Source organism: Aporhodopirellula sallentina SM41 (assembly GCF_000346505.1).
Taxonomy (GTDB): domain Bacteria; phylum Planctomycetota; class Planctomycetia; order Pirellulales; family Pirellulaceae; genus Rhodopirellula; species Rhodopirellula sallentina.
Window position 1 is genome coordinate 1 of the sequence record NZ_ANOH01000067.1, and the last position, 44,243, is coordinate 44,243.

30 protein-coding genes and 1 pseudogene are annotated in these 44,243 nt (G+C 55.8%); 14 read left to right on the forward strand and 17 right to left on the reverse strand.

The genetic code is table 11. The features are described 5' to 3' along the window. The 3 genes from RSSM_RS03570 to RSSM_RS03580 all read left to right on the forward strand — a co-directional run. The coding region (locus RSSM_RS03570) for a siderophore-interacting protein (protein WP_044300915.1) at positions 1 to 433 on the forward strand (433 nt) is incomplete at its 5' end. 19 nt (positions 434 to 452) lie between these two features. Further along, positions 453 to 1,298 carry an SDR family oxidoreductase gene (locus RSSM_RS03575; protein ID WP_008674584.1) on the forward strand — a complete coding sequence of 282 codons (846 nt, stop codon included), beginning with the start codon at positions 453 to 455 and terminating at the stop codon, positions 1,296 to 1,298. Between the two features lie 43 nt (positions 1,299 to 1,341). Then, on the forward strand, positions 1,342 to 2,754 hold the full coding sequence (locus RSSM_RS03580) for an alkyl/aryl-sulfatase (protein WP_008674585.1): 1,413 nt from the start codon (positions 1,342 to 1,344) through the stop codon (positions 2,752 to 2,754). 76 nt (positions 2,755 to 2,830) lie between these two features. On the opposite strand, the gene RSSM_RS03585 is transcribed toward RSSM_RS03580, so the two are convergent. Beyond that, positions 2,831 to 3,571: a YqjF family protein gene (locus RSSM_RS03585; RefSeq protein ID WP_008674587.1), complete on the reverse strand. Its 741-nt coding sequence runs from the start codon at positions 3,569 to 3,571 to the stop codon at positions 2,831 to 2,833. A 113-nt stretch (positions 3,572 to 3,684) separates the two neighbouring features. Here RSSM_RS03585 and RSSM_RS03590 point away from each other — a divergent pair, with 113 nt between their 5' ends. Together RSSM_RS03590 and RSSM_RS03595 are read left to right on the forward strand one after the other, a co-directional pair. Continuing rightward, on the forward strand, positions 3,685 to 4,056 hold the full coding sequence (locus RSSM_RS03590) for a hypothetical protein (protein WP_008674589.1): 372 nt from the start codon (positions 3,685 to 3,687) through the stop codon (positions 4,054 to 4,056). Between the two features lie 42 nt (positions 4,057 to 4,098). After that, entirely contained in the window at positions 4,099 to 5,109 is a 1,011-nt protein-coding gene (locus tag RSSM_RS03595) for a hypothetical protein (protein ID WP_008674590.1), read from the forward strand. A gap of 99 nt (positions 5,110 to 5,208) precedes the next feature. Here RSSM_RS03595 and RSSM_RS03600 read toward each other — a convergent pair whose 3' ends face one another. From RSSM_RS03600 to RSSM_RS03615, 4 genes are all read right to left on the reverse strand, one after another. After that, positions 5,209 to 6,771: an alpha-L-fucosidase gene (locus RSSM_RS03600; RefSeq protein ID WP_008674591.1), complete on the reverse strand. Its 1,563-nt coding sequence runs from the start codon at positions 6,769 to 6,771 to the stop codon at positions 5,209 to 5,211. 26 nt (positions 6,772 to 6,797) lie between these two features. Beyond that, complete coding sequence (locus tag RSSM_RS03605; RefSeq protein WP_008674593.1) at positions 6,798 to 8,045, reverse strand: enolase C-terminal domain-like protein; 1,248 nt, start codon at positions 8,043 to 8,045, stop codon at positions 6,798 to 6,800. A 381-nt stretch (positions 8,046 to 8,426) separates the two neighbouring features. Next, positions 8,427 to 9,389 (reverse strand): substrate-binding domain-containing protein, encoded by a 963-nt coding sequence (locus RSSM_RS03610; RefSeq protein ID WP_008674596.1) that lies wholly within the window; start codon positions 9,387 to 9,389, stop codon positions 8,427 to 8,429. A gap of 8 nt (positions 9,390 to 9,397) precedes the next feature. Beyond that, complete coding sequence (locus tag RSSM_RS03615; RefSeq protein ID WP_008674598.1) at positions 9,398 to 11,035, reverse strand: sodium:solute symporter; 1,638 nt, start codon at positions 11,033 to 11,035, stop codon at positions 9,398 to 9,400. A 311-nt stretch (positions 11,036 to 11,346) separates the two neighbouring features. Here RSSM_RS03615 and RSSM_RS03620 point away from each other — a divergent pair, with 311 nt between their 5' ends. Further along, positions 11,347 to 12,501 carry a substrate-binding domain-containing protein gene (locus tag RSSM_RS03620; RefSeq protein ID WP_044300937.1) on the forward strand — a complete coding sequence of 385 codons (1,155 nt, stop codon included), beginning with the start codon at positions 11,347 to 11,349 and terminating at the stop codon, positions 12,499 to 12,501. 113 nt (positions 12,502 to 12,614) lie between these two features. On the opposite strand, the gene RSSM_RS03625 is transcribed toward RSSM_RS03620, so the two are convergent. From RSSM_RS03625 to RSSM_RS03660, 8 genes are read right to left on the reverse strand one after another with little or no spacing between them, the layout of a single operon-like run. Then, positions 12,615 to 14,102, reverse strand: coding sequence for a sulfatase family protein (locus RSSM_RS03625; protein WP_008674603.1), 1,488 nt, complete (start codon positions 14,100 to 14,102; stop codon positions 12,615 to 12,617). A gap of 18 nt (positions 14,103 to 14,120) precedes the next feature. Continuing rightward, complete coding sequence (locus tag RSSM_RS03630) at positions 14,121 to 16,907, reverse strand: glycoside hydrolase (protein ID WP_144059541.1); 2,787 nt, start codon at positions 16,905 to 16,907, stop codon at positions 14,121 to 14,123. A gap of 43 nt (positions 16,908 to 16,950) precedes the next feature. Next, a complete protein-coding gene (locus tag RSSM_RS03635; protein ID WP_008674606.1) occupies positions 16,951 to 18,207 on the reverse strand; it encodes a glycoside hydrolase family 117 protein in 1,257 nt (418 codons plus the stop codon). Next, complete coding sequence (locus RSSM_RS03640; RefSeq protein WP_008674607.1) at positions 18,204 to 19,502, reverse strand: family 16 glycosylhydrolase; 1,299 nt, start codon at positions 19,500 to 19,502, stop codon at positions 18,204 to 18,206. The genes RSSM_RS03635 and RSSM_RS03640 overlap by 4 nt, the downstream gene beginning before the upstream one ends. A gap of 55 nt (positions 19,503 to 19,557) precedes the next feature. Beyond that, positions 19,558 to 20,676 (reverse strand): glycoside hydrolase family protein, encoded by a 1,119-nt coding sequence (locus RSSM_RS03645; RefSeq protein WP_008674610.1) that lies wholly within the window; start codon positions 20,674 to 20,676, stop codon positions 19,558 to 19,560. Between the two features lie 52 nt (positions 20,677 to 20,728). After that, positions 20,729 to 23,809, reverse strand: coding sequence for a glycoside hydrolase family 2 TIM barrel-domain containing protein (locus RSSM_RS03650; RefSeq protein ID WP_160168088.1), 3,081 nt, complete (start codon positions 23,807 to 23,809; stop codon positions 20,729 to 20,731). 59 nt (positions 23,810 to 23,868) lie between these two features. Beyond that, positions 23,869 to 26,148, reverse strand: a complete 2,280-nt coding sequence (locus RSSM_RS03655) for an FAD-dependent oxidoreductase (protein WP_008674614.1) — start codon at positions 26,146 to 26,148, stop codon at positions 23,869 to 23,871. Next, positions 26,145 to 27,860 carry a sodium:solute symporter family protein gene (locus RSSM_RS03660; protein WP_008674616.1) on the reverse strand — a complete coding sequence of 572 codons (1,716 nt, stop codon included), beginning with the start codon at positions 27,858 to 27,860 and terminating at the stop codon, positions 26,145 to 26,147. Before RSSM_RS03660 ends, RSSM_RS03655 begins: the two co-directional genes overlap by 4 nt. A 449-nt stretch (positions 27,861 to 28,309) precedes the next feature. Between RSSM_RS03660 and RSSM_RS03665 the strand changes: the two genes are divergently transcribed. Next, complete coding sequence (locus RSSM_RS03665) at positions 28,310 to 29,467, forward strand: AraC family transcriptional regulator (RefSeq protein ID WP_008674618.1); 1,158 nt, start codon at positions 28,310 to 28,312, stop codon at positions 29,465 to 29,467. Between the two features lie 139 nt (positions 29,468 to 29,606). Beyond that, positions 29,607 to 30,893: a glycoside hydrolase family 117 protein gene (locus tag RSSM_RS03670; RefSeq protein WP_236620914.1), complete on the forward strand. Its 1,287-nt coding sequence runs from the start codon at positions 29,607 to 29,609 to the stop codon at positions 30,891 to 30,893. A 284-nt stretch (positions 30,894 to 31,177) separates the two neighbouring features. On the opposite strand, the gene RSSM_RS03675 is transcribed toward RSSM_RS03670, so the two are convergent. Further along, positions 31,178 to 32,203, reverse strand: a complete 1,026-nt coding sequence (locus RSSM_RS03675; RefSeq protein ID WP_008674622.1) for an AraC family transcriptional regulator — start codon at positions 32,201 to 32,203, stop codon at positions 31,178 to 31,180. A 156-nt stretch (positions 32,204 to 32,359) separates the two neighbouring features. On the opposite strand from RSSM_RS03675, the gene RSSM_RS03680 reads away from it, so the two are divergent. The 6 genes from RSSM_RS03680 (at position 32,360) to RSSM_RS03705 (ending at position 39,324) form a co-directional block, all read left to right on the forward strand. Continuing rightward, the gene (locus tag RSSM_RS03680; protein ID WP_160168089.1) at positions 32,360 to 33,211 is read left to right on the forward strand and encodes a ThuA domain-containing protein; all 852 of its coding nucleotides are present in this window, start codon (positions 32,360 to 32,362) and stop codon (positions 33,209 to 33,211) included. Beyond that, on the forward strand, positions 33,208 to 34,080 hold the full coding sequence (locus RSSM_RS03685; RefSeq protein ID WP_008674626.1) for a sugar phosphate isomerase/epimerase family protein: 873 nt from the start codon (positions 33,208 to 33,210) through the stop codon (positions 34,078 to 34,080). The genes RSSM_RS03680 and RSSM_RS03685 overlap by 4 nt, the downstream gene beginning before the upstream one ends. A 92-nt stretch (positions 34,081 to 34,172) precedes the next feature. Further along, complete coding sequence (locus RSSM_RS03690; RefSeq protein ID WP_008674629.1) at positions 34,173 to 35,447, forward strand: Gfo/Idh/MocA family protein; 1,275 nt, start codon at positions 34,173 to 34,175, stop codon at positions 35,445 to 35,447. Between the two features lie 14 nt (positions 35,448 to 35,461). Next, on the forward strand, positions 35,462 to 36,700 hold the full coding sequence (locus RSSM_RS03695) for a leucine-rich repeat domain-containing protein (protein ID WP_008674631.1): 1,239 nt from the start codon (positions 35,462 to 35,464) through the stop codon (positions 36,698 to 36,700). 16 nt (positions 36,701 to 36,716) lie between these two features. Then, on the forward strand, positions 36,717 to 37,706 hold the full coding sequence (locus tag RSSM_RS03700; RefSeq protein WP_008674633.1) for a DUF6807 domain-containing protein: 990 nt from the start codon (positions 36,717 to 36,719) through the stop codon (positions 37,704 to 37,706). Between the two features lie 721 nt (positions 37,707 to 38,427). After that, entirely contained in the window at positions 38,428 to 39,324 is an 897-nt protein-coding gene (locus RSSM_RS03705) for a ParA family protein (protein ID WP_044300927.1), read from the forward strand. Positions 39,325 to 39,439: 115 nt separating this feature from the next. Here RSSM_RS03705 and fdhA read toward each other — a convergent pair whose 3' ends face one another. The 3 genes and pseudogenes from fdhA to RSSM_RS03725 form a co-directional block, all read right to left on the reverse strand. Further along, positions 39,440 to 40,648 carry a formaldehyde dehydrogenase, glutathione-independent gene (gene fdhA / locus RSSM_RS03710; RefSeq protein ID WP_044300929.1) on the reverse strand — a complete coding sequence of 403 codons (1,209 nt, stop codon included), beginning with the start codon at positions 40,646 to 40,648 and terminating at the stop codon, positions 39,440 to 39,442. A gap of 714 nt (positions 40,649 to 41,362) precedes the next feature. Next, complete coding sequence (locus tag RSSM_RS03715; RefSeq protein ID WP_390174042.1) at positions 41,363 to 43,045, reverse strand: sulfatase family protein; 1,683 nt, start codon at positions 43,043 to 43,045, stop codon at positions 41,363 to 41,365. An 805-nt stretch (positions 43,046 to 43,850) separates the two neighbouring features. Then, positions 43,851 to 44,243, reverse strand: a pseudogene (locus tag RSSM_RS03725) (hypothetical protein); the annotation flags it as partial.

Consider the following 44,243-nt stretch of genomic DNA (forward strand, 5'->3'; position numbering starts at 1 on the left):
ACACGCCGATTGGTTTCTGCTGGCCGGCGACCTGTCCGCGTTGCCCGCCATCAGTGTCAACCTAAGCAAGTTGCCACAGAACTCAGTTGGCTACGCGGTTATCGAGGTCCCGAGCGCCGCAGATATTCAATCCCTTGAACATCCAGACAATGTCAATGTGCAGTGGGAGATCAATCCGTCGCCAAACCATGACGGAAACTTCCTTGCCTCGAAGATCAATGCGTTGACGTGGCTCGACGGAAAACCATCTGTTTGGGCGGCCTGCGAATTCAACAGCATGCGGAACCTGCGAAAGCTCTTTCAACAAAAACACGAGATCGAGAAAGACAACCTCTACCTGTCAAGCTACTGGAAGATGGGGCAGAGCGAAGAGGAACACAAAACAGCCAAACGCATCGACAACGAACAGAATCATTCCGTCAAACAATCCTGAAATCCCCAAAGAGAATAGGATGAACAAAATCGCCATCACATCAGCCAGCGGGCAATTGGGAACCGCAATTGTCAAAGCAGCAAAAGATCTAGTAGGGCCATCCAATGTGATCGGATTGGCTCGCACGCCCAGCAAAGCCAGCGACCTCGGTATCGAGATCCGTCCAGGCGACTACAACTCGCCGAGCGATCTCGAAGCATCGCTCGAGAGTGTCTCTGCGGTTCTGCTGGTTTCCGGGATGGATGCACCTGAAAAACGCATCGAGCAACATCGCAACGTCATCAATGCCGCGAAACGCGCCAACGTTCAAAAGATCGTCTACACCAGCATCCAAGGCACACAGGAAGGAACCGCATTCTCTCCCGTCGTCGCGAGCAATCGGCAGACGGAAGACGACGTCCGCAACAGCGGTCTACAGTGGGTGATCGGACGCAACGGCATCTACATCGAACCGGACATCGACTACATCGACACTTACAAGAAACACGGAGAAATCGCGAACTGTGCTGGCGACGGGATGTGTGGCTACACGACGCGCCCCGAATTGGGATATGCCTACGCACGCATGCTGACGGAATCCAAACACGACGGGCAAACATACAACCTGCATGGTGATGCGATCACGCAACAGGAGTTGACCGACTACATCAACGAGGCATTTGGATTGGATCTGAAATTTCGCTCAATGTCGGTCGACGAATATCGAGAAGACCGAACTTCCGAGCTCGGCGACTTTTTGGGCACGATCATCGCCGGGATCTACCAAGGCATCCGCGAAGGAGCCAACGACAACGAAAGCCACTTTGCACTCGCGGCGGGTCGGCCTCACCAAACCTGGCCGGCCTATTTTGCAGGACTGCAATAGCAGCATGCAGCACCGCCTGATCTCTCTTGAATCTCCTGGCACCATGCCTCACCCCATCACTCAAATTACCGCCGAAAAGATGTTTGCTATTCAACGATTGTTCATTGCCACTTCATTGGTCACGACGTTCATTTCCGGGACCGTCCTGGCTGACACACAGGTCGATCCCAAGACCGCCTTGAAGATGCTCAACGCACAGCAACAACAGTTTGAACGTCAGATCGTTAAAGTCACCGATAACGTCTTCACCGCGGTTGGCTATCACGGTGCGAATACGTCGATGATCGTGGGGACCGATGGCGTGATCATCATCGACACCCTTTTCGGGCCGAGCAGTGCGACCGAAGCCTATGAAGACCTTCGAAAACACAGCAGCAAACCCGTCAAAGCCATCGTGTATACGCACAGCCATGGCGACCACATCGGAGGCGCGCAAGCATTCGTCGGCGAAGAGCCCCCGGAGATCTACGCGACCGATAACTTTGGGATCGCCGAGGGAATCAACGAAGTCGCCGATCCCGTCAAAATGAAACGAAATATTCGGCAGTTTGGTCGGAAGCTATCGCCCGTCTATCAAACCAATCGCGGTGTAGCTCCCGCCGTGACGAAAGACGGTGACCGTGGCAAAGGTTTCTTGCCTCCGACAGTCAAAATTTCTAGCGAAGGCCTCCAAACCGTAATCGCAGGAGTACCGATCGAATTCCATGTTGGTCCTGGTGAAACTAACGACGCGATGTATATCTGGCTGCCCAACGAAAAGGTGCTCTTCGCGGGCGATAACTTCTACAGTTCGTTCCCGAACCTGTATGCCATCCGGGGAACCGCTTACCGCGACGTACTGAAGTGGTCCGAGAGCGTTGGAAAGATGGCTGAGTTGAACCCCGAGTATCTCGTTCCCGGACACACGATGCCCATTCGGGATGCCTCCACCGCAGTGGCTGCGCTGAGTAACTACAGCGAAGCGATACGAAGCGTTTACGACCAAACGGTTCGAGGAATCAACGCGGGCAAAGGCCCTGACCAATTGGCCCACGAGGTCAAACTGCCCGAACATTTGAGCAACGAGCCTTATCTGATCGAATTTTACGGGTCCGTCCCTCACGCCGTTCGAGCGATCTACGCCGGGCTGCTGGGATGGTTCGATGGAAATCCTACCACGCTGAGCCCGTTGGCCCCTAAGATCAAAGCTCGCAAAATGGCGGACTTGGCCGGCGGAACACAAAAGCTGACGCAGCAAATGCAAACCGCGCTCGCAACCGAAGACTATCAATGGGCGTTGGAGTTATCGGACCATGTCAAATGGCTGGACGATGCCGACCGAGAGTTAGCTCGCAAGGTAAAAATTGCGGCGTTGCGTGGACTGGCCGCACGAGAATACAACGCTCCCAACCGTAACTACTATCTCAGCTATGCCAACGAACTCGAGTCAGACCAACTGAGCGAGATTTGGTTCTAAAGCGCATTGAAGAATGATGTCGCCCGACTTCGAGGGTCTGGCGATCGCGTTGTCTGGTAGCAACCCAATCTGACACCTATTCGACCTCGCACCTCGATAGAGCCCATGCTCGCGCCTCGACCGGTTTTGCGACGAGCACGTGTGGGTCTCCTTCGAACTCAAACCCGAAAGGGCAGCCCATGGTGTTTCGGGTTTCACGGTAGCTCGCCTCAGCAAGTTGCCAGGGCGGATGATCGATTTCACCACGGTAAATCTTTCCGTGACGGTTAACGCTGTAGAGACAGTACCGTGCCGTTAACCAGTGCTCGAGAGTTCCTGGCGTGGCATAAAAAGTTTCGCCCGATGCTGAATAGCAGGCAGCGTACTGAGCCGTTGGTTCGCCTCGATGAGTTCGACGACTTTCGTACTCAATCTCGCCATGTGTGGATCGCTGCATCGACATCACCGCATCCTTATACGGCAAATTGAATGTCGCCCGCGCCGCTCGCACCGCGAAAGGACTTTCCGCGTCCAGCGATAAGAACCAAACTCCCGGCTTGCCGTCGATACTCACGTAAGTCCGTAAATTGAGTTCGAGAAACCGGCTCATTCTCGGCAGCGGTGGGCATAGGCGCGGAGTGACCTTCGACATCAAAAACGGCACAACGCCCACCCAAGCTTTGCCCTCCCGGGTGTCGAGTTGCAAGCCTTCGGGAAGCCACCGGCGAACCACATCAGGATCCAACGCCCAGTGCGCAAACAGCAACTCCGACCAAGTCATCCGCATCACCCAAGGTGTTTTCGGCAACGGCCAAGTTCGATCTGTTTTTTCTACCATGAGCTCAATCAAATCAGTGCACGACGCGAGGAATCGCTCGCATTATAGACATATTTCGCTGAGGCTCGTCGCGTCGTCCACTACCGTGGGATTACACAAACGCGGTAGAATTCATGGCAACATTCGAAACCGAAGCAGAACGCGGCACGAAGCAGAGGCACGATTTGACGAAGCGAGAGATTGACCAGAAGGCGGCGATCATGATCGTCATTGAACACTTCGGAAACATCGCGCCCGGCACGAAATGCTCCGCGGTCTTTTTTGATTCCGAACGAATCCGAAAAGAGAAGGAATTTCACGCTCAACTCTACAGCGAGAATGGCGTGCAGGATCCAGACGTCCTCGCGGCGATGATCGCGGCAAACGTTCCCGATGATCCCTATTGGTTGGTCTCGTTAAAATCGGGAGATGGCGCCGTTCGGGAAGTGACACACCTGCACCGCGTTGATGCACGAACGGGGAAGGTGCTCGCCGAACCGTCCTAGCCGCGCTGGCCGTTCCCATATTCCTCCATACCTGGCGATACGATGACGTGGTTTACGAAGCTTACCGGTATCAACGAAGGCTCACCGGATCAAATTCGCGAGACATTGTCCGTTGATGGTGATTGTTTGATCTGCCCCAACGGAAGGCAATTGGCGTTCGGTCGATTCGAGACACCGAAACTATCGCAGCTCCGCGTTTCCGCTGCGAACTGCACAATCGAACCAAGCGAATCCACGATCCGCGAGGTGGTCGGCAACGTCACGCACCTTCATGCGGATCGATCCAACGCCGACGCCCTCTTCCAGGTCGCGTCGCAATTCAATCTGCTGGAGATGACCAGTCCTGGTGTTACCCCAGAACAAGGCGTCGGTATTTACGAGAACGATTACACGCAAGGGCCGGCCTGCGCGATCGCATGCGGAGCCGGGACGATCTACCGTAACTATTTCGCCCACGTCGATGGTCAAATCGGACAAACGGCCAAGAAACAAATCGATTGCTCCGCCGATCTCGGGCGTTCCCTGGGCAATCGCAATGGCCGGCTATGGGGCATGCAGAACGGATACCTGCTGCCAACCGATGAAGGGTTAAGAGAAATCTCGTCGACGCTACAATCGATGTCCGAGGACGAACTCGATCAACTGCGCGGAGAACTGCGGATCGGCTGTCAGTGGCACGCCGATGTGACAATCGATGATGCCAATCACAAAGTCAGCCAAGCCTACTGTTCGGCACTTCCGGTCGCATACGGAGAACAACCGAAACCGCACTGGGTCGACTTCGCGCGATTCATACTCGACGCCGCCTACGAAGCAACGTTCTGCGCGGCAGCGATCAACGCATCCCGAACGGGAGTCAACACAGTCTTTCTCACGCTACTCGGCGGAGGCGTCTTCGGAAACGATGACGACTGGATTGTCGGCGCGATCGAACGGGCGTATGCGAAGTTTCACCAACATGGTCTCGACATCCGAATCGTATCCTACGGCAGTTCGAACCCGGTCGTTGCCAACCTGGCCAAACGACTTACAGACCAACGACTCACAAATTGATGATCACAGCACAGATAACGCTGAACATCCGGCTTGCTTCACGCGTCTGCAAGAACGAACTGAGTGAATGAAACAAATCGACGGATCGTCGTAAATTTGTTATTTGTCTACGTTGGAGCGTTCCGCTGACGACGTTAAGTCAATTCTCAGCACGACAGCATTTTCGAACGGCGGGTCCACGATCGATTCGATCCAAAGCCCTTCGACGGTCATTTGCCATTGAAGAGCCTGATCCGACCCGAGCACCGAAACCGACGCAATCTGTTCAAGCTCAGGATGCTCTGATGCATCAAGCGATCGAATCAGGACTTCCCCTGCCGGAGCCTGCAAGATCGTTGCGTAGATCACTTCGGGCTTGGCGGTGAAGCGGACATCGGTGGCGGTGAAGTCGGTGTTTTTACCCTCGCTGAGGTGACCGGTCGCGACTTTCGTTGGACCTTCGCCAAAGACTTTCCAAGGCCGCGAGCCATAGATAGCCTCGCCGTTGACTGCGAGCCAACGTCCTATCTCTCGCAGCACGTCGGCTTGTTCCTCCGGGATGCGACCGCTGCTATCGGGGCCAATGTTCAGTAGCAGGCAACCGTTCTTGCTGACGATGTCGACCAAATCGTCAATCAACGAGTTCGCAGACTTGGACTTCCAATCGTCGCAGTAAAACCATGAATTGCTGCCCACCGATGTGTCGGTCTGCCAAAGCTCGTCCAGCATTTCATCGGACTTGCTGCGTTCCAAATCCAACATGTGTGTTCCCTTGGGATACGAAGGGAATCGCAGGTTCTTGGTTTGCAAGACAGTGGTCACACCGCGTTTGCGACCGTGATTGTAGTAGTAGGCGGCGAGCTTCGGGTGATAGGGGGCAAACTCGGGGAAATCGAGCCCAAAGTCGAACCATAGAATGTCGGGTTGATAATTGTCGATGACCTCTTTGGTGCGAACCCACCACATCTCCAGGAACTCTTCGCTTGCCGGACTGCCCGGTTCGTGTAGCGGCGCATAAAGGTCAGCGAACTCGGGATTGCCCGTGTCGTACGCGGGGTCCTGTGGATAGTATCGCCAATTGAACGCGTAGTGCGACGACGCGCCAAAGATCAATCCTTGTCGCCGAATTTCATCACGCAGTTCGGCCAACAGATCACGTTTGGGACCAATCTCAACCGAGTTCCAGCGAGTGTGCGATGAGTCATACATCGCGTAACCGTCATGGTGTTCGGCGACCGGAATGACATACTTCGCACCGGCTTCGACAAACAGGTCCACCCATTGTTTTGCGTCGAAGTTCTCTGCCTTGAACAATGGGATCAAGTCTTTGTACCCAACGTCGGCAGGATCGCCATAGGTCTTTACGTGGTGCAGATATGCCGGGTGAGGCTCATTGCCCTTAATCTCGCCGGTGACATGATGCCGCTGAATCTGATCCTCATACATCCAACGCGGATACCAATCCGTGTCATGCTCCGAAACACACGACGGCCCCCAGTGAATGAAGATGCCGAACTTGGCATCCGCCATCCAGTCGGGAATCTGATACTTCTGAAGCGATTCCCAGTTGGGCTCGTAGTGCGATTCTTCCTGGGCCGTCGCCTGCACAGCCGACATCAGGAAAACGGCGAGCATTGCCAATGCGGGTGAGAACGTGGACACGGTCTTGCTGAGTTGAGACATGGGTAAATGGACGCGTAGGCGTCTCCTTAGGTGTTTTCGATCTCTTTCAGATCACAGGTTGCCCCGGGAACGTCTGGCGTGCGGTAGATGCCTGCTTCGACATGCGCCGGGTGAACAAAATGGTCGCGGAGGTGTGGGATGTATTCCAGGAAAACACGCTCATGCCCCAAGGAAATATGGTTAAACAAAACCAAATGCTGGTGCAGTTGCCCCATGTCGCCGACGTGCGGAACGACCTTCAAGCCTTTTTGCCGAGCAAGCATGCTGATCGCAATGAATTCACTAACTCCCGCGACACGGACCGCGTCAACTTGCACAAACTGCATCGCGTTGGCCTGGATGAAGTTCTTGAACATGACGCGATTGGGAACGTGTTCACCCAACGCGATCGCCGATGGGGCGATGGCTTTCGCAAGCTTTTGATGGCCCAAAACGTCGTCCGGGTGAGTCGGCTCTTCGATCCAAAACGCATTCAAGTCCGCCAGGTTCTGACACATGTCCATCGCTCGCGGAAGATTCCACGCTTGGTTGGCGTCGAACATCAGACGTGCGGAATCGCCGACCACGTCTCGGACGAGTTCGGCGCGACGAAGATCACGTGCACTGTCCGCCGACCCTACTTTTAGCTTCATCGCGGTGAATCCTGCGTCGAGTGCCTTTTTCGCGTTGGCGACGATCAGATCATCAGCGTACGCAAACCACCCGACTGATGTGTCGTATCCGGGGTATCCGTCCCGAACAACTTCCATTCGATCTTCACGTCCGGGACGATTGGAATTGAACAACTCGATCGCTTGTTCACGCGACAGCACGTCCTCCAAATAGGTTAGGTCCAATGTGTCGACGATGGCTTCGGGGGACAAATCGATCAACAACTTCCACAGGGGCACTTGTCGAGCCTTCGCCCACAAGTCAAAGCATGCATTGGTGATCGACGAAAGGGCCAGATGCACGACGCCTTTATGCGGCCCGAGCCAACGCAATTGCGGATGATCGGCCATTTCACGTGACACGGTCCCCCAGCGGCTCATCAGGTCCTCAATCTCCTGGCCAACCAATCGATCCGTAAGTAACTCGATCGCCTCACAGACCAATTGATTTCCGCCACCCAGAGTGAACGCGATACCCGTAGCGGCGTCGTTCGTGTCAGTCAGTAGACGCGTGACGGCGTATGAGTAAATCGGCTCGCTGTGAACTGCATCGACTCCTTCGCCGGGTTTCAGTGGAAAGCGAGCGTCGCGTGTTTCAACCTTCTTGATGGTTGTCATTTTCATCCGATTTTATCTGCAGTAGTTGTTGATCGCATGTGGGGATAGTCACGACACAAATCGTGAGGTTTCGTGGTGAACGGCGGTATGTTGACTCGGGCGAGTGATAAAGGATTCGGTCGTGTTTGCACAGTTGCAGACATTCGCATCGAACATTTGATCCATCAACGGTTCGGTGAGCGTCCTTAATCTTGTGTTGATCATATCGCGTTGTTTTGAGTTCACATCCCGCTGCGTCAAAGCGCTTCGGATAGGTTGGTCATCGAGGCGATGTCTGTTGATTTGATCACGTGATGTTTGCTTACAACGCTGCCCAACGTGTCATCGTGTCAAGGTAGAAAGAGCCTTTCCAATATTGCACACAACGATCTCGAAGTCGATTGGACATCACCGATAGCCTTCTTGCGTTAGACGTTCGACTTGCTCCACGTCAGATGATTCGATGATTGCCGCGCCGGCATCAACGTCTGTCGGAACAACGCCGAATCGTTTCAGCAGAGTCAACTGCACGACCGGATAGAAGCCCTGAACGTACGGCTGTTGATCGACAGTGCAGCGGATGTGTCCCTCTCGGATCAGTTGTAGGGTCTTCGGTGACAGATCAAACCCAGCAGCCCAATAGTTGCCGTCTGCAAACGATTGCTTGATCGCGCGACCGGACGCCTCGGTATCGGACTGACCGGTTGCTACGACAACACGGATATCGGGGTGGTTTCCCATCGCGTCGGCAATAACCGCGGCACCTTTTACCGAATCGTTCCCCGTGATCACGACCGTCCAGCGAATACCTTTCCGACGAAGCACATCCTGTACCCCGCGCAATCGATCTTCCAATGCACTAACTCCTTCGTCGTGCATGGTCATTAGGATGTGACTTCCCGCGTGAATGTGGGGTGACAGATATTCGCCGAGCGATTGACCGGCGGCATAAAGACGCTGGTTCACGCTAGCGATCCGTGCATTGGGCGAATCGTGGTCGTCCACGTTAAACGCGACCACTGGCACACCGGCATCAATCGCCTTCTGAACTACGTCGTCAAATGCATTCGGGTCGACCAAGTTCAATGCGATGCCGTCATAGCCATCCGCGATCGCTTTACGAACCAACTCTGCCTGCTTCTTTACATCAATGCCTTCGGTGCCGACAAATTCGCACGAAACTTTCATTGCTTCCGCGGCATCTCGCATCCCCTTCTTCACCGGTTCAAAGAATTTGCCCTCGACCGAACAAGTGATGAAAATGAATTTCAACTGATCCCGGTCCGGTTCGGTCGCGAACGTGTTCCTTGTCCAACAAGCGAACAGGCATACCATCAACATGATGGTGAGTTTTGTCGATCGATCGGTCATCAAACGCCTCACGCAAAGATCCAGTAACATGTCGCCATCAACAGTATGAGAGTTCCCGAAAGGACTCGCGGATCCCACGGGCCTTCGATGCGTTTTTCCGCAATGACCGCGAACGGATGCCGCCAGCAATATCGGTCCAACTGCGCAGCGTCCGGTGGCTTGGTCAGATAACTCGTAATCACGAACAACACGCTGCAGATGACGAATAACCACCACGCCTGCAACATGAAAGGGATCCCCCATTGTTTGGTGACCAATTGAATGGGTTCACCAGATGAATCCACCCCCAACAACAACCCCGACATCGCTGGAAAGTCCACTGCAAAGACAATCGCCCCAAGAATGAATCCAACCAGCATCGTGGTCAACGAAGCGGCCGCGGTACCGCGTCGCCAAAAGATGCCCCAAACGAACACGGTGCTGATGGGCGGTGCTAACACCGCGATCATCGCATTAATTCCCTTGAAGATCCCGCCAAACCGCTCGCCTTGCGTCGACCATGCAATCGCAAGAATCATGACGACGACCGTGGTGATTTGACCGATCCGCACCAACGCATGGTCACTGGTCTCAGGGCGAATTCGCTTGACAATGTCGATGCTGACCAGCGTCGACGTCGAATTCAATGCACCGGCAACGGTACTCATCAACGCGGCTAGCAATCCGGCGACGACAAATCCCTGCAGTCCGACAGGCAACAACTCTTGGATCAGTGTGATCAGCGTTGCATCTGGGTTTTCACCAATCTTATCAGCGAACAGGACGTACCCGATCACTCCCGGCAGCACCATCAAGAACACCGGCAGGACTTTGATGAAACCAGCAAAGATCGGACCGATCTGTGCATCACGCTCCGTCTTCGCTCCCAACACACGCTGAACGATTGTTTGATCGCTACACCAGTACCAAACCCCCAACACCGGATAGCCCAATAACATGATCCACCATGCGTATTCTCCCTCCGTGCGAATCATACTCATCTGCCCGGGTTTTGCCGCCTCGGTCAATGCCTCCAACGACGTGATACCGCGATCGTGAAGCGCAACCAATCCGAATGCGGTTACCGCGGTGGCACCGACCAGCAGCAGAACGGTTTGAATCGATTCGGTGATCACCACCGCTTTGAGTCCACCGGCAACGGTATAGATGACGGTTAAGAAGGACACGATCAAGATCGACCACAGGATGTCCATGTCGACGAAGTTCTGAAACATCACCGCGCCGGCGTATAGAGTGACACCGATGTGAATAAAGAGCGCGCCGACGACTGCCATGAAGGCAAGGAAGGTGCGCGAAGCGGGGCCATAACGGCCCTCCAGGTACTCCGGCAACGTTGAGATCTTGGATCCAAAGTAGAACGGTGCGAACACCAAACCCAACATGATCAACAAAAAAGGTGCCAACCATTCGAAATTTCCGACCACCATGCCGTCGCTGTATCCGCTAGACGCTAAACCGATCAGGTGCACCGTTGAGATATTCGTGGCAAACAATGCCAACCCTACCGTGACCCAGCCAAGCGAACGCCCCGCCAGGAAGTAACGGGCACTCGATTCGGTCTGTCGTCGCGACATTACCACTCCGATCAACGTAATACCCAGCAGGTAAACGATGATGATGGTCAAATCGATCCAGTGTATTTTCATATCCGCCAATCTGCGTGCTGACTCCCCGGTCCATGCGTATTCCGATCAACTGAACACCTGCGATTGGTAACAGATCGAGGGCGTTGCTGACGCCTTAAACAGGAAATTTCCGTGGATCTGGCTCCATTGTAACCGACAAGCAGTGTTGTTGAATTTCAGAGCTCGTCAGCATACATTCGTTTTTGCCGCAACCGAGAAGCGCAGCAGAAATCGCTCGCGTTCCCTGATCGGTGGTGGCCCTCGATTAGGTTGATAGCGACGATCGACTACAACCGCATAGGCGGTTTTTGATGCCCAATGATTCACAAGTCATGACGCGCGTTCCACGTATCTTGCTGCTGATCGAAACTTCCAAAGCCTATGGACGTAGGCTTCTCGAGGGCATCGGTCGCTACGCCGAAACGCATGGTCGCTGGTCGATGTACGTCGAAGAACGTGGGCTTCATGATCGCCAACCCGCCTGGCTGAAATCGTGGCAAGGCGATGGGATCATCTTCCGCAGCATGGCCCCGTCGATGATCAATGCGATTCGTACCAGTAACGTTCCAGCGGTGGATACGAATTCCAAGATCACTGATCACGGGTTCCCACTGGTGTACGCCGACGAACAGGCGATCGCTAGGGTCGCCGTGGAGCATTTTCGCGGACGCGGTTTTGTGAACGTTGGCTTTTGTGCGATTGAAAACGATCCGTGGGTGACGCTGCGGCACGACGCATACCAGGCGGAAACGACGCGGCATGGTTTTCACTGCCATTGTTGGTTGGCGCCCAAGGCGAATGCCGGTCATGGTTGGGAACGGCAGTCGCGTCAATTATCGAGTTGGGTAGACGGTTTGCCCAAACCGATCGCGATCTTTGCCGCCAACGATGTGGCCGGCATGCGATTGGTTGATGCGTGTAACCGTGCCGACGTCGCCGTTCCCGAACAAGTTGCCGTCCTGGGAGCGGACAACGACGAAGTCTTGGACATGCTGACATCGCCGCCACTTTCCAGCATTGATCCGGATGCTGCCCGAATCGGATTCGAAGCGGCTCGGTTGCTGGACCGGATGATCAGAGGCGAACCATGGCCCGCTGAGCCGTTGCTGATTGTTCCCGCCGGGGTGGTGTCACGTCAGTCGACTGACATCACGGCGGTAGATGACCCTCAGCTGGCGGTCGCATTGACCTTCATCCGACATCACGCCTGCGATGGCATCTCTGTTGATGACGTAACACGCGTGGTCGATGTATCCCGAGCGACGTTGGAGCGTCGTTTCGCCAGCCATTTGAATCGCACCCCCAAGGAAGAGATATTCCGTGTCCGAATGGAACACGTCGAGCGTTTTGTGACACGGACCGACGACTCTCTAGCCGAAATCGCGGGCCGAACGGGCTTCGCCACCGCCTCACATCTCAGCACAGCGTTCAAGCGCACCTTCGGAAAGCCACCCAACGATTACCGGAAAGATGCCAATCGCGGTTGAAACAGAGATCAAAACGTTACGGCGTTTTTCGGAAACATCGGGTGATGCTCCCCGCCTTAAGGAAGCAAGCGTACGTGCGGTTGCTCCGCTCGATCTGTTGGTCAGTGCCAAACCTATTCAAACGGCAGGGTCAGTGTTTGGTCATAGCCAACGCGTTTGCGTTTTTGCACGTAGTCGCGAGTTCTGCGGAAGATGTCTTGATCGTCCGTGATGCGTGGGTCGCCCGTTTGACGTTGGTATTGTTCCAGTTGGCTGGAAAGCGATGCGATGTCGTCGGTGTATTGCGGATCATCGATCAGGTTGTGTTGTTCCCACGGATCATTCGCGACGTCATAAAACTCTTTGGCAATCGGAGTCGCCCACTGAGATCCGCCGATGTTGCCGTAGCGAACGATGTAAGAAAATCGATCATTGCGGATACTGCGGCTGGATCGTGAAGCAGGATCGAATTCGCCGTGCCATTCCAATCCGGTGACCACGCTGCTTCGGCTCGGATCGATTCGGCCGGACTGTTCGGACCGCAGAATCGGAACCAGACTTTTCCCCGACATACCATCGGGAACGGGAATCCCGGCCAACTGTAGGAACGTGGGTGCCAGATCGATCAGGCTAACGAAGTCGGTCACGGTTCGGCCGCCAGGCATCTTTGCCGGCCAGCGGATCGCCAGCGGAACATGGACACCGTTGTCATAGGGTGAAGCCTTGGCCCGCAGGGATTCGCCGTCCAGAACCACGCTGCCGTTGTCCGATGTCACCACGACCAGCGTATTGTCGTCTTGTCCGGTTCGTTCCAATAAATCCAACATCCGCGACAGTTGCTGGTCGGCGTAGGCGATTTCATACAACGTGTTGCCGCGTTCGATCCGATTGGCTTCGGAATCGTCCATCACCGGCGGCATCGGTACGGTGTCGGGCGACATGCCGAACTGGTCGGCCAAGCGTTGATGGTTTTGATCGCCGTAGGGGCCATGCGGTTCGTGAATGCCGGCCCAGAAGAAAAACGGTTGGTCCTGATCTCGGTCGTCCAAGAATTGCCGGAAGTTTTCGGCGTAGTCGATCGGGCTAATCCCCGGGATCGGTTCAGGTAACTCAATCGCGTCGTACGTCTTGCCGATCATCTGATCGTGACTTTCGTCGATCGTCACCCCGGGGCCCCATCCTTTGCCGGTATTGCCGACGTGGTAACCGTGCCGAGCCAACACATGGGTAAACAACGGAATTTGCTGTGGCACGTACGCTTGAATGAAAGCACCTTGACGCAGTTCCCAGAAGTTGCGACCGGACAAGATCGACGCACGCGACGGGGCACAGGACGGCGCGGACGTGAATCCGTGCGTGAACAACGCCCCTTCTTTTGCAACACGATCAAACGCCGGCGTGGGCAAGTCCGACCAGCCATGGATGCTGCGTTCCAACCAGCTTTCGTCGTCCGTGATGAACAGCAAGATGTTCGGCCGGTCGCTATCGTCCGCTCTGGCCGTCCCCGTCAACAAGCCGACAAACATCAAGCTGACAAACATCAAGCTGACAAACATTACGCCGGCACAGTAAGCCCGGCGACGAATCATCCATCGACGGTACATGATTTCAATCGCATGCATGGTATTTTCCGCGGAACGTTACCGCCGGTTCTGTGGGGAGGATTCGGATCGGTCGGGACGAAGGTCCAGGCAATAACTGCCCGACGCGGCGGCAGAGCACCAGATGCGATCGGGTTTGCCGCTGTCGAATGCGATATCGCTTAACGGCATCGGACCGCGACCGAGATTGATTTTGAACCAATCCGATCCGTCCCCCGCTGCTCCGCCGGTGGCCGTGATGTAGGTGCCTTGGTTCAAGTTATTGATGCTGCTAGTTTCTCGCGTCGCCACCAAGACCCATTGGACGCTCCGCGGGCTGGTCGCGACTTGCGCACAGAACGGATGGTCAAAGATCATCGTCCAGTCGTCAGGGCGGTATCCACCGTTGGGTTTATAGTCAGCGATCCAAACGCCGCCTTCGCCCCAGTCCGCCACGTCGCCGTCTCCACCACCGGCGATCAAGATCTTCGTCGCCCGGTCGTCTTCGACGTGCAGATAGACGTCCCACAGCGAACGAATGCCCGGCGGGATGGCTTCGGTCGTCCACGACGATGCACCGTCGGACGTGCGGTAAAGTCCACCGTCGGTGAATCCCTTGCCCGGGGCTTGGTAACGTTTGGCGGCGGCGTACAGAACACGGTCGTCGTCCGGTGCGACCACCAAGCCTTTGACACACACGCTGTCGTTGCCGACCGCTTTGCCATTGATCCGACCGGCGGCAGTGACGGGCAACCCGCGATTCACACAAGTCCACGAAACGCCGTCGTCGGTTGACTTGTAGATGCCTTTGCGAGCCGTTTGGCTGTAGATGCGTGTCTGTCCCATCGGAAAGTTGTCTGCATCGACGACCTCGGCCACGGCATAGATCGCGTCTTTGGTGACACGCAGGTTTCGCCAATAGACCATGTCTCGCAGCGCCGTTTCGTCCGGAACGACGATCGGTTCGCCATTGATCGCGAACGACTGGCCGTGATCGGTCGACTTGCAAAAGTTGCCACGACGCGGCGAGAAGAAATAGAAGACGTCCGGATCGCTGGGGTGCTGGGCCAGCGTGGTTGGGGCGATGTAGGGCATGCCGGGGGCCCATGACGGACCGTGATCGACCAAGCCGGGCAGTTCACGAACGCCGGGGACGCCGGGGAAGTCTGGATGTGTTTGGTCGGTGGTTTTCCAAACGGATTCTTCTTGTTGTAACAAGAACATTTGACCGCGGCGATGAATGTCGGGCACCACGGCATAGGCCCCCAAGTCACCATTGCCGTGACCAAAGTAGACTTCGCCGACTTGGGTGTTATCCACGCTGATCCATTGGTCGGCATCAAAGTCATACTTCACGGTGTAGTAGCCCTTGTCGACGCTGGCAAACACGGTCCCATCGGCGGCGATGGCCGCCGTACGGCATCCGCGTATGTCGTACTTGTACGAATCCGGATACTTGTTGTCGTGAACTTGCGGGTCGATGTTCCGATTCAAACGATCGGGTTGTCGCTGGGCCCAATACGCGTCCTTTTGGAATCCTGTTCCCAAACGTGACGCGGCGAACCAAGAATCACCGCCGTTGTTCGATGCCCAGATGGCTCCGGTCACGATGCTGACAAAGTTCGGACGTGTCCCGTTGGCCAAGAACAAGCGATCCGGGTTGGTCGGGTCGCACAGGATCTCGTTGAAGTTGGGGAAATAAGATTTGGGCAGCTGAATCTTGGCTTCTTCTCCGTTTTCGAAGTCGAACCAAAACTTGACGAAAGATCGAAAGCGGTTGATCGGGATCTGCAAAGCTTTCAAGTCCACTCGCAAGTCCGATGTCTTGTCGATCCATCCGGTTTGTGTCGTCGCGGTTTGCGGTGATGGGGTGACGAACACGCCGCCGGACGATGCGATCGTTTGTCCGGCGACGGCATAGGTGGCTTGCTGCAACACACACAGCCGAAACGTTGAACCGTCCCAATTGGCGTCCATCTTGCAACAGCCCGACAAGATTCGTGTCCATGGCGATGTGGCATCATCACGCCGGTAGACGCCCGTCGATGTCGCTGCGAACAACATGTCGGGATAGCGGTCGACATCGGGATGACACAACAGATCAAACACCGACGTCGCGTTATTCATCCCATCGTTCGGAATCGCCGTGATGGTTCGATCGTCGCTGGTGATCTGCGTGATCTTCCAAACCTTCGCCGCCGACGCGTCGATACGTTCGATCGGATTGGGGTTCGCGGCGGTACGAATTTCCGCGACGTCGATCCCGTTGGCGACGTACCAGGTGCCACGTTCCGCGGGATGCGCGACCGCGGTGTACCAGGGCGAATCGGGTTCGCGACCTGATGCGTACTTGGTGATCGGATGAAAACGTCGGCCGCCGTCGGTGCTGACTTCGATCCGTTGACTTGGACGAGCCCATTGGCCGACGTATCGCAAGCTGACCACAACAGATGGATCCTTCGGATCGCTGGCCACACACACGTCGCTCAACTCTTGGCGGCGTCCCCAAACGCCATCGGGCGGGATGACTGATTCCCAGTGCAAACCACCGTCGGTGGTCAGATAATCGTTGCCCATGTCGGGTGTCACCCAGACTTTGTCGGGATCGACCGAATCGGTGTGAATGCGGCGATTGCTGCCCGCCATTCCCGGCGCGACTTGTTTCCAAACGAACCGAGGGTCCGAATCAATTTGCCGCGTCTTCAATTCGGCAAAGGTCCATCCGTCGGCCCGCAGGGAAGAGCCCAAGACTAACCCAATCAGTAAAAGGATCTGCAACGGCAGTAATCGACGTGTGTTCATCGCGAAGATTTGCATCGGTTGTGGCAGGATGGTGCGATCGGTCATGACCGGCATTGCCGGCGACGGTTAGGTGACGGACGGCGGCGGCTTATCGGCCTTCGGGGTGTTCTTCCAAGGTGTGCATGCCTTGTTCAAAGTAGACGTCGGGTTTGTGCCAGACCCCGGTCTTTTTAAAACCTGGCTGGTCGACGTCCAGGCTGAAGTCACAGTCGAAACGTGCCAAGATCGAATAGCTCTTCTGTGGCGTGCCCGCGTTGACGAAGTGGCACAGTCCCCAGGTGAATCCGCGTCCGTCTTTGGTGTCGGTAAACATGTCCGGCGCAAAAGGGGCGGCCGCCGTGGGTGTCAGCGACAAACACGACGCGATTTCAAAGTTCACGCCATCGGGCGAATACTGCATCGTGTCACGTTCATTGCCGTCTTTGATCGCCAGCGCGGCCACGCCACCACGGAAAGGAAAATAGGTGGTTTCGTGTCCGGAATTCAGAACCGGATTCAACGGATGTTTGTGAAAGGGCCCCAGCGGGTCATCGGCGGTGGCCAGGCCATGAGCGACCGCGTACACGTCACGTTTGTCGGGCCATTTGTTGTACGCCGCTTTGTAATAAAGATAGATCTTGCCTTGATAAACAATCGGGTGCGGATCGTGCGTGGCGTTTTGGTCCCACTGGCCGGGTTTGCCGAACGGAATGATCGCGTCGCCGCCGTGAGTCCAAGGGCCGTCGGGTGAATCCGCATAAGAAACGGAAACCGGGCAAAGGTCCCCGCGAAGACCACTGGGTTCGTTGAACGCTTGATAGTAAAGGTAATATTTGCCCTTCCAAACCAAGATGTCGGGCGTGCAAACCGAACGCCAACCGGGGGCGGGTTTGGGCGGGCGCGCGACGGCAATACCCTGTTCCTGCCAAGTGATTCCGTCTTTGCTGGTCGCGTGCCAGATGTCAGAAAGATCCCAATCGGTGGACGGGATCGCATCGGTGGCTTCATCAGCACGATTCCATCCGATGGGCGGGACCGGTGATTGGCGGCGGGTGTACCAGATGTGATAAGTATCACCGACGCGGATCGGACGCGACGGATCACGCCGTGAAATCGTTCCGTCCCCGTTGTGGTAGTCGAATCCTTGCAAACGCGTGTATTTGAACTGTGAAAACAATTCATTGTCTTGGACGCGAGGTGCCGGATAGTCGAACATCCGGTGCATCGCGGAACTGAGCGGAATGTCGGGCCGTTGCTCGGGCATTTTATGCGGGAACACGGAATCCTGGCCTTGGCAACGTCCGACCGCTGGCAAGGTCAGGGTCAACACAATCAATGACCGAATCGAAAGGGACATCGCATTCATCGTTCATTTTCCTTTTGGTAATAGCGAACCCAATCGACCTTCATGCTGGTCCCGTCGATTTGGTCGGAAACGGTGCCGGCCCAATGGATGATGGCTTCACTGAGCCAGATCGGGCATTCACTTTTGCAAAACTCGTTGGGCGTGCGACGAAGTTCTTTGCGGTCCTGGTAAAAGACCAATTCGTCTTCGGTCCACAGCAAACCATAGGTGTGATAGTTGGCACCAAAGTCAGCTTCGTCCTTGGAATTCATGGTGGCCACATCCTGCCAAGTTTTGCCATCGTGGGCTTGGATCGTGTAGTCGCTGACTTGGCCCCATCCGGTCCAGTGTCCATCCTTTTGCCAGCCATTGATGAACTGGACGCAGCCGATGGTGATCGGATCAGGCCATTGCAGTTCGATCCATTTTTCGCCATCGTCGGGCGATGTCCAACTGGTGCTTATCGTTCCGTCGACCGCATGCTCGGGACGAGTGTTTGGGTTGTACACGCCACTGGCGGTGACTCGGGCGGATGCGTCGGCGGCATGATTGACCAGACCGTCGATGTCTTGGTCGGCGGATTCCGAAAGTGGATCTGGGTACCGGTCGCTGACACCAAAGACGCGGAGTTCGCGGATATGAAAATGCGGGCTGGTGTTGGAGGCTAATCGCAGACGCGTGGTTGTGATGGGAATTTCCAGCGGCAACGAATAGTCCGGACGCATGCCAAAGGCGAAACCTTTGTGAGCCGACGGATGAGACTTCTTTCCATCATCGCCGACCACGACGTCGGACCAATTGTGAATGTTTGTGTTCACTTCATTGGGATAGTGACCTTCGTTGATATCGATTTCAAATCGCTTGCCTTCGGTCGGGTCGTCGCCTCGTGTCATTAGCCAGAATGAATTGTTCGTTCCGGTGGCTTCGGCATAGCGATAGCGACATTCGAAATAGCCGTACTTGAATTTCTTTCGCGTCCAGATGCTGCCCGACGTCCAGTCTTGGCCACCGCGTTGCTGTTTCCGATTGACCAAGTGCAGAATGCCATCTTTGACCACCACGTTTTCACGCCATCGGCTGCACAAGATGTGATGGCTGGGGGCATTTTGGGATTCCCAGTGCTTGTCCAGGTCTTCGTTCGGATAGTCAAACTCGTCCTGCCAGACGAGTTTCCAACCAGACAGATCCATCTGCGGTTGTGAGACGGTCGGCGACGGATCGGCGGGATTTTCCGCAAAAGACGGTGCGACGACGCCCAAAACGACCGCCAACAAGCCGATCGTTAAAGGGCGAAGATAAACGTGAAGGCGTGACATTGTGGGATGGTGGGAGTGAAGGAGAAAGGGAAAGTGGTTGGGATTGCCATGCCGATCACTTTGCGTCGGGCGGCGTCAGCGGGATGTGGACGTTAAAGGAATGCACTTGCTGGGCGGTTTCTTCGGCGGCGCAGAACAGCACCGCAGGCTTGCCGTTTTCCATCCACAATTGAGGACGTTCCAAACGGTTCAACTTTTGATAAGTCCCGTCGGCCCACGTCAGTTCGCGGGCGGTGACCAGCGGGTTGGCGGCGATTTCCCAATCCAGTCCGTTCTTGGAAGTGAACAGCGACAGTGAATCGGTATTCAAACCGTTGAACGCGCCGTGATGGTCGTTAACGATCGCCAAGCAAGTGTCGCCCTGCGACCAAATGAAGGGATCTTCGGCGGAGAAGTTCTCGCCTGGGACGGTGAACAGCGGCTTCATGTGCTTTTCAAACGGACCGGTCGGCGAATCGCTTGTCGCGGCCAAGTGAACGACGGGACCTCCGAAGGGACGTTCGCGTTTCAATCCCACGGCTTTGTAAATCAACACGAACGTTCCATCGGAACGCCGCAGGATCGACGGGTTGCTGGTCATCAACGCATCGTGGGCTGATTCATCCGGTGTGATGTCGATCAGCGGTTGATCAAAACGCTTCCACGGACCGGCCGGATGATCGGCAACGGCGACGCCGATCCGCTGGTTGTTTCGGTGCGTCCAATTCAGCCGCTCGGTGGGCTTCCGATCGCCCGTATTGCCCATGTAGTACAGGTAATACTTTCCATCAAACTCGTGCACCGTCGGGTTGTGAGTGCAAAGCCCGTCCCAGTATTCGCCTCCACGTTCGGGCAACGCGATATCGACATGCGTGTACGGCCCCAACGGATGATCGGCGACGGCGTGCGCGATTTCCGAATGAGTCACCCAGGCACCGTGTTTCAAGTCACGGGGCCAGCGACTGTACAGCAGATGACATTTGCCGTCGGCGTCACGTACCATGCTGCCGCCCCAAATGTAATAGCCTTCGTCGATGAACTTCGCCGATGCGGGAACGGGCGACAGCATCGCGTGAAGGTTCAACTGGGCCGGATCATCGGTATGTGGGCTTTCGGCGCGAGCGGGACTCGTGAGGCCGATCGAAGCGATGCAGCACAGGACCAGCGAACAAGCAATGGACTGGATGACTTTCATGGGGTGGGCTCGTGGGGTGGGGTTTGGAAAAACAGGGCAGGTTGGCGGGAAATCATTCGGCAAAGACGTCTTCGGTGGCGTTCACGATGTTCGACCACCCGCTTTCTTTACCCGATGCGATTCGTTTCATCCGAAGCGATACTGATTTGGCATCGTTCACATCGACTGACAGCATGCCTCGCAGATCGGTTTGCAGTTCACTGGAAAGATCTGATTCGTCCTCGCCGTACTGAACGACGTAGGTCGCATCATCCGGCTGGGCGGAGTATCCAACGACCAGCCGGCCATCGTGAACGAAAGCGTGCCAGATGACTGGCGGCAAGATCGTGCCGTCGGTGGTCACATCGATCGGTTGCGACGGAACACTGTCGCCTTTCGCGTTGGACGTGATGACGCGGACTTGGTAATCGCCGCCGGCGGTTAGTTCACTCAGATCCACGTAGGGATCGATCGTCCGCTTGCTTTCGGTGGTCGTTCCGTCGGGACCGATGCAGCGAACGAACCACTCGTCGGCTGACGCGGGCCGATCAAAGAAGACGCGAATCGAATCGTGGCTTGCGATCGCCGTTGCGCCGGTCGGCTTTTGCGGAACCGCAAACCGCTGGACCGTTTCGTAGCGTGTGAATCCGTTGGGTGTCACCAAGCGTGCAACTAAGTCAAACGCGTCGGTGGGGAACGTTTGCCAGTGGATCGTTCCGGTCCAAGGCGAATCCCCGGGCTGAAGCGTCGGCAAATCGATCGACTCGGTCAGCAGCGTGTTGCCATCGGAATCGCGAAACTGCCATACCAGGTCGTAATCTTGCATGGTGAAGCAAGGATAGTCATCGCGACCGCGGATCGGGATCTTCACCGACGCATTGTTTTGATTGGGATTGACCGCGTCGATTTGGATGTCCAAAACGGGGCTGTTTTCCGATCGGCACTGCGCGAACAATCGTCGTTTCTGTCGCCAAACATTGACCAAGCCCCATGCACGGTTTTCGTCTTCCAACGTTTGTGCGTACCCGCTGCGGTAATCGTTGTAGGTCCACAGTGACGCGCCGATGACAAACGGAAAATGGCCGCGGATGCACGCGTTCCACTGATCCAGTTCGGGCAGCGATCCGTCCAAACTGGCTTCGGTGAATTTGCCCATGCCAAACTCGGAAAAGAAGATCGGCTTGTTCGGCCACTTCCGATGCAGGGCTTCGATCATCGTCGTCGGCCGCTGCATATAGCAGTTCTGCAGCATGACATCGGATTCGCCCAGCGGATCGGTTTCCGGGGTTTCGTGATCGCGATAGCCCGTGTTGCTGACACAACTGACCAAGCGATGCGGGTCCAATTCACGACGCACGTAATCGATCATCTTGGCGACGTACGTGTAGTGGTTGCTCAGTTCATTACCAACGCTCCATCCGATGATCGACGGATGATTCACATCACGCTCGATCATCTCCCGCAACCATTGACGTGTCAATGGATAATCGGGCGGTGTGAGTTCTGGGTTGGTCAGTTCGCGAACGTTGACCTCTTCGAACAACAGGATGCCGTTTTCGTCGCACAGTTCGATCAGCCGTTTGTTTTGCGTGCCGTGCATGATCCGCATGAAGTTCGCGTTGGCATTCTTCATCAGTCGGACATCGTGCCGCAGCACATGCTCGGGTTCCGAACTGCCCCAGTAACGATGGTCGCTGACGCGGTTGTATCCCGCCAAGCGGACCTTTTCGCCGTTCAGCCATAAGCCTTCGGGTTTGATCTGAACCTTGCGAATGCCGAATCGATCGCTGCGTGAATGCTGTGACGAACCGTTTTCACGAAGCGTTGTTTTGGCGTGATACATATGCGGTCGGTCGAAGTGCCAAAGGTGCACGTCGGCGGGCTTCAAGTCGATGTTGATGGTGGCTTCGCGGTCATTCTTCGCCGGCACCGTGATGGTGGCCGTGCCGGAGCCCAACAACCGATCACCGTCGTAAAGTTCAGTTTGCAGATCGACCGTGCGTTGTCGCGTGCTGTCGTTGGTCGCGCGGACTTTTGTTTGGATCGCCGCAGTGCCGGCGTTCAAATCTGGTTCCGCGTGAACGTACTGATAAGACACGCGGACGTCGCTGGTTTGAATCAGCGACACGTCACGGATGATGCCGCCCCAATTCCAAGTCGCGCCGACCAAGAAGTCATTGTCGGCTTCGACCGCCAACACATTTGTTCCGTCGAAATTCAGCTGGTCCGTGACGTCAAACTCGAACGGTGTCAGCCCGCCTTGATGACGTCCGACGTACCGACCGTTCAGAAAGACGCGAGCCACGTGATAGACGGCTTCGAAACGCAAGCGGATGCGTCGACTTTCATCGCGTTGCCAGGTTTGGGGCAAGGTGAAAGATCGTCGATACCAACCCTTTCCGTTGTAATTGCTGTACTCGTTCCGCATGCCCCAGTGACCCGGCACAGGGATCGCATCCCAATCGGAATCATCCAATTCGGGGGATGGTGCATTGCGGATGTCGGCACGTGATGCCAACCACTGTGCATCGGAAACCGGACGTAACATCACTGCGTCAGCGGCAACACCACCGGGCGTAATGGCGGACATTTCAAGGAAATGATCGCCGCCGGGATCCAATCGATAAACGCCCAGGCTGACCCATTGTGCGCATCGCACACGCTGGCTGATATGTTGTGTGTCGGTTCCGTCGGCGTGAGCAATCCGCACTCGCGTTGTCAGGTGATGACCAAAGGGATAATAGATGAAGTGTTCGAACAGGCCGGCACGCGGTGGCGTGGTGTCGAATCGGACGGCCGGCAATGATTCTCCGGGAACGAAGTCTGCGTCAGTGTAGAACCGGGTCCGATAGTCGTCGCCCCAAAGTTTCGTGTCGCGATCGCCTTCGGTTTTGCGTCCCCAATTTCCAACAACCTCGACAAGATCGTCGTTAGCATTGTCAATCACGATGTCATCCGGACCGGCCTGAATGCGGTGCGGATCAGAACCTTCGCCGAAGAACGTATTGAATTTCCACTCGCTGCCAAGCGAGACGACTTGTTCGTCCTCGCCAGATGGCTGTTGTGTATACGCTGACGGTGACGAAAGCATGCACCCGAGAACGAAACAGATTCGAACCAGGGGGAAATGCGGCGAATCGAATAGGTGGGACATCGGAGGGAATTGATGGGGGTGGGATTGCTGGATTCGGTTGGCTGAGGGCTCGTTCACGGTCATTCGAAGACGCGGACGCGGAACACACTGACGGGGATGCTGTTGTCCGTGCCGCTGACTTCGATCTTCAGCCCGCTGGTTTGCGTCGCGGGGAACGACAGATCGCAACGTGTTTGGTGGTTGTCGGAAACCTCGGCCAAGCAAAGCCCCGTATCATCCGTCACGCGAATGTTCGCCGCACAAAACGGCATGCGTGATTCGGGATGCCCCATCAGCACGGTTTCCATCGGGTGATCCAGGTCCGTGTCCAACGCGACGACGACGCGCCGAATCGTGACCGGTTGTTCCCAATTCAGATCCAACGTCGGTGACGCATCATCGGGCGACGCGACCCAAGCGTTGATGCCCGACGTCGGACGTTCGGGCCCGGTGATGACATTGGCTGGACCGAACCCGGACAGCGGCGGTGTGATCTGCATCGCCAAGTTCTTGCCGGCGGGCCTTCGTTGAGGCAGCCAAAATTCAAAGCGTTCGACGCCGATACCGTCCGGCGGATCTTGAACCGCCGAATTGCTGACTTTGCGTTCCAGCGTGTGGTGCACCGACAAGACACCGGTCATGCGCTGGTCGCTGAGTGATACCGTGACGTCAGGGTTGGCCATCAAGCAGACAAACAGATAACGCGGTGTATCGATCGTGACGTCAAAATCGACTTCCACCGATTGGCGTCCAGCGTCCACCGCCACGTTGCGACTTGCCAGGACTTCGTCGGGCGTGAAGGAGTCTTCGCGAGTGCAGCCGCGCAGTTCAAACTGGATCTCGGTGGTCGACTTGGCATCCAATTGAAACTGGAATCGCGGAAGCTTGCCCGGAACGATTGGCAGCAGCATTCCGACGGGACTTTCCAATGGGATCGAGTCGTCGCCCGCCGGCAGACATTGCAATTGCAGTTCACTGCTGGCCGACACCGTCGCCTTGGTCGCCAAGTCGGCTTCGTCATCGGTCAAGACGTGTGGGATGTGTTGACCGGTCCGCAGCAGTTCTTTCTGCAGCCCCCGCATCCGAACCTCATCCAACAAATCCTTGGGGACCAAGTTGTCTCGATGACAGATCGCCGCCGCCATGCCGACGGCTTGAGCGTTGTGGGCACACGTGGCCATGACGCGAGTCGATCCGAATGCCAAGTGGCTGGCACTGATGATCCGACCGGCCAAGAACAGGTTGCGAATGTTGCGGCTGTACATCGCACGGAAGGGAATCGGATAGACGCCTTTGCTGTGCCACTGATTGCAACCGGGCAGATCGCTGTAAACGCCATCGGACGGGTGCAGGTCGACGGCCCATCCGCCAAAGCTGACCGCGTCGTTGCATCGTCGTTGTTCGATGACGTCTTGCTGGATCATCATCGTGTCCCCTTCGAAACGACGACTTTCGCGTTTGCCGGGGATCTGGCCGACCCATTCCAACGTCAACGTTTCAGCCTCGGGAAATTTCCCCGAGTTTTTCATGTAGTCCCAGACGCCGTAAACGATTTTCCACAATTCCCACTTGATCGTTTCGGTTTCGTGGACGGTATCCAGACGACCGCCGTATTCGATCCACCACAGTCGGCAACCGTCTTGGCCGACCGCAAAGTTTCGCCAACGCGGAATGGCTTTGATGTCTTTGATCGCAAAGCTGGGCGGCACGAATCGAACCGGTCGCCCTGTGTCTTTGGTGTAGAAGTAAATCGAATGGCCCAGCAGTTGGCCGTAACTTTCATCGGGTGCGAACTGTTCACCGAACTCTTCTTTCGTTTCCGCGCCCATGCGGAACGCGGCACCCGACATGAAACCGATGATGCCGTCGCCCGACGCGTCACAGAACAACCGCGAAGACACATCGTACATCGTGCTGTTCTGGCTACAGAACGCTCGCACTGACTGAATCGTGTCCGGGTCGCTCTTGGTGACTTCGAATGCGGCCGTGTTCAACAGCAACGTGATGTTGGGTTCTTCGACGACCTTTTCCAACAGGATCGTGTCCAAGATCAGCGGGTTTCCGTCGCTGTTGCGATACGTGTTTTCGACAAAGATCTCGTCGATCACGCCACCTTCGCGGGCCCAGCGGTTGTTGTTGCCCATGTGCGACGTCGCGCCCAACGCCCACAAGCGGACTTCGCTTGATGCGTTGCCGCCCAGCACCGGTCGGTCTTGGATCAAGACCACGCGGATGCCGGCACGAGCCGCAGTGATGGCGGCGCACACACCGGCCAATCCGCCGCCGACGACGACAAGGTCAGTTTGAATTTGTTTGACCAGAGGCGATCTGGTTTCGGCGACGGGTCCGTCGTTGATCATGATGGTGTCGAAATTTGTGAAAGGTTTGTGCGAGATTTGCGATGGGCGGCGTAACCGATTCCGGCAGACAGCAGGATCAGTGCGCTGGCAAAGTAGCCGATCGTTGCCAGGCTCTGCGTGTTGACAAACAACAACGCGAACATCATCAAGCCACAGACCATCAACGCGCCCGACACGATGAAGCCGGGCGTGGGATCAAAGGTCGTTGCAACGGGGCTCGATGCGTTGTTCGCGACTTGGCCAGCCTGTGCCGTGTGGTGAAGACGTGACCAACCGGGCGACGTGCCCTTGGATAGCAATTGCACGACGGTCAAAACCGCGACGGGCAAGACCACGCCGACGACAACGTCGGGGTACTTGCCATAGGCGGCAAAAAAGTCGGGCCAGCCGAACTTCACCGCCGCACCGGCTAAGAAACAAACGCCCGCGGTGCACCAAACGGCCGTCTGTGAAATGCGTCGACTGAACAGCCCCCATATCGTCGGCGCTAACAGCGGTCCGACCATCAAACTGGTGATCGTCACAATCACGTCTTCGGCACCGCCCATTGCGGGAACGGCAATCGCCAACGCAATCAGGATCGCTCCCAGAACGAAGCTCATCCCGCGGCCGACACGCAACAAGTGCCGTTGATCGGATTGCGGACGCACGCGTTTGTAGATGTCTTCGGTCAACACGCCGGCGAAGACGTTCAACTGCGAACTGACCATGCTGGCCGTCGCCGAAAACATGGCCGCGATCATCAAGCCCAACATGCCGATCGGCAAAACATGTTGGCACGACAGAACGTACGCTTGTTCCGGATCCGCGTCGGGATTGATCACGCGATAGGCCAGCGGCGGTAACAACCACAACATCGGGCTGACCAAGTACAGGATGCCGAACAGGTAGGCACTCTTCTTTGCGTCGCGCGCACTGGGCACGCATAAGAACCGCTGGACGAACGCCCATTCCGCGCCGACCATGAAGAAGTGGATCGCCACCCAACCGGCCAAGAAGAACCACGTGTAGTCGCCCGAGACAGGATTGAAGAATCCTGGCGGTGCACGATCGATCAGCGAGCTGATTCCGCCCGCGTCCGCCACGATCAGCGGGATCATGAACAGCACGGCCAAGTTCAAAACGATGAACTGCAACACGTCAGTCATCAGCACCGCCCACAGCCCGCCGACCATCGTGTACAGCACGACGATGCCGCCGAACACCAGGATCGCCCAAGTGATCGACAGATTGCCGGTCGCCGGATCACGCAGCGGGTTTCCTTCGGCCAACGGCATCAGCGCGACCAACAACACCGACAATGAATACAACGCCACCGCCACGCCGACCATGCGATAGATCATCATCGACCAGGTGTAAAAGTGCAGCGGACCGACGCCGTAACGCTTTTCGATAAACTCCGCCGGCGTGCGAATCCCGATCCGCTGCCAGTGACCGGCGACGAAGTATCCGACCAACACCGCGGCGACGCCGTAGCAAAGGTTGATCATCACCGCGACGATCCCAAGCCGATACGCGATGCCACCCCAGACAACAAACGTCCCGGCGGAGAACATCGTCATGAACGCGCTAAGCCCCGACGCCCACCACGGCGATTGACCGCCCGCGGAAAACAGGTCACCGGTGTTCTTCACCTTCGCACTTAACCCAACACCCACGGCAAAGATGCCCAGCAGGTACGTCAGCAAGACGACATAATCGGTCAGGGTCATTCGAATGCAATTACGTGGTAAGTCATTTGCCGGGCAGTCAATTGCCGGGCGTACAGTTGCCTGGATCGATCCAAGCGTTCGGCTCAAAGGAACCAGCCCGCCTTGGGCGTTCGATCTCACATCGCCAGCGGTTACTAAACGATACTCCGCCCCAGAGCCTCTTGTCCACGAAAAGAAAGCGCAGAAAATCTTAGCATTCACGCCAGGCGTCGATTAACTTGATTCGGCAAACGAACGGTGCGAAAGAACGTTCCGACGCCGCCAAATAGCCGTCTGATTTCAGTTGACTGCTTAACGCGTCGGTTGCCTTGAGCCTGGCCGTGCGATGCGTTTTGAAAGTCTTATTCGATCACCCTTCGTTACTCATTTGGCCCCATTCAGGTTGAAAAAGATGCGTCACGTCCTTCCATTGCTTCGCGGACGAGCCAGCCACTAACGAGCCGAAAACGTTGTCAAACAATCGCGAAAAACAGATCGCCGTCCTTGTCGATACCGCAACAGGATGGGGACGACGGATGGTTCGAGGCATCATTCGCTACGCCAATCAACGCTCGCACTGGCATCTATGGATTGAGGCCCGTGGTCAAGATGAACCGTTGCACCTGCCGCCTGGTTGGTCGGGTGATGGAATTCTGGCTCGAGTGGCCACGCGCCCGATCGCTCGTGAAGTTGAGGCTGCTTCAGTACCGACGGTAAACGTTTCAGCTATCGAGTTGGGTGACGTTCAACTTCCTCGTGTTACGAGCGACGTGGTCGGCTCGGCTGAAATGGCCGTCCAACATTTCACCGACCGCGGCCTCAAACACTTTGCATATTGCGGGCCCAATCGAATCGCGTGGGTTGGACTGCACTGCGATACCTTCGTCGACAGCGTTAACCAATCCGGCTTTGAATGCAGCGTTTATCGTCCACGACGAGGCGCAGGCAAGGGTTGGAAAAACCGCAGGGCAGACATGGCTCGTTGGCTCGCAAACCTTCCCAAACCAGTGGGAATTCTTACCTGGGCCAATCGTGTCGGACGTGAACTCATCGAGGTGTGTCGCGAAAACAGCATCCTCGTTCCCGAACAAGTCGCGATCCTGGCCGGCGATGACGACGACTTGCTATGTGAAACGTGCAGTCCACCGCTATCCGGCATTCAAGTCGACTCGGAACAGATCGGGTATCGCGCCGCTGAACTGCTCGATCGCATGATTGATGGACGCAAAACACCCAAACAATCCATTCGTGTTCCGCCACTGGGCATTTGTGCTCGACGATCGACGGAGGTCCTCGCGATCGACCAACCCGAACTCGCACTGGCGGTGCGTTTCATTCGTGAACACGCGTCCGAACCGATCTGTGTTGCTGATGTTTTGAAAGCAGTACCGATGTCGCGGCGTGAATTGGAACGACAATTCCAACGGGTTCTCGCCCGATCTCCCGCGGCCGAAATTCGCCGTGTGCACTTGGAACGCGCCAAGGACCTGCTAACCAACACTGATCAACCGATCCCCGAGGTTGCCCGTCGTTCGGGATTTGGTTCACCGGAATATCTAGCACAAGTCTTCCGTCGCGAGTTCAATATTTCACCGCTAAAGTACCGCATTCAAATTCGTGGAGGATAGACAAAGCCTCCGCGGCTCCTATGCTGTTGAACAGAAATGGAAACCTCGCTTTCGATGTTCGCCATCGTGATCGTAGTACTTCCAAACATCCTTTCGCCAAACACATATGGCAGCTTGGTCCCCACGTTTCGGCACTACGATGATGCATAGAACACCGCTTCATTGGTTCTATCTACTTCCCGCATTGGTTCTCGCGACGCTCGCGAAAGTTCCCGCGGACGAACCCACGACCGCGTTTCCCTACACAGTTACCGATGAGACAAAGGATCGAGAACTCAGCGCCGCAATGCGCCGGAGTTTCGAGCACTATCCGGCACCACGTTTAGAAGACAACGAGCTGTACTCGCAGTTCAAATACACGCCACTGAAAGGATTCGACTACCACGGTGGCGACGGAACCGTGTCCAGGCGCGATGCGACCAAAGTGGTTCGCGAAAACGGAAGGTACTACGTTTGGTACACGCACCGCAGCACTCCGACACCGCCGAAGGGTCCCGACAAGTGCACCGACACCATTCCGTCGACCGACTGGGATTTAGCCGAGATTTGGTACGCGACCAGCGACGATGGATTCACGTGGACTGAACAAGGCGTCGCGGTCCCTCGTCCAACGAAGCCCAATCCGGGATGGCGTTCCGTCGCGACGCCGGGCGTTTTGAAGTTCAAAGACAAGTTCTATCTGTACTACCAAGCGTTCTCCGAACCCAGCATGACGCGAGGCGACTATTGTCCGATTTCGGTGTCGTTTGCCGACTCGGTGGATGGACCATGGACGCCCGCCAATACCGAAACCGTTCCCACCGGCAAACCGGGCGAGTGGGATCAGTACGCTGTCCAAGACCCCAACCCACTGGTCCACAACGGTAAGGTTTATCTCTATTACAAGTCGGCGTTCAATCGTCCCCATGCTTTGTGGGTCGCACAAGGGTTAGCCATCGCGGATAACCCTCTCGGCCCGTTCATCAAACATTCGCTCAACCCGGTCATGAACTCCAGCCACGAGGTCGCATTGTTTCCGTTCAGAAAAGGTGTCGCCTGCCTATCGATTCGTGACGGGCAAGAACACTTTACCGTTCAATATGCCGAAGATTGGATCAACTTTGAAATCGCATCCATCACCGAACTGATGCCCGTCGCCGCCGGCCCGTATGTCCCCGATGCCTTCACCGATTCGGGCGACGGTCGTGGCATTACCTGGGGTATCTCGCACTTTAAAAATGCGACGAGAAACTGGTCACACCAACACTCGATATTGACTCGATTCGATTGTGATCTCAGTCTCGACGTGGACGATCCTGAAATGAAGAAAAGCCATATCGACTATCGTCCTGAACACCACTACCAATTCGGGCTCAGCAACAAACAACGCGAACGAATCGAAAGAGAAAATCGCCAACTGCGGTCTGAGGACCAGAAAACTCCCTAATGCCCCTAGTGTGCATCACGATCGAGAATGAGGGTTCAAGGGCGTAGCGAAAGTTGCCAAAACTTTCGGTGACTCACGAGCCCTCCCGAAACTCTTGGCGAGTTTCGCTACCCTCGAATTTGGCTTTGACGCACCACTAAAGCCATTTGTCCTTCATCGCGGTCAAAGAGACCCAAGCAAGACTTATCCGGACGATTCGCTGCCCGCCGTAGTTGCGACGACTTTGAACCAATCTTTCGTTTCCGCCATTGGCCGGGATTGATCGAGCGAGAGCCGATGTTCAGTCAGTCTTTATTCTCGAGACGATGCTTCTGCGGCGAATAGCCGTAGTGACGCCGGAACACGGTGGCAAAGTACTGTGGCGAGCTAAAACCACACGCCCGTGCGACCTGCGCATTGCTGAGATCGGAGTGCTGCAGCAGCAACTTCGCGGCGGCTTCCAACCTCAACCGATTGAGGTGTTGCATCGGCGTGGTATTGGTCAACCGACGACAGTACTCCGTGAACCGGGTCACCCCCAACCCGCAGGATTCCGCCATCATTTTTAGTGTCCACTCTTCCGCGAGATGGTGATGATCGTTGCGGAGATCATCGAGGAACAACTCGACGGTTCGCTGTGTGTCCGCCAGGCTCGCATCTTTCTTGACATCGCGACTACGCAGAAGGTCGAGCAGCAAGAGCAACATTTCGTTGATCAACAGTTTCAACCACGAGACATTCGCTACTTCAGTTGTGTGTCCCTGTTCTCCGAGAATCCGGGAGATGCGTTGAAAACACTGACTCACTTCGTTTGCCTGCGACCAAACCGGTTGCTCGTTCTGTCTCAGCAGGCTCGTTAACTCATCGAGGTCATCCCGCGTCAGCACGATCCACGGCGGCCAACGCCAATGCTGGTGCGGCCTTCGCACGCCGAGGTCAATGATTATCCAGTGCAATCGACCGGGACCGATCGAAGGAGAGCCGAGACGATGTCTTTGCCACGGTCGCGTGATCGTGAGGTCATTCGGTTGCAGTTGGTGAACTTCGTCTTCGACCGCGAATTCGAGATGCCCTCGCTCCAACAAACAGATCTCGAGCCCTTCGTTCTGATGCCAATCCAATCCCCAGTGTTGCTGCTTCTCCGCGTTCCAGTAACCGAGCGTTTTCAGCCCGGGCATTGCCGAACCCGGCAGTGGCTTTCCTGGATAATGACCATGCACCACCGCATCGAAAGTCAGATCGCCGTCCCGAGCGGCACCCAACAATGGCTGGCACGAATCCGCCCGGTAGGTCTCGTCCTGGTATTTGTAGATGGGTATGCGTTGGCTCATGGGACCATCCGGCCGAGTTCAAAATTTCGCAGTGAAGCATAACGAAATTTACCCGCAATGCCGGAACTGTAAAATAGTCATCGCGAAACCCTGAGAATACCCTTCCTCTCTTCAGCATACCACGTGTTCACTTTATCCCACCCCTCGAAATCGCGATTGGTCGCGCAGACGTGTATTGGCCTCGCATTCGTTGTTCTCGGAGGTTGGGTCAGTGGGGATGAGAGTGGCGATCCCAACTCCGGCGTTTCGCCAGAAAATCGCCAACGCGGTGCGGATCCCATCCGAGTATTGCTGCTAACCGGCCAGAACAATCACAACTGGCGAGCCACCACCCCGCAACTTCAATCCATCCTCGAAGAAGGCGGCTTCTCCGTCGACATCGAGTATCACCCCGAGCGACTCACTAGTCGGCGGTTGCAGAATGTTGATGTGATTCTGAGTAATTGGAATACCTACGGAGGGTCTCGTCCCCCAAACGCCGCATGGTCGGAAACGCTCAAGCACACTTACCTCAGTTTTGTTCGGCAAGGCGGAGGTCACGTCGTCGTGCATGCGGGATCGTCATCGTTCCCGGATTGGACGCCGTATCACGAAATGACATTGGCAACGTGGAAAGTCGGACAAACCGGTCACGGCCCACAGCACGATTTTCGGGTTCGGATCGATGCAAGCGATCACCCGATCACACGCGGCATGAAAGACTTCACGATTCATGATGAGTTGTGGCACCGCACGGCGGTTCAAAAGGACAGCACAATCCTGGCGTCAGCCTTCTCTAGCCCTGAACACCGTGGAACGGGTCAGATCGAACCGATTGCCCTCGCGCACAACTACGGCGAAGGCCGCAGCTTCACATTGCTGCTCGGTCACGCGGCCGAGCAAATGAGTACTCCCGGATTCAAAACATTCCTGATTCGCGGCACCGCCTGGGCCGCGGGTGAGAATCATGCGGACACCCAAACGAGCGATTCACAACCAATGCCTGTCCCTAATCGAGAACAACAATGAAGATTGGTGTATTCCTGCTGATCGAACCCTTTGCGAGCGTGGAAGTGCAGCTCCAACGCGCCAAGAGCATGGGATTCGACTGTGCCGACATCACCGACACAAACTCCGGTGGCAGCATGTTGGCAACCGCGGGTTTCTCGCCGACCGTTAGCCTCGATGACAATCCCTTCGAGGTCAAACGGCTCTTCGAACAATACGGCATTCAACCATCGACCGTTTGCGCCCATGCAGGCTTGCTCGAACCGAGTAATCCCGCGACCTATGCAACCGCCGAAATCATGAAAGCGATTCGATTTGCCGCTGCCATCGGAATTCGAGACGTCGTCACGACCGACATGGACCCGAAATCGACGTGGGCCAAAAACCTGTCCTACGCTGAACAGGTTTTTGTCGTTGCCGAGAAACTGGTCGCACCGGTTGCCATGGCGGCTGACTACGGGGTACGCGTCCTACTCGAACCACACGGGCCGGTCACGGGCAGCATTCGCGGTTTGCAAGACGTGATGGACCGCTTGGGCAGCCCGGAATCTCTCGGCATCAACCTCGACACCGGCAACGCTTGGCTCGGTGGTGCCGACCCGGTCGAAATGGCCACTGTATTGAAGGACAAAATCCATCACGTGCATTGGAAAGACCTGGACGAGCAGTGGGAATCGAAACGCGGAACCGTTTTCGGATGCGGCTTCTCAACCATCGCCCTTGGAGACGGTGTGATTGACATTAAGGGCGTTTGTGATGTGCTGAAAAACCGCGACATCAAGTCTTCCACATTGGAAATCATTGGCGACGAAGACATGCTACGACGCAGCGTCGAATACCTGCACGAATGTGGAGTGAAATCCAGTGCAACGGCACCTGCCCCCGTTTGACGGATCTCGCCGCACATGCCTAGGTTCCACGTCCCACATCACTCAAACCGATCCCTCTCCGAACTCCCCACGATCTCCCACGGAGCAACGACATGAAATCCAACACAACTCGGCGAGATTTTCTCAAAACCGGTTCCGCCCTCGCCGTCGGAGCATCGGCTCCCTACGTGATCACGAGCAGTGCTCTCGGCGACCGCCAAAAGCCACCCGCAAGTGATCGAATCACTGTCGGACACATCGGTGTTGGCTCGCGAGGACGCAGCATTCTTAACCAAGTCAGACGGGTTCAGGACGCACAGATCGTGGCCGTGTCGGACTGCTATCGCGACCGGCGCGAATCGATCGCGAAAGTAATTCGTGGCGAAGCCTATCAAGACTTTCGTGATCTGCTGGCCCGGGATGACATCGACGCAGTCGTTATCGCCACTCCCGATCACTGGCATGTTCCCATTGCGATCATGGCTGCCCAGGCGGGAAAGAGTGCCTATGTTGAAAAGCCACTGGGGCTGTCACTCGAACAAACCCTGGCGTGCGAAAAAACGTTTGCCGAGCACGGTGTCGTCTTTCAATACGGTACCCAGCAACGCAGCACCGCACACTGTCATCACGGATGCGAACTGGTTCGACGAGGGGCCATCGGGAAGGTACACACGATCGAAGTGGACTGCCCCAACGGAGGCGAAGGCGGCACGCCCACTCCATCGCCGATACCAGACGGACTGGACTACGACATGTGGCTCGGCCCGGCCCCGCAGACCCCATACACCGTCGATCGATGCAAACCACCAGGAAGCTACTGGATCTACGATCAATCGATCGGGTATCTCGGTGGATGGGGTGCCCATCCGTTGGACATCATGGTGTGGGGCAGTGACGCCGATCTGAGTGGATTAATCGAGGTGGAAGGCAATGGGGAAATCCCAACCGATGGGCTTTACGACTGTGTGTTCAACTGGGACATGAAGATCAAACTAGGTGACGTGAAAATGACATTCCGCCCCGGAGCCGATCGCACCAAATTCATCGGCGAAGAAGGATGGATCGAAGTTTGCCGCAGCAAAGATCGCACGGCGGCGAGCGATCCAGTTCTGCTCGCAACGAAACTCGATACCGAAGACACACAATTGCTCGTCAGCAATCATCACCAAGGAAACTTCATCCAAGCAGTCAAGGAAAAAGATCCTACGGCGGCGGTATCCAATATGAGTGACGCCGCACGAAGCGACACGATTAGCCACCTCTGCGATATCGCGGTCCGCACGGGTGAGAAGATTGTCTGGGACCCGACGAAGAAACAGTTGGTGGCCCCGAGTGAGCGTGCCAAAGCGATGCTTTCACGCGAAATGCGCGGACCATGGACATTATGATGCTCCCGTCGACTATGCCACGTAGCTCCGCATTTGCCTTATGCGTACTGATCACGCTGATCGGAGGCTGCGTCAAAGTTGCCCCCAACGGCTCAACCGAAACGCCTCCCGCGGTCGAATCAATTTTGTTGACCGAGACGCAGGTTGCCTCTGTACGCCACGCGGTGGAAGCATGTGGTGGCACGCTACAGTTGGACGATCGGGGACAACCGACCCTCATTGACCTCGCCGTGGACCGGGGCTCCGCCGACGAGGCTGGATTGCGTGCGGCGTTGGAATGCACCAACCTCAAAACTCTCCGCATTCGTGCCGCCGGCGCTCCCGCGGGTTTGCTCGCTGAGATAGGAAAGCTGACACAGCTCGAAGAACTGTATTTGCAGAACGTGTCGGTCGATAATAGTTTGCTCGCGCAAACCGTCGGTCGTCTTCCTCATCTCCGGCAATTAACGTTGCGGAACACGCCCGGACTCGATGACATCACACCGATCGCAACCCGACCGAAGCTGACTCACCTGGCGCTCATCGACCAGCCCATCGTCGGTGAGCATCTGTCGACGTTGCTCGAAGCATCTCAATTGGTTTCGCTCGATTTGCGGATGTGCAGTCAACTCGGAGGCAAGGACATTGCTTCATTGAGCCATTTCCCCAGGCTCAAATCACTGAAACTTGGGGAATATGGCATCGACAACGAAAGCATGGATGCAGTCGCGAAAATTAAAACTCTCGAGAACCTAACCATCGAAGACGCCGCTATCGACGGCGGCGGCTTGACCGCGCTGACACCTATCGCGTCTCAAATCCGAACCCTTCGTTTGTCGCGCTGTGCTTCGCTCGATGATGATGCCATGCAGGTGACAAAGGCATTCACACAACTGCGAGTGTTGTTACTTCGTGACCTTCCGGTGACAGGCGAATTTCTGGCAAACGTCCACCATCCCGAACATCTAGACACGCTCACGCTTCGCCAACTCTTTCTCGGCGATGAAGCCTTCGACGCGATTGCAAATTGCAAAAACCTGAAACGTCTGAATCTGGCGGACAATTACCTCGATCCAACATGGATCGAAATCATCGCCACGCTTCCCAAACTCGAGACCCTCGATCTATCACGCTGCGGGCTCGACAAGGCATCCGTTCTGCTGCCACTGAAGCAACTGCCACACTTGAGAACATTGAACCTGTCGGGCAATTCTGACATTAGCGAAGAAACGACGAGAGAAATCCTCGAGAGTTCCCAAACTGACGCATCGTAAGGCATCGGATCCGGCAATGAAACCAATCTGCACCTTCCTACTCATCCTTCTGACGCCGTGCTGTTGCGATGCAGCTCGCCCGGGCAGCGTAATCGAAGACGCCAAAAGTATCTCAGTCCAAACCGACGGAACGACACTGTGGAAACTGAATCATGATCCGGTCGAAGGCAAACCGTATTTTCATCCGGTTCGCCCGCCCGGTGGATCAGTCTTCACCGACCTACGTCCCCATGACCATCCTTGGCACCGCGGCATTTGGTTCTCATGGAAGTACATCAATGGCGTGAATTACTGGGAAGAAGATCGAGACACCGGATTATCTCACGGCCGTACGCGGCTGGAATCGAGCAAACGGGAGACCGCGTCAAACGGTGATGTCTCCATTGCGCAAGAACTCGAGTATGCTCCGGGTTCCGACGCGAAGGCTGTCCTGCATGAAAGCCGCACAATCAGAATCAGCACGGTTGAAGACTCGGGCAATTATGCAATCGATTGGGTGTCCCGTTTCCAGGCTCTCGACCAGGCGATCACCTTGGGCAGAACACCGATCCCTGGTGAAGTCGGAGGAAAATCATACGGAGGATACGCCGGTCTTTCCATTCGGATGAGTGAACCGATGCGCCGGGGAACGTTTTACAACAGTCACGGGGACGAAAACGAAGACTGCCACGGAAGGCCATCACCCTGGGTCGCGTTCCGCAACGATTCCGGCCAAAGCCTGTTGTTCCTAGATCACCCGGACAATGATCCGTTCCCTTCAAAATGGTACGTCGCACCGGGAATGCCCTACTTCAGCCCTGCGGTTTTGTTTGACGAGAAACGAACAATCAGAGCGAATCAAACGCTTACACTGAAATATCGATTAGTGGTCTGCTCCGGCCCGATCTCTCGCGATGAAAGCGAGACGCAGTGGGAGAAATGGGTTGAAGAGGGTGATAGCGCAAGCGAACTCAAATTGGAAGCGGATAACAAAACAATCGTCGAGCCCGTCCGATCACTCGACTAGCTGACCGGTGTCAATGAGCTCTGGTTGATCGGCTGAGTTTCGCAGTTCATAAGGATTGACGGCCTTGTGATAAAGTTTTTCCGCAGGTCGAACCATATCTCGTTTGGCCAATTCATAAAGATCCAGGCGGCGCTGAGAATCCGTGGCGAACCACGTGCGCGCGTACGGTGTTTTTCAGGTTCCTCCTCCGATGTTTATCAACGTACAACTCACCTGACCTGAGGTTGCGAATGTGCCATCATGTTCCAACGTGAATTGAGTCAACCTTTTACGGGCAGTGGTTATTGCTTCACTTTCGGCGACGGGTAGAGGCAATCGTCGGAGATTACCAAAAGGGACCATGCCATGGCTTCGGCATCGGTTCAAAAACTGAGCCATGCGTCAGTAGTCGCGTCTATTCGTCATCGGCCCAAACAAGGTCGTGCAGACAGACACGCAACGTGTTCATTCCCCAATGACACCGATAGCCGCGACCGCGCTCGGTCGCGACGATTAGGACGGTCCTATGGGTGAGCGAGTTTGATCGGCAGCAGAAACGGCCTCCGATTGCTTGATATGCGGACTTTGATAGGCAAAGAGAGGGGTGTTGTTACGCCCGTTCGGAACAAGTCGCGAAACAATTGCGATGATTGCGTGCGCTGACCTGCGGCCAACGTGCCGCGACTCAGCGATGCAGCGGACGGGTTGCCCTACACTTCCTACTCTTTGCGAAGGACGTTCCATGCCCACTGTTCTCATGATCAACCTGAAAGGCGGCGTTGGAAAAACCGCTTCGACAATCGCGTTGGCCGAAACACTTGCCGAACAGAACTATCGAACACTGGTCATCGATGCGGATCATCAAAGTATGGCGGGAGAACTGTTGGTGGGACAACCTCGCATGCTCGCTGCGGAGAAATCGCGAACGACGCTGCACGATTTGTTTCTGGCGATGGCGGACTGCAACTTTGAAGAGGCAAGTTTGCCTCGGTTCATCCTTCAAGCCGCGTCATCGGTGGAGTCGGCATTGGAAAACCTGGACGTGCTGCCATGCTCGTTTCGCATTGACGACTTCTTCAGCAACGTGGCACGTTCGCATCGCCTGTGCCGCTCCTACAGCAGCGAGCGAGAACTGCAGATCCACCTCGGCAAGCAGATGAAAAAGATCGGACGTTGGTTCAATGCAAACTACGACTTTGTATTGGTCGATTGCCCGCCGAGCGTCGCGATGCAAGTGAAGATGATGATGCGGATCGCAGACGGCTATGTGATTCCAAGCGTCCCGGACCAACTTTCGATACGAGGATCTGAAAACCTGGTCGAGCGAATTGGAAAGTACGGCTTCAAGCTCACCGCACTCGGAACGCTGTGGACGTTGTACCGCGAGCAAATCTCACTGCACCGCGAAATGATTCGTGACCCCTACTCGAAGATCCCACAACCATTCAAAACCGTCATTCCCAACTCGACGCGAATGGCGGCAGCAGCAGACCCGCGAAACGCCACGGAACGCATCGCGCATTGCAATGCCAAATACGGGAGAGCGTTCGCGGACAAGTATCGCGACATTGTGGAGGAGATGCTGCAGCGTTGCGAACAACATGCGATTCCGGTCCGTGAGGTCATGCTCACAGTGTGACCGCGGGTCCAGCAGCGAGTCGGTTGTTTCGCTCGTTCAACTCACGCGAACGACGCGCCGCCGTTTCACGGGTGGAATACGGCGGCGCGGCAACGTTCGATGAATCAACCGCGTTCTAGGTTGCCGCGGCGAGGACGCCGTGAGGATCGAGAACAAACTTCTTGGCGGCGCCCTTGTCGAAGTCCGCGTAACCTTTGACAGCATCCTCGAGAGGAATAACGGTGGCGTTGACGGCCTTTGCGATTTGGCATCGCTCGTGCAAGATCGCCATCATCAGCCCTCGGTTGTACTTCATCACCGGACACTGACCGGTCGTAAAGTGCAAGGATTTTGCCCACCCCAATCCGATGCGGATCGATAGGTTACCGGTTCGCGCGGCCTCATCGACACCGCCCGGGTCGTCGGTCACATACAAACCTGGAATACCAACTCCGCCGGCTACGCGGGTAACCTCCATGACTTGGTTGAGCACGGTGGCAGGTTTTTCAACCCCGGCATCGCCTCCGTGGCCGCGGGCTTCGAATCCAACGCAATCCACCGCACAATCGACTTCGGGGACACCCAAGATTTGTTCGATCATCTCCGGCAGTGACGCATCGGTCTTTAGGTCCACGGTCTCGCAACCGAACGAGCGAGCCTGCGCGAGCCGTTCATCGATCATATCCCCGACAATCACCACCGCGGCACCCAGAAGCTGAGCCGCGTGGGCGCACGCCAAGCCAACCGGCCCCGCGCCGGCCACGTAGACGGTGCTGCCGGTCGTGACCCCGGCGGTGTACGCACCGTGGTATCCCGTCGGGAAGATATCCGAGAGCATGGTCAGGTCGCGAATTTTGGCGAGAGCTTGATCACGATCAGGGAAGGCGAGCAGATTCCAATCCGCGTAGGGCACCATCACGTATCGCGATTGACCGCCGATCCATCCTCCCATGTCCACATACCCGTAGGCTGCGCCGGGGCGGTCGGGGTTCACGTTTTCGCACACGCCGGTATCGCCTTCTTTGCAGCACCGGCAGCGACCACAAGCGATATTGAACGGCACGCTGCAGATGTCGCCCTGTTTGATGAACTCGACATCGCGGCCCACCTCGACCACTTCCCCGGTGATCTCATGACCGAGCACGAGCCCGGTGGGAGCTGTCGTGCGACCACGAACCATGTGTTGGTCCGAACCACAAATGTTTGTTGAAATGACTTTCAAAATGACACCGTGATGACACTGACGTGATTTGCCACGGTAATTCAGCTCTAACTTAGGATCGTCGATCGACTGAACGTCAACGTTTCCGGCACCAAGGTATACAACACCTTTGTTATCTGACATCGAAATCACACCTCATGGACAATGTGGGGAAGGGAACAGTCCTATACATTACGAGCCCTGACGGGTGCCCAAGCTCGCATCGGCGTGGCTCAGTCTATCAGATACGAATGCGACAATGGAGCGCAGCGAGCGCAATTAATTTCCACAAGCCCTTGCAGTCTATGGACTTACGGCCGGAGCTACCTAGCTCATTCGGTAACACCAAGCGAGATAGAAGAGCTTGACCAGAAAAAGCTTCCTCGCCGAAACGGTTCGACTCGTCTGCATCGAACCAATTGCTAACCGAACGAGCAGACGTCTCGGCGAGAAAGTCAGATGCTTCTTCGCTCGGAGTCTGTTAGAAAGAGTCGTCGTCCCCACGACCGGCTCGTCAATCTACTGAGACGTCTGAATGACTCTCAGTAGAGTTGAAACGTTCGAGCGTTTTGAAGAATGATGTAGGTGATGCATCGAGACGTTGGGGTTTGAGCCCTGGCGAATTTAGCTACGGGGATCAGGCGTCTCAAACATCGAAATACGATAGTCGTTTCAGTCAGCTCTCTTTTCGGGTAGTGGAACAGGTCAAAGCCCCTGCTGCATGAGAATCTTTCACGAGATCCACTACCGCCTACCCGAAAACTGAACTGCGTCGGGATACTGCGTGCCAACACGCGAATCAGTGCCAACGAGAGTCAAGCAGCCGGACGATTGCCCGGCTTGCTAGTGGCTCGCGTTCTATTCGCCTTTCCAAGTTTGGATATTCCGCTTGTTGGCTTCGAGTTCTTTCAAGCGGCGTTGGAGGTAGCGGTGCGAGACCTCCACCGCTTCGGCTCGATCGGCTTCGTCATAGTCCCAGAACTGTTGCACAATCTCTTCGCATTTCGGGTAGTGTGATCCATCGTCACCGACACGTTGTCGTGTTTCGGCGAGACGTTTTTTCAGCTCAGCGACTAAACCGGCATGCTCTGGGTTGTCGATCAAGTTCGTCGTTTCGTGTGGGTCATTCACCAAATCATACAACTCCCAACCGGCGGGAGTTTGATATCCGCCGTCGTAGTTGCAGCCGTAGTAGTAGATCAGTTTGTGTGTCTTGGTTCGGATGCCCATGTGAGCAGGATTGTCGTGATGCGCCATGTGCATCCAGTACCGGTAGTACGCTTCTTGCTTCCAGTCGCCTGGTTCGTTTCCAGTCTCCAGCAATGACTTGAACGACCGACCTTGCACAGAATCGGGGATCGTGGCGCCTGCGAAGTCGAGCATTGTCGGACCGTAGTCGACGTTTTCGATAATGGTGTCGAAGGTTTGGCCGGCGGGTACGGTTTCGGGGTAACGAACAAGAAACGGCATCCGCTGCGATTCCTCGAACATCCACCGTTTGTCTTGGTAGTCGTGTTCGCCGAGCATGAAGCCTTGGTCACCGGTGTAGATAATTACTGTGTTGTCGAGTTCGCCGGTGGACTCGAGATAAGCAAACAGGCGACCAAGGTTATCATCGATTCCCTTGACGCAACGCAGGTACTTTTTGAGGTACGCGTTGTAGGCAAACCGGGTGTTCTCCTCGTCGGTGTAGTTTTTCGGATCGAAATTCTCAGGGAACTCGTTTGGATACAGTTTCGGCAGGTCCATCAAGTACGACCGCCGTGGATTGCGACTGCCGATGGAAGTGCCGATGTGCGGCAGCAACTCGTCGTTCGCGCCACGTGTCGCGATCGACCCGAATCGCGGATCACGCTTCCACAGCGTTTCTGGCTCGGGGATGTTGATGTCTGCCAAGTACGACTCGTAACGATGTGCGTTGTCGAAGTAGTCGTGAGGCGCCTTGTAGTGATGCATCAGGAAAAACGGCTTGTCTTCATCACGACCGTCTTTGAGCCAGTCGAGCGTGAGGTCGGTAATGGCATCGGTAGAATGCTTGCCATCGAATTTGATCGTGTTCTTTCCCCAAGGCTTGTCACCACGAACGCGGAAATCAGGGTTGTGGTAGTGCCCTTGGCCGGGCAGAACGCAGTAGTAGTCGAAATCTGCAGGCTCGACCTTGAGGTGCCACTTCCCGATCATCGCGGTTTGATAGCCGGCCTTTTTCATTTGAATCGGGAGCATTTGCTTGCCCGGTTTGACGGATCCCCCGAGATCGAATGCACCGTTGATATGGTTGTACTGTCCGGTCAGAACACAAGCACGCGAGGGTGAGCAAATGGAGTTGGTACAAAACGCGTTGGTAAACATCGCACCTTCTTTTGCAAGTCGGTCAATGTTGGGTGTCGGTGCGACTTCAGCGAGTCGGCCCCCGTACGCGGAGATTGCGTGGGCAGCGTGATCATCCGACATGATATAGAGAACATTCGGACGATCGGCGGATACGCTCGAGACGGCAGCAAGCATCGCAGCCACAAACAGAGAGCTGCGGCAGAACAGCATTCGCAAATTCATGTTTTGCACCTTTGGGGGTGGTGATAGGGTTTCGTGAACGAGAGGTTTGCGTGACAGCAGCGCGGGTTGCTGAAACGCACGCAAACGTTACGCAACAACATCCTTTCCGGTGGGCAATGGCTTCACCATCGGTCGCGGCAGCAACGCCATGCAATGGCAACGACTTGAACAGTCTGACCGAGCCAACGAGTCCGCACCGCTTAGGCGAGTTTAACCGCCTGTCGATCGTGATTCATTACCCCGGCGTAGCAGATCGTCGAGATTGCAAGAGTTATTCGAATGACTCCGGCGCGGCGCACTGCATAGACTTCACAAAAGGGACACGCATGCTTTCGACCATTATGAAGCGTTGGCCGAAAGGTCACACAGAGCATATGTCCCAGACGCTCGATCTGTGAACAAGAATCTTCGAAACCTGAGGCAGGTCTATACAGCAGGCGATCAGTCGCCTTGCTGACAATGCGAACTTTGGACCAATTCGAACGGGTTGGGAACGGAATCGTCGCTGCGGATCAGCGTGGGATGTCTCGTTTGCGCGGTATTATCCGCGGCTAACGCCGATCGGCTGATGGGTGCTGAACCGACTGTCAACGCATCGATTGAGGTGAGGTGGTTCACGACCGGCGGAGCGGCTTGGCTGTGTTGAGGTGGTAGGTGCGAGTCTTGGAAAGACTCGCCTACGTGGGCTGTGCGCGCATGAAAAAACCGCGTGAGCGGGAGGCTCACGCGGTTTCGTAGATTCATGGTTTGGCGAGTCCTAGCGAGAGCTTGGATCGCCGGGGAGCGTCAAGAACTAGCCGCCACAGCTGGTGCAACCGGCACCGGCTTCCATGACAGGAGCAGCTTGAACAGGAGCCGACTGATAGACAGGAGCCGATTCCATCACAGGAGCGCTCTCGTAGCTGACAGCAGCAGGTGCGCTGTAGACGGGAACTTGGACGGTAGTCGGAACTTGCTTGCAGACCTGAACTTGAACTTCCTTCATCGTGGTCACTGGGACGCACACGCTGTAGGTTTCTGGCACTTCTTCGGTGACAGTGTCATAGACAGTCACGTTGTAAGTACGAGTACGAGTTTCAGGCACGCAGACGGTGTACGAAACTTCGCGGGTGCGTTGTTGCGTTTCCATGCGAGTCTTGTTGACCGTACGAGTACGCTCTTCAGTCGTCATGGTCGTTTGTGGGAC

Bases quoted from the DNA above. Each gene is read 5' to 3' on its own strand.
- RSSM_RS03575 (WP_008674584.1), top strand. From the start codon at position 453: ATGAACAAAATCGCCATCACATCAGCCAGCGGGCAATTGGGAACCGCA.
- RSSM_RS03580 (WP_008674585.1), top strand. From the start codon at position 1,342: ATGCCTCACCCCATCACTCAAATTACCGCCGAAAAGATGTTTGCTATT.
- RSSM_RS03585 (WP_008674587.1), bottom strand. From the start codon at position 3,571: ATGGTAGAAAAAACAGATCGAACTTGGCCGTTGCCGAAAACACCTTGG.
- RSSM_RS03590 (WP_008674589.1), top strand. From the start codon at position 3,685: ATGGCAACATTCGAAACCGAAGCAGAACGCGGCACGAAGCAGAGGCAC.
- RSSM_RS03595 (WP_008674590.1), top strand. From the start codon at position 4,099: ATGACGTGGTTTACGAAGCTTACCGGTATCAACGAAGGCTCACCGGAT.
- RSSM_RS03600 (WP_008674591.1), bottom strand. From the start codon at position 6,771: ATGTCTCAACTCAGCAAGACCGTGTCCACGTTCTCACCCGCATTGGCA.
- RSSM_RS03605 (WP_008674593.1), bottom strand. From the start codon at position 8,045: ATGAAAATGACAACCATCAAGAAGGTTGAAACACGCGACGCTCGCTTT.
- RSSM_RS03610 (WP_008674596.1), bottom strand. From the start codon at position 9,389: ATGACCGATCGATCGACAAAACTCACCATCATGTTGATGGTATGCCTG.
- RSSM_RS03615 (WP_008674598.1), bottom strand. From the start codon at position 11,035: ATGAAAATACACTGGATCGATTTGACCATCATCATCGTTTACCTGCTG.
- RSSM_RS03620 (WP_044300937.1), top strand. From the start codon at position 11,347: ATGACGCGCGTTCCACGTATCTTGCTGCTGATCGAAACTTCCAAAGCC.
- RSSM_RS03625 (WP_008674603.1), bottom strand. From the start codon at position 14,102: ATGCATGCGATTGAAATCATGTACCGTCGATGGATGATTCGTCGCCGG.
- RSSM_RS03630 (WP_144059541.1), bottom strand. From the start codon at position 16,907: ATGACCGATCGCACCATCCTGCCACAACCGATGCAAATCTTCGCGATG.
- RSSM_RS03635 (WP_008674606.1), bottom strand. From the start codon at position 18,207: ATGAATGCGATGTCCCTTTCGATTCGGTCATTGATTGTGTTGACCCTG.
- RSSM_RS03640 (WP_008674607.1), bottom strand. From the start codon at position 19,502: ATGTCACGCCTTCACGTTTATCTTCGCCCTTTAACGATCGGCTTGTTG.
- RSSM_RS03645 (WP_008674610.1), bottom strand. From the start codon at position 20,676: ATGAAAGTCATCCAGTCCATTGCTTGTTCGCTGGTCCTGTGCTGCATC.
- RSSM_RS03650 (WP_160168088.1), bottom strand. From the start codon at position 23,809: ATGTCCCACCTATTCGATTCGCCGCATTTCCCCCTGGTTCGAATCTGT.
- RSSM_RS03655 (WP_008674614.1), bottom strand. From the start codon at position 26,148: ATGATCAACGACGGACCCGTCGCCGAAACCAGATCGCCTCTGGTCAAA.
- RSSM_RS03660 (WP_008674616.1), bottom strand. From the start codon at position 27,860: ATGACCCTGACCGATTATGTCGTCTTGCTGACGTACCTGCTGGGCATC.
- RSSM_RS03670 (WP_236620914.1), top strand. From the start codon at position 29,607: ATGATGCATAGAACACCGCTTCATTGGTTCTATCTACTTCCCGCATTG.
- RSSM_RS03675 (WP_008674622.1), bottom strand. From the start codon at position 32,203: ATGAGCCAACGCATACCCATCTACAAATACCAGGACGAGACCTACCGG.
- RSSM_RS03685 (WP_008674626.1), top strand. From the start codon at position 33,208: ATGAAGATTGGTGTATTCCTGCTGATCGAACCCTTTGCGAGCGTGGAA.
- RSSM_RS03690 (WP_008674629.1), top strand. From the start codon at position 34,173: ATGAAATCCAACACAACTCGGCGAGATTTTCTCAAAACCGGTTCCGCC.
- RSSM_RS03695 (WP_008674631.1), top strand. From the start codon at position 35,462: ATGCCACGTAGCTCCGCATTTGCCTTATGCGTACTGATCACGCTGATC.
- RSSM_RS03700 (WP_008674633.1), top strand. From the start codon at position 36,717: ATGAAACCAATCTGCACCTTCCTACTCATCCTTCTGACGCCGTGCTGT.
- RSSM_RS03705 (WP_044300927.1), top strand. From the start codon at position 38,428: ATGCCCACTGTTCTCATGATCAACCTGAAAGGCGGCGTTGGAAAAACC.
- fdhA (WP_044300929.1), bottom strand. From the start codon at position 40,648: ATGTCAGATAACAAAGGTGTTGTATACCTTGGTGCCGGAAACGTTGAC.
- RSSM_RS03715 (WP_390174042.1), bottom strand. From the start codon at position 43,045: ATGCTGTTCTGCCGCAGCTCTCTGTTTGTGGCTGCGATGCTTGCTGCC.